We start from the raw sequence: 53,774 nt of genomic DNA, 5'->3' as shown, positions 1-53,774 counted from the left end.
TTGCCGCGATAGCCTCGCGCCCCTTCGCGAAGCGGCCCTGTTATGTGGGCCAAGCCCATATCCGTTGATCTTTCGGCAGTTACTACCGGAACCCCGTACCGCACGGGGGTGCTGACCGGCGGGCTGCGCCGTCCCCTGAGCCCAGCCCAGATGCCGGCGGATTCAGTGATCGATGATCAGTTCGTCGCCTCGCCCGGGGCGGCCCGCGGCGACGCACTCTTCGCACGTGATGTCTCGGTAGGTCCCGTCGTAAGGCTCGAGCAACGGGTACCGGTGGATCCATTTCCGCAGCTTGTCCGGGTGCATCAGCAGCTGCTGGGCGTGCTCGACCGTGAACAGCGGGGGATCGCGCAGGACCGCCCATGCGGTCAGGGTGTAGTGCGGGTGGTCGGAGTGCTCAGGCGGCCCGTAGGCGTGTTCCACCTTCGAGATCGTCAGTGTCAGCCCATCGCCGGGACCGTCGATCTCGATGTCGTCGCCTGCACGTGGCATTCCTGGCGTGTGGCAGTAGAACTGGATAGCGGGGATGTCAGGCCGGTCGTAGTCCGCCGGCTCAGGCACGTCGAAGTCGACCAGGAACCGAACCCAGCCTGTCGGGATACTCATGCTCGGCCCCCTGGCTGTTCTGTCTCCCCGGTCATGTCGCCCAGGCTATCCCGTCACACTCACTGCGAAGCGGGGATCGGATCGGCTACTCGTCGTCACGGTATCGACGCGACAGCACAGGTCGACGAGCCATGCTCAGGTGGGTGAGTTGTCGAGTACTTGCGCTGTCGGTGTTGCGGCGAGTTCGAGGTCGGCGACGATGACGGCGTACTCAGGGTCGTCCGGGTCGGGGACGGCGTTGTTCCTGAAGGCCGCGACGACCGCGGGGTGATTGGCGAACTCGGCGAGGGAGCTGAGCGCACCGTCGTAGCCCCAGTCGTTGTGGAAGAGCCCGTCAATGACAGCGGTGAGGGTTGAGGTGATGAATTCGGGGGGTGCATCGCATTTGAGCAGAATCTCGGCTATCGGCCCGAACACGGTGTCTCCTGCAGAGTTCCAGGCCATGAGGTCCTTCCGATGGTGTGGTCGGCCGCCTGCTTCGACCAGAATCAGTGCGGCCGCAGTCGATGCCATCGTCTCAGCGCTGGCCCAACCTCCGTGGTCGAAGTCCGCTTTGTGATGTTCGAGGTCGACCACAACCCTCAGCGGGGACACAAAGTTCTGTTTTGAGGAGCGAGCCCTGGAGTGGGCCCCGGAATCCTGAAGCTGTCATGAAGTGCAAAGTGACGCGCCGGTAGGGCGTTGGCGGGCTTACGGTTTCGTTCGTGCGTCAGGAATGGTCGACCGAGGATCTGATCGGGTCGTGGACGCTGGTCGGCAACGACTGGCAACTGGTGAAGAACAAGTCAGGTGCTACGCGGCTGGGCTTCGGGCTTCTGCTGAAGTACTTCGAGCTCGAGGCCCGGTTTCCGCGCCGTACGGAGGACGTGCCGGCGGTCGCGGTCGCTTACATGGCCGAGCAGCTGAAGGTCGATCCGGGTGAGTTCGCGGCCTATCCGTGGGAGGGCCGGTCCGCGAAGTACCACCGTGAGCAGATCCGGGATGCGTTCGGGTTCCGTGAGTTCAGCGTCGGCGACGAGGACAAGCTGACCGGATGGTTGGCAGCGGAGGTGTGCCCGGTAGAGCTGCGGGACGAGCAATTGCGGGAGGCTGCGCTGATTCAGTGCCGGGCCGAGCGGATCGAGCCGCCGACCCCTGGTCGGATCGACCGGCTGATCGGTTCGGCGCGCGCAACTTTCGAGAAGAATTTCTGCGAGCGCACGGTGTCGAGGCTCAGCCAGGCATCTGTCGACAGGTTGAGCGAGCTGGTCGCGGTCGGTGCTGCGCCGCTGGCCAGCGGCCGGGGGTTGTTGGCGGAGTTGAAGTCCGACCCGGGCAAGGTCAGCTTGGAGACACTGCTGCGGGAGGTGGACAAGCTCGCGGCGGTGCGCGCTCTCTCGCTTCCGGCGGACTTGTTCGCCGATGCCAGTGACAAGCTGGTCGACGGTTGGCGGGCACGGGCGGCGCGGTCGTTCCCGTCGGATCTACGGGATATGCCGGACTCGATCCGGTTGACGTTGTTGGCGGCGTTGTGCTGGGTGCGGTCGGCGGAGATCACCGACGCGTTGGTGGATCTGCTGATCGAGCTGGTCCACAAGGTGAATACGCGGGCGGATCGGCGGGTGGAGAAGGAACTGACTGCGGATCTGCGCCGGGTTCGTGGCAAGGACAACATCTTGTTCCAGTTGGCAGAGGCCGCGGTCGACCATCCCGACGACATCGTGCGGGACGCCCTGTACCCGGTGGTCGGGGAGAAGACGCTGCGGGAGCTGGTCAAAGAGGCGAAAGCCAACGACCAGGTGTTCCAGGAACGGGTCCGGACGGTGTTGCGCAGCTCGTACTCCAACCACTACCGGCGGATGCTGCCGGCGCTGTTGGCGGCGTTGGATTTCCGCTGCAACAACACCGCCTACCGGCCGGTGATGGTCGCGATGGAATTGCTCCAGCGGTACGCGAGCATCGACGGCAAGGTCCGCTTCTACGACACCCACGCCCTGGCCCCGTTGGACGGGGTGGTGCCCAAGGCGTGGCGGGAAGCGGTGGTCGACGAGAAGGGCCGGGTCGAGCGGATCCCATACGAGTTGTGTGTGCTGGTCGCGTTGCGGGATGCGATCCGCCGCCGTGAGATCTACGCCGATGGCGCCAATCGGTGGCGCAACCCCGAAGACGATCTGCCCGGTGATTTCGATACCGCCCGGGAGGTGCATTACGCGGCGATCCGCAAGCCCCTGGATCCGACCCAGTTCATCGACGGGCTCCGCCATCGGATGAGAGAAGCCGTGGCGCGGCTGGATCGGGGCATGACCGAGAACACGACCGGCGGGGTCCGGTTGACACGGCGGCGTGGTGAACAGTGGATCAGCGTGCCGAAGCTGGAGAAACTGCCCGAGCCGGAGAATCTGGAGAAGATCAAAGCCGAGGTCGCGCGCCGCTGGGGCACGCTGGACCTGCTCGATGTGCTCAAGGACGCCGACTTCCTCACCGACTTCACCGCCGAGTTCACCTCGGTGGCATCAAGGGAGGTGATCGACCGAGACACGTTGCGCCGGCGGCTGTTGCTGGACCTGTTCGCGCTGGGCACGAACATGGGTATTCGGGCGATCGTGAACACCGGCGAGCACGAGGAGTCCGAAGCGGCGCTGCGGCATGTGCGCCGGCACTTCATCACCCGCGACAATCTGCGGCGCGCGACCACGAAACTGGTGAACGCGACGTTCGAGGCGCGAGATCCCAGCTGGTGGGGCACCGGCACCGCGTGCGCGAGCGATTCGAAGAAGTTCGGGTCGTGGGAGTCGAACCTGATGACCCAATATCACCAGCGCTACGGCGGGCATGGGGTGATGATCTACTGGCACGTCGAACGCCGCAACGTGTGCATCTACTCCCAGCTCAAATCCTGTTCGAGCTCGGAGGTAGCGGCGATGATCGAAGGGCTGCTGCGGCACTGCACCGACGCCGAGATCGACACCAACTACGTCGACACCCATGGTGCGAGCGTGGTCGGGTTCGCCTTCACCGAGCTGCTCGGGTTCAAGCTGCTACCCCGACTCAAGAACATCGGCTCGATCCGCCTGTACCAGCCCGACGACTCCGGCGTCTATGGTGAACTGGGCCCGGTGCTGACCCGCCCGATCCGCTGGGAGCTGATCGCCCAGCAGTACGACCAGATGGTCAAGTACGCCACCGCCCTGCGTTTGGGCACCGCCGAGTCGGAGTCGATCCTGCGGCGGTTCACCCGCGGCGGCCCGAAACACCCTACTTACCAGGCGCTGGAAGAGTTGGGCCGTGCGGTGCGTACGATTTTCGCCTGCGACTATCTGGCATCGGAAGAACTCCGCAGGGAGATCAACTCCGGGTTGCAGGTGGTCGAGAACTGGAACTCGGCGAACGTGGTCGTGTTCTACGGCAAGGACTCCCAGCTCACCGGCGCCGACCGCGAGCACGCCGAGGTGTCGATGCTGGCGCTGCACCTGCTGCAGTCGGCGCTGGTGCACATCAACACGCTGCTGCTACAAGCGGTCTTGGAGACGCCGGAGTTCCACGACCTGGTCGGTGACACCGAGCGACGTGCGATGTCGCCACTGTTCTGGTCGAACATCAACCCCTACGGCCGATTCCGACTCGACATGGACACCCGCCTGGACCTGACCAGGCAAAAGGTCGCCAGCTGAAGCGCGGCGCTATCACGACTGCCCCACGAGAAGACCGGACCAGGGGCACTGGGAATCACGGTTGGGCGGGGGCCTCAGCTCCGGTCGTTCAGCTCAACGATTTCGGCCTCGTTGTCGTCGCTGTCACCGAACATGACAGCGAGGCGTCGTTTGATCTCCGCGGTGCTGAAAGCTGAAGTATCGGAGGGCAGGTGGGGCTGGGTCATCGCGGACCTTCTTCTGTACGGAATCCATCGTGTTCACCGTGCTACCGCGACGCCGAACTCTCCTGCGGGCGCCGCCAGGTCATCAATCACGAGGTCATCGATGATCACCTCCACCGGTCCGGTGAAGATCGATCCGGCCATCCGCCGGACCGCCTCGGCGACGGCGACCGCATCGCTGCCGACGACGACGATGTGCACCTCGATCCGGTCGTCAAGGACAGCTACACCGTGGACACGCGCCCCGGCCAAGTAGGTGAGGACATCGTCGAACACGCGGTTGGCCACTCCGTGGACGGAGTCGGCGGACGCGGTCACACGGACGATCAGCGCCGCGGTAATCGCGGCGGCCGGCGCCGCACCCCCGATCGGGCGCGGTCGGCGCACCACCGTGGCGGAGGTGTAGCCGAGGCCCGGGTCGAGGACCGCGGACTGGCGCGGCGTCGCGGTTCGACGCCGAGACTGGTGCCCGCTCACCCCAGATGCTCCCTTGATTCTGATCGGCCGGTCCGATGCCCGGCATCTTTGTTTCGCGCCGTGAGATCACGGCGCGTGGCCTCCGCATGGATCGTCGGAGGCCACGTCGCCTGGTCGTTCAGTTGTTGCCGACGATCTTGTCGGCGATCTCGTTGGCCTTGTCCTTGATCTTTTCGCCGGTCTGTTTCACCGCGGAGGACGCCTGGTCGGCTTTGCCCTCGTTCTTCAGGTGATCGTCGCCGGTCGCCGCACCGGTGGCCTCCTTGGCGCGGCCTTTGAGTTCTTCGGCCTTGTTCTCGAACTTGTCGTGCACGCCCATCTCGGTTTCTCCTGGTGGTGTCGGATTGATGGTCACCGCACAGCGGGCAGGGAGCGCGCCGTGTGGTCCAGACCGCCGGTGGTGCCGACGGCGATGGTCTGAGTTGGCAACGATGGTCAGTACCAGTGTTTACGGCCGCCCACAGCGCGCCCGGAAGCTCCAACCAGAACCAGGATCAGGCCGACCACCAGCACCAAGATCCCCACATTCCACAGGATCGGGATTTTGATGAGCAGACCAAGGATCAACAGGATGGCTCCCAGGGTGATCACGACGAACTTCCTTCCACTGATGGCGCGGCGATAGACCCCGCGGGTGCGGTTCGACCGGTCGCGCCGACGACAGATTCGTACTCTGTTGCGCCTACCACTCGACCTCGTCTATCCCGAGCCGATCACGGACTCGGACACGCTGGCGGAGTGGCCGCACTTGCCGTCCCGCAGGGGTGGTGCGGCCACTCTCGACATGTCACAACATCGATCACGCTAACCACCCCAAGTAGGGTTGTCTTCACCCTTAAGGGTGTATTCACGTTCTGTAGGGTGGGGGTATGAGACCCCTCCGGCTGGCGCTGATCGATGACTACGAGGTCGTGGTCCAGGGCTTGGCCACGATGCTGCGCACCTACCACGGCCGCGTCGAGATCGTGGAGCTGAACGCCAACACCCGCGTGGGCGACCGGGTGGACATCGCACTCTACGACTCGTTCGCCAACCCCCAGGGCGACCGGGACCAGGTGCGCGAGCTCTCGACGAACCCGTTGGTGGACCACGTTGTCGTCTACTCGTGGAATCTCGAGGACGCGCTGGTGGCATCGGCCCTGGCCAACGGAGCCCGCGGCTACGTGGGCAAGAGCTTGCCTGCTGCGCAGTTGGTCGCGGCCCTCGAGGCGATACACCGAGGCGGCGAACAGGTGCACCGTGGGGAGCCGGGTGCGGCCAAGGTGATCGGCGGGGATTGGCCGGGGCGTGAGGAAGGGCTGACCCAGCGTGAAGCCGAGGTCTTGGCGTTGATCACCCAAGGGCTGAGCAACGCTGACATCGCTGACATCGCGCACCTGTCGATCAACTCGGTCAAGACCTACATTCGGAATTGCTATCGCCGTATCGGCGCGACCAGCCGTTCGCAGGCGGTGCTGTGGGGAGTCGAACACGGCTTCCGTCCTGACCGCAAACGCATCGACCCCCGTACCGACGACACTCAGCCCGACATCAGCTGACCGGTGCCGGGTCAGTGCCGGGGCGCCGTGACAACAGTTCGTCGTAGCGGTCCACTGTCGGTGGGCCGGGGCGCGAATCGGCGGGCAGCCCGCCCAGGACTGCGGCGAATTCGTCCTCGCTGCAATCTGGGGTTCCGGTAGTAATCGCCGAAAATCGGGGCGGATATGGCGACTATGCGGCGTCGTCGGGTTCGAGCGGGCGGCGATAGACGCCGGGCCTGATGAGGGTGAGTTGGGAGCGCGCGGCCCAGTAGTCGAGGATGCCGCTGACCTTGTCCGGCGTCATCGCGAGGCCCAAGCGCGCGAGTCGCGCGAGCAGATCGCCGACCTCGAAGACCTCGCCGGGTTCGATGACCTGACGTACCAGCCGCCGCACCGAAAGTTCCTGCGCTGCTTGCTGTTCACGCTCCGGGACGGACTCGCGGCTTCGGCGCCGCGAGGGCAGCAGATCGTCGTAGCGCTCCACCGTCGGCAAACCCGGGCGGGTATCGGCGGGCAGCCGGTCCAGGACCGCGGCGAGTTCGGCCACGGCGTGGGCGTGTTCGGCATCGCCGCCCATGCTCTGGTCGTGATCGCGCAGCAGCCGCATCACCGTGGCCGGCGAGGGATGCTGGCCCCTCTTCTTGCCGGTGGTGATGACCAGTCGTTCGGCGATATCGCGCAGGCTGTGGTTGCTCGCGCGCAGGTGCAGCGCCATCGCGAGCATGGTCTCGTCGACCACGGAGACCCCGCCGATGGATTTGCCACGCCCGCGGGCTGATTCGTGGCCTTCGAGGGTGCGATCGCGGATGTATTCGCGTTCCATCCCCGACAGAGCGGCCAGCACGGTGAACACCACTCCGGAGGGGTCGTGGGAGCCCTGGAGTTCGCCGGTGAGGAATTCCAGGCCGATGTCGGCGGCCTTGAGCTGTTCGGCCAGGGCGGCGAGTTCGATTCCGCGCCCCAGGCGTTTGTGTTCGTGCACGACTAGGGTGATCGCCGCGCCGGAGGCGCGGATCTCGCGCGCCAGGGCGACGGCCTTGTCGAGTTCGGGGCGGACCAGGGCGCGGGTGGAGATCTTCTCGGAGAAGATCCGCCCGATCCCGGCACCGCGCAGGGAATCGAGCTGGGTGTCCAGGGATTGGCGCACGGTGGAGGCGCGCGCGTAGCCGATGCGCACGTGCGCGCCCGAGTCGGTGACGGCCGCGGTCGGGCGCGGCAGTTCGGTCCACACCGCGCCCGGGCGGCGCAGCGCCGGGGTCGGCAGCTTCAATGCTTTCGCGAGCGAGGGCACGAGGCGGAAGCGGGCGGTGTGGTAGCCGATGGCGACTTTGCCCTTGCCGGTGCGGCACGGTGATCCGGCCGGGGCGGCGCAACTCGACATCGGGCAGTCGTGGGCCTCCACACGGAGGAAATCGTCGTCGCTCACTGGAAAAGTGTTTCATGGGTCCGTTTCAACACGCCAGACCTATGCACCGCCCTATGAAACACCGAATGTCCTGGACGGCCAAGCAATCTCGCGGTGTTTCATGGGTGATCACTTATGAAACACCGGGCGGTTTGTCGCGCCCCCGAACCAACTTTCAGGCAGTCGACAGACCGGCGTACCCAAGATGCCCTACTTTGCACTTGGTGACAGCTTCGGGATTCCGGGGCCGAGTGAAGGGCTGTCGAGAAACGATCGGTTTCCGACAGCTCCGCCACCAAGGCCGAGCAGGTAGATGCGAGACGTCGACAAACGTGTCGAGATCCGGCAGCCGCCGTCCGGCGCTCAACGGCGGCCTTCGTTGGCACCGTGGTCCCTGCGGTTCCGCACCGCTGGGCGGTGGGTTCCGGTGTAGCGAAGTACCTTCAGCGCGTCAGCGCGCCGGTCCGGATCCGAATGCATGACCGCAACGACACCCGCCGTCAACCGCAGCAGGCCGTCGTGCCGCAGCCACCAGGCGAGCCCGCCGACACCGCCGAACACCGCTGCGCTGCCGGTGAGCACCTCAAACATGTTCACCGACGTTACGGCCGCCGTGAGCCGTGAAGTACCAAGAAATTTGGTACTTCACGGGGTCGTCGAACCGGCCCCTGGCGATCTTCCTGGATCTGTTCATGCGCGGAAGGTAGCGCCGAAAACAGCTGCCGAGGGGGTACGCAATGTACCCCTATTCATACGCAATGTACCCCTATTCAATAGATACGGCGGCCGCAACCGGTGTCACGTGCACGCGCCGGATACGCAGTACGGGCGCGGTGAATACCAACGACACCGGCGCGCGATATCAGCTGGCGGCCGCAGCCCCCATTCTCGTTTCGGGCTGTTCAGTTCAGCCTGGCCTCGTGCCAAGCGCAGTTCAAGGACTCGGGCGCGGTCCTCGTCGTCGACCAGGCCGCGAGCCTCGCGGTCGACCACGCGCAGTTCAGCGCCGACCAGCGTCGATGGTGTGGCAGGTCGGGATCTCGAAGTTCGACTCGGTGCAGAACCAGCCCCCGGGGTCGATGCCGGGGGCTGGCACGGTCAGACGGTGAAGGACTGCACACCCAGGCGGTTCGCGGTGTAGGTGACGAGCCGGTTGAGTTCGTCGAGCAGGAGGTCCGGCTCGGCGTGGCAGGCGTCTTCGAGGGCGGGTGCCTTGCCCGTGGTGTGGGCATAGCGGCCACCGTCACCGCCCGGGTCGAAGTGGTGGAGCTCGCGGATGAACGCGACGATCTGGGCCTGCTCGGTGCCGCCGGCGAGCAAGTCGTCGCCGAGGCCCTGGAGGCGGTTGAGCAGCTTGTCGAGGTCGTGTCCGAACACCGGAGTGGGGAGCAGCGCCTTGAGTGCGAGCTCAGCCACCTGCCGGGTCAGGAAGAACGCCGGCTGACCGAGTACCAGCGGGCTCTTGATGAGCCACCCGGCCGCGAAGGCGTATTCGATGAAGGTCTCTTCGGTCGGGTTCCCGAAGTTGGCGCGCGACAGGCACAGGACCGGATCGTCGCTGTCGTGTTCCTTCGTGCAGACGAAGGGGCTGGTGTAGGCCGTGTTCACGGCGTTGGTAGTCATGATCGGCAAGCTACATACGAGGGGTGCAGCGCTGCCCTGACCTTGTTCCTGGCCGCCGACAACCGGGCCTGTTATCGAGTTCGGGCCTACCGATAAGTGGGCGAAACCGGCGGCTGAGACTGCCGAATTGTCGACGCGCGTGACCGAAATCCCGGCGCTACGGTCACCTAGGGTGTACCGATGCAGATCACTCTTCCTTTGACTCTGACGGATTCGGTCACCCTCGGCGAGATCGAACAGTTCGTCAAGACCGCCCGTGACCTCGGCGCCACCGATGAGACCCTGATCGAGGTGCGGGGGTTGGAGCGCGACGAGGACATCCTCGACGGACTCTTCCTCGACAGCACGACGATCAAGCCGTCCTCCGAGGCTGCCGCCTAGTCAGGCGATCCCTGCGCGGCAATGCCCTCAGCTACCTTCACCTCGCCGTGTACGACGGCGAGGCTGACGCCGACTCCGCGGGAGATCTCGCGCAGGGATTGGCCTTCGGCGCGGCGAGCCAGGATCGCGCGGCGTTTGTCGTCGTCGATGACCGTGGGCCGCCCACCTTTGCGGCCGCGCCGGGCCGCGGCATCCAGGCCGTCTCGGGTCTTGCGGACAATGTCGCGGCGCCGATCCTCGGCCAGCGCGAGCGCCAGGTCCAGGATCAGGCTGCGTTCGGTATGCTCGCCGGCCGCAATCCCGTGCAGCACCTTGACCGAGATGCCCTGCTGGAACAGATCATTGAGCACGATCAGCCCCTCGAGGAGACTTCGGCCGAGCCGGTCAGCCTCCTGCACGGTCAGCAGATCGCCGGGCCGCAGATAGTCGAGAGCGGCCTGCAGGCCGGGCCGGTCTGCGACCTTGATGGTGCCGCTGATCTTCTCCTCAAACACCTTCACGCAGATCGGGTCGAGGTCGTCATGCTGTCGCGCGGTCTCCTGTTTGCTCGTGCTGACCCGGACCAGACCCACCAACGCCATGAAAACCCCTCCGCCCGTTCGGAAAACGTGTTCGAGAATCAGGCGTGAGCCTACCTGTTTCCGAACGGGTTTCCGAACGCCCGCGCCTGCGAGTCCGCCGTCGATGCCCGGCCGCGGTCAGGGTGTTCGGTAAACGGTCGTTTTCCGAACACCCGCACGGGTGTCCGATAGTCCGCGGGCACGCCGAGGCCGGGTTGACGGTGTGTGGTCATCGCAGCCAAATCCGGCAGATCTCGATCTGGTCCCGCAGCAGGCTGTTCCGCCACGGAACAAACAACGCTCCAAACTGTGCTATCCCGGTGGAGGTCGGACCCGTACCTCTTAGGTACCCTTTGCGTGCGAATACATGCTGAGCATGTAAAAGCACGACCTCGCGAAAGACTGAACCCCGGCTACCAACAGCTGGTAACCGGGGTCCGTGGCACGTAGACGGAAACTTGTTCAGGGCATCCGTTTACGGGCAGGTGACGTGTACCGACTCGACTTGAACCGTCGAGTCGGTACACAACTGCGGAGTGGTCGCCCCTTCGGGCAGCACCATCGGCAGGAATGCCAACGCGACGTTCAAACCGAAACTCACCGCCAGCAGCACGAGCTGCTCGACGAATCGGTTCTCGCCAGGGCCATCAGGCCCGTCGTTCGGTTTCTCCTTGAGCACTTGAGATCTCGCCTCCTAGTCACACGGATTGATTTGGCGTGTGGAGGTCGGATCCTCGTACTGCTCGAACGTGCCGAACAAATACGAATCGTACGGACGGCGCCGGACAGGGTTTTCATCGACCTGCGTGACAGCTCGGGTACACGGCAGCCGACGAGCAACCCCGACAACGACTTTGGGCACTGGGGGTCTGTGAGCTGCGGTCGAGCTGTTCGCTGCGGCCTTTGCCTTCTTGTCCACCGACTTGTCGTGGGTGATGTTGTCGTACTCGTCGGGTAGGCGCCGAACGGTTCTCGGAGTCGTTTTCCGTACACCCGGTTCAGTGATCCGTTCGACCCTTTCCGCGGCGGCGGGTGGTTCCAACCCCGGAGGAGTAGCGCCGACCAGCCTTCCGATCGGCATCGGTGTAGACGCCTTCCTCGTCGGCGGCGATGTCGATCTGCTCGGCGATCAGTCGCAAGGCGGTGGCCACCGAGTAGGGATTCACCGCCGGATCCATCCAGAGCACCGGCATCCCGCCGGTCACCTTCTGCGAGAAGACGAACGCGTACCCGTCCAGGCCGAGGATGGGTTCGAACGACGGGATCAGGAATGGGGTACTCACGGCGAACAGTGTCCATACCGGCTGTAGCGGCTGATCGTGTTGCCGGTCGGCTCGGCGAGTTCTCGTCGGCTGAATAGGGGTTACTACCGGAACCCCGACTTGCTATTCGTCCGCTGCCAGGCGGCGCCACCTGAGGATGCGAGATCACCGCCACTTGTCGCTGCGAGTCACAGGTGTGGTGTTTGCCCGCCTCGCGGCAGGTGCCCGCACACCGCGAAATAGACTGTGCCGGTGGCTACGAAGGTGGTTTCTCCCGCGGTGCTCGTGCCGCTACAGGAGGCTTTGGCTTGTGCTTACTGGTACAAGGACGATCTGAGAGCTTTTCTCCGAAGCGCCACCGGACAGCCTGAACTGATTGCTCAGCTCGACTGGGGCGGCGGTTCTTACAAGCGAGCTATTGTCCGCCAGCTCGTCACCACGCTTGCCGAGAATCAGCACCGGTACTTCGACACTCTGATCGCACTGATCCTCGCGACTGTCGAAATAGACCCCGCTTCTCTCAAGCGGCTCGACGACGGCCTCACCAAGTACGAGACCGCAACTGCAGCCCTGAACGTCCTGCGAGGTCTGGTCGAGCCCTACCGAGCGATGCGGTCGGAAGCTGAAGCAGCAGCGCAGCGCCGCCGTATCGACCACGAACGCGCCAAGAAGGAACAGGCCCTCGCCCGCGAGACCGCGGAGCTGCACACAAAGTTCCTCGCCATGCACTCCCAGGAACCGCAAGCACGCGGATATGCCTTGGAGGGCTTGCTGAACCGACTCTTCACGGTGTATGACATCAACGCGAAGGGGCCTTTCCGGATCCAAGGGGAGCAGATCGACGGAGCCTTCACCTTCGCGGGAACCGATTACCTACTGGAAGCGAAGTGGCAGAAGGAACTGAGCACCACGGCCGATCTGTCGATCTTCGCTGACAAAGTGAGACGCAAGCTGGACAACACCTTGGGTCTCTTCCTGTCCATCAACGGCTTCCAGCCCAACGCAATCAAACTGAGCGGAGAGGGCGGGCGGCGGGTGCTCCTGCTGACCGAGGGCTACGACCTGCAGCTGGTCCTCGACGGGCGAATCCGCTTCGACGAACTGTTGCGACGGAAAAGGGAGCACGCTGCTCGCACCGGGGAGATCCTTCTTCGTGCTGCGGACATCCTGGCGTGAACGGCCAGGCGACACCGCTAACGCCGACCTGCAACACCAGCTCGCCGACCAGCTCGTATCCGAGGCATCCAGCGCTGTAGATGCCTACGTGCGCGCCTTGGCTGACCAGTAAAGACACTGCGGCTGGACGTGGCGAGCTGACAAGGCAGTGCATGGCTGGGCGATGGACTTCCGCAACTTCCGCTACCAGCGAGGTCGGATCGCCACGACGAGCACGACCAGCGGGATCCCTACCGCGAGTAGGTACCCGAGCGTGATCAACGGCCGGTGGCCTCGGCCGCGGTCAACCAGTCGGCCACGTTATCGAGGGTGCCGAAACACACGACCCGAAACGGGTTGTAGAGCTCCCACCCATTCGGTGGTTCGTCGGACCACCTGATCGCCATCGATCGACGCTTTGCCCGCTCGGTCAGGTCGGCAGGTACGCGGCGGGTCGTGGTACTCATCGGCTGCGGGCCTCCTCGAGGGCGGTGGGTGTGAGCGCCCACGGCGCCGGTGACTGCTCGTCGGACCGGCGCCGCACGGCGTGGCCACAACGCTAAGAGCGCGGTAGACCGCAGCGGAAGAATGTTGCGAAATGTTGCGCAACAGTGAGCTATTGACCCATCCACACCCCGGCGACCAGGATGAACAGGCAGCAGAAACATCGCGCAACACCGTTGGCAGGGGGCCACCATGAGTTTTACGTTCGTCGCCAAAGATCCCGGCTCGAACCCGTCCGGATCACCGACTCTCTACAAGACCGATACCGGTTGGATCGTGCAGGGCTGGATCGTGACCGATCCGCAGATCCTCGCCCAGATGAACATTCCCGGGGGGGAGTCGTGCGTGGAGATCCCCGACCGGCTCGTCCCGTTCTTCACCCAAGGAGCCCAGGCCGCCAGTGACAGCAATCAGTGACGCCGAATTCGACCGGCTACTGACCGATTTCACCGCCAGCGCGGTGCATCTGGAGACCCGCGACGCCTACGGCACCGAGATCGAGCTGCCGTACATGGCGAAGTGGGCCGCCGGCGAACACGACGACCTCGCATGGCTCGACGACTGGTGCCACAACCTGCGCGGCCACACCGCGGCCGGGCGCACGGTGCGCCGGGCCCGGGTCGTGTCCGAACCGCTCTCGGCCTACCAACGCTGGTCGCACTCGATCGCTGCGCCGATGGTCAATGCGGGCGAAGACATTCGGTGGGTACCGCGGCGACGGTTGGACTCGGTCGCGATCCCGGGCAACGACTTCTACCTGCTCGACGAGCAGTTGGTGATCTTCCTGCACTACTCCGGCGACGGCCTGGGCGTGGACAAGGTCATCTCGCGCGACCCTTCAGACATCGAGTTGTGCCGCACGGCGTTCGAGACGGTGTGGCAGTGGGCGATCCGCCACCGTGACTACCAACCCGTCTAGCTCCGCTCAGGACGGGCGCCGGGCACTCGGTCGACGACTGCGCGAGATACGCAACGGTGCCGGTCTGACCATGCGGGCCTTCGCCGATGCCACCGGGCAGCACTTCACGCGGGTGTCGAAGATCGAGAACGCCCGTCAGCTGCCGACCGTGCGCGACATCGCCGACTGGTGTCGACTGGCTGATGCACCCGAGCAGGAACCCGACCTGGTCGCCACGCTGCACGCGGTCGATTCCGCCTACACCGAGCACCGGCGCGAATCCCGGGCCGGAATGAAGCGGGTCCTCGGTGCGCACACTCCGCAGCGCTACGAGGCGACCAAGGTGTTCCGCATCTATGAGCACAACGTCGTACCGGGGTTGTTCCAGACGCCGGAGTACGCGAGGGCGATGGTGCGGTTCTGGATCCGGTTTCTCGGCACCCCGAACGATGTCGAGGACGCGGTCGCGGTTCGGATGCAGCGGCAACGGATCGTGCAGCGCGGCGGGCGCCGGTTCGTCATCGTCCTTGAGGAACAGGCGCTGCGGACGTTCTTCGGCTCGGCCGAAGTGCAGGCCGGCCAACTCGGCCGCCTACTCGAAGTGATGGCGCTGCCGCAGGTTTCGCTCGGCATCATCCCGATGATGCGCGAACGCGGTGGCGTCGGTAGCGCCGGGTTCTGGATCTTCGACGACGACCTGGTCGCGTTGGAAACCCCGACCGCCAGCATCCAGGTGAACCAACCCGCCGAGATCGGCCTCTACGCGCGGATGTTCGAGGAGCTGAAACGGTCCGCGGTCTACGGCCGCGAGGCCCGCCAACTGATCGTGACCGCCCTCGACGACCTCACCTGAGCGGTCAGCGCATCGTCAAATCTGCTCATCGCCGCAGGGTAGACCCGCCCACCGACATCTTTCGCTGACCAGCGCCAGCGGTGTCCACACAAAATCGCGGATTTCACTAGGATTCCCGCGCTCGGGGCGCAGGGGTACCCGGGCGCGACCTACGAGAGGGGGAGCGATGTCATCGACCGAGAACCCGTTCGGCGCCTACTTCACCGCGCCCGAGACCACTGCGGCTCCGCCGGCGGGCGGAGCTGCGCAGGACAAGCGCCCGCGACGACGACGCCGCGAGGCCGAGCCGCAGACGATCGGGACCAACCCCGAGACCTGGCCACCGCCCGACCCGGAGATCTACGACGACGGCGAGGAATTCGAGCCGGACTACCCGACGCCTGCCCCACCCGAGCAGGGCGCTGCCGACGACGTCGACCTGGTCGGCGACGACGACGGGTTCAGCGGCGACTGGAACGACTGGAACAGCGAGCCCGCCACCGACGCCACGCCCGTGCGCGACGATGAGGTCGACTGGAACAACTGGGCCACCGAGACCGCGACCGAGCAGAGCGGCGACCACGTGCCCACCCCGACGGTGCCCAGGCTCACCGACTACGGCGGTGGCGGCAAGATCGCGAAACGTCCGCGCCGCAACTACGACGACGAACGCTACGACGAAGCCGGGCGGGGCAAGTCCAAGGTGGTGGCCGCCGTCGGTGGTGTCCTCGCCGCGGTGGCGCTGGTCGCGGTGGTCGGTGGTATCGCCACCGCCGTCGACGACGGCGACGCCGCCACCCCCGCGCAGGTGTCCGCGTCCGGATCACCAACCACGGCATCGGCATCGGTCGCCGCGACGCTGCCCGCCCACGGGCTGGCCGGGTGCGAGACCTTCCGCAGCACATCGGTCACGATCAGCGCCGAGCACGGCGACACCTCGACACCGCAGGGCGCCATCCTCGGATTCGAGTACAGCTACTACGTCGATCGCAGCGCGGTCAAAGCCCGCAGCTTCGTCACCGACGACGCTCACGTCGGCAACGAGGCCGCGCTCGCCACCGGCATCGCCGGATTGCCCCAGGGGGTGCGCTACTGCGTGCACATCACCCGCGGCTCCGCCACCGACACTTCGGTGTGGGACGTGGCCCTGCGCCAGCAGTGGCCCGACGACACCACGGTCGAGAAGATCGCCTACGTCATCCGCACCCGTGAGGTCGCCGACGGCCGCTACCGAATCACCAGCATCAACTACAAGTAGGGGCGCCCGGCGCGCCTGACTAGATCAGGATCACCAGCGCCACGAACACCACGAGCCCGACCGGGATCCACCACCACCGAAACCCGATCGGTGGTGGGATCTCCGGCAGTGGCCCGGACAGGCGTCGGTGTCGGTCGCGATCAGCTGGGCTGCCGACACGGTTGAGCGCGTGGACCTGACGCTGCACCTCGCCCAGGGTCGGCGCGAACCGCGCGCCCGGCGAATTCGGGCATGACGGACTGTCGTGCCAGCCGACCGAACACCGGTCACACCGATAGCGCCCAACCATCGCCACCACCTCCACCCCTCGCACCAACCGAAACGCGCCCACCGTATCCCTCACTCACAAACCACGTGAGCACCAGCACTCAAACAGCACTACAAAAACGTTCACACCTCATGCTCCGTCGGTAACTTCTTAATAACGGCGGATTCTCTGTGTGCGCCTGTTGGTGCCGCGTACCGTCCAGCGTGTGGCCACCCCGACGACTGCGATGCGGTACCGCTCAGGAGATACCGAGTGGAATGCGCTTCTTCGCCTCGCGCTTCTCCAGGTATGGAACGAGCGGTGCTACTGGTGCAAGACCAAGCGCGATTTCGGCGATGTGGATATCGACCACGTCATCCCGCGATCGCTGACGGAGGCAGAGCGAAACCAGCGCGTTGAGCAGTTGCTAGGCGTCGATGCAGTGCCCGGCTTCGACGTTGACGCACTCCACAATCTCGCTCCGATCTGCCATAGCCCGTGCAACGGCGAGAAGACCGATCACGTGTACGACGCGCCGCGCTACCTCGAAATCCTGCAACGGGTCAAGGCGAAGGTTCCGGAAGTTCAGAAATTCATCCGGTCGTTCGAGGCCTCCGGTCGGGTTGGAAAGGCCCTCGTTGCGGTAATGCGGACAGATCTGGAGGACAGTCGATCTCTCAAGGCTCTCACCGAGTTCGCGCCACTTCTGGACACACGGCTACGCCGCATCGAATTCACCACAATCGATGAGTTCGAGGATCCGACAACCGACGTCCGGGAAATCACGGTCGTCGAGCTGGATCAGGCAGGGCGCCGAGTTCGAGACATGATGGCGGTTCTCGTCGGAGAGGATCCCGACGACGTCTTGACCACGCCAGTGCTCACGGTGAAGCAAGAAATCTCGGAGCACCTTCTCTCCGACATCAGATCTCAGGTGGACAATGCTGGGCATATGTACCCAGAGATCGCTCCGCCGAGCACGCGGATCGATCTCACAATCACCGAGCTGCTCTACATCGTGGACGACGAACAATTCAAGATGGTCGGTACGTTCGACGCCGACGGCAGTTCCCATGCAGCAGTCATGGGTGCTGACGGGGATGGGCTGGACTACCTGCAATACGACGCCGCAGGCCAAGGCACCTTTCGGGTGTTGTTTGGATTCAACCGAGGTGGCCTCGAATCCGATGGTCTGGTGTACCTCAAGTGGAAGAAGCCAGCGTCGTCGCGGAAACTGAGGCGGCTCCGTCCCAACTGAGTCACCGCCCTGCGCTGAGGATTTCGGGCGTGCCGCGATGTGATCCAGCTGTCTCACACACCCTGTCCGAGGTCGGCCCCACCGGTCGCAAGTGTGCTTACCGTAGGTGGGGTGATGTCACTGGCGAAGCTGTCCGCGGGCGAGGGCTACGAGTACTACACGCGCGTGATCGCCACCCACGACGCGAACGAACGCGGCACCACCGGGATAGACGACTACTACTCCGAAAAGGGCGAGTCGCCGGGTGTGTGGCTCGGCGCCGGACTGGCCGCACTCGGCATCGACGAAGGCGACCGGGTCACCGAAGCCCAGATGCGCGCCCTGCTCGGTGAAGGCTTGCACCCCAACGCGGATCAGATCATCGACGCCGCGATCACCGAGCAGGTCGCGCTCGGCGCGAAGAGCAAAGACGCGATCCGGTACGCGCTCAAGAAAGCTCAGCTCGGTCGCCCCTACAGCACGTTCACGACCGCGCCGGGCAGCTACCGCCACGAATGCGCCAAGGCACTCACCGACTGGAACACCATGCACGGCCGCGATCCTCGCGCGGCGGTCCCAGCCGAGGAACGCCGTCGCGTCCGCACCGAGGTCGCGCTGAGGATGTTCACCGACGATGTCGGCCGGGCACCGCTGAACTCGCGGGAGCTGTCCGGTTGGATCGCCCGCGCTTCACGTCCGTCCAAGACCGCGGTCGCTGGTTTCGACCTCACTTTCTCCCCGGTGAAGTCGGTGTCGACGCTGTGGGCAGTGGCCTCGCGGGAGGTCGCCGAGCAGATCGAAACCGCCCACCACGCGGCCATTCGGGACGTCATCTCCTACATCGAATCCGAAGTTCTCTACACCCGGGTCGGGCGCCACAGCGTGCGCCAGGTCGAAGTCGCCGGCCTGATCGCCACCGGCTTCGACCACCGCGATTCCCGCGCCGGTGACCCGGATCTACACACCCACCTCGTCGTCTCCAACAACGTTCTCCGCGCCGATGGGAAGTGGGGTGCGATCGACGGGCGGATGATCTACCGCTACAACGTCACCTGCTCGGAGATGTACAACACCCGCATGGAAGCCCACCTCGAGACCAGCCTCGGACTCGTCTTCGCCGACCGCGGTGAAGTCGTCGACAAACGCCCGGTCCGTGAGGTTGTCGGTGTCGATGCCGAGCTCGCCCGCGAGTGGTCCAAGCGCGGCCGCGCGGTCCGCGTCGCCACCGCGAAACTCTCGGCGAAGTTCCAAGCCGACCACGGTCGAGAACCGACCGCGCTGGAGCTGGTCAGTCTGTCTCAGCAGGCGACGTTGTCGACCCGCGCGAGCAAGCATGCCGCGCGTAGCAACGCCGAGCAGCGCGCGACCTGGCGGGCTGACGCGGTCGCGATCTTGGGCAGCGAGGCCGCCGTCGAGCAGATGGTCCACACCGCCCTGTCCCAGCAGCTCCCCGACCGCGAACAGATCACCGACGACTGGATCGGTCGTACTGCGGTCCGGTCGGTGGAGGTGGTGTCGCAGACCCGGGCGACCTGGCAGCACCACCACATCCGCGCCGAAGTCGAGCGCCAGGTCCGTGGACGTGTCGCCCCCGATCAGTGGGCCACCGTGGTCGCCCAAGTCACCGATACCGCACTCGCCGAGCCGGTCTCGATCCCGCGTGGAGTTCACGACCTTGCCCCGCAAGTCGACGAACTGTCGCGCAGTGACGGGACCAGCGTCTACACCACCGCCCGCTCCACCCTCTACACCTCGCCGCAGATCATCGCCGCCGAAGCGCGCCTGGTCGACGCAGGGTTGCGCCACGACGGGCACCGCATCACCGTGGCTGACGTCGACGCCGCGATCATCGAATACGCCGCCAACAACGGCGGATTCGCCCTCAACAGCGGCCAAGCCGCGATGGTGCGCACCTTCGCTACCAGTGGTGCTCGTCTGCAGGTCGGTCTCGCCCCGGCCGGGACGGGTAAGACGACCTCGATGCGGGTCCTGGCCGATGCCTGGACCGCCCAGGGCGGCACCGTGATCGGGCTGGCACCGACCGCGACGGCCGCTGAGATCCTGGCCCGCGAGATCGACACCCCGGCCTCGACCGTCGACCTGCTCGTCAGCCTCGCCCACCGCCTCGACGCCGGCGACCTCACCGAACCACCGACCTGGCTCACCGAGGTCGGCCCGCAGACGCTGGTGATTCTCGACGAGGCCGCCAAAGCCGCCACCCTCAAACTCGACTCGGCGGTGTCGTGGCTGCTGGATCGGGGTGCAAGCATCCGCGCGATCGGTGACCACCGCCAACTCTCCGCCGTCGCGGCCGGTGGCGTCATCCGCGACATCGTCGCCCACGCAGGATCGGCGAACCTGTCCACCGTGATGCGGTTCGCTGACCTCGGTGAGCGTGCCGCGAGTCTGGCTGTGCGCGAAGGCGACCCCGCCGGGCTCGCCTACTACACCGACCACGATCGCATCCGGATCGGCAGCCTCGACGCCGTCGTCGAGCAGGCGTACCTGGCGTGGTCCGCCGACATCGACGCAGGCCGCGACTCCGCACTGCTCGCTCCCACCCGGGACCTGGTGACCGACCTGAACGCCCGCGCCCGCGCCGACCGACTCGCCCGCGCCGACACCGAGATCGGCGCCGAAGTCGCTCTCTCTGATGGGCTCTCGGCCTCGGCCGGTGACATCATCTGCACCCGCCTCAACAACCGTCGGTTGCGGATCTCGAAGACCGATTACGTGCGCAACGGGGCCCGATGGGTGGCGCAGAAGGTTCATGAGGACGGTCGGATCACCGCCGCCCACATCGGCTCCGGACGTCGGGTCACCCTGCCTGCCGACTACGTCGCCGCCCATACCCAGCTCGGCTACGCGACCACTATCGACTCCGCCCAAGGCATGACTGTCGATACCTGCCACACCGTGCTGACCGGCCGCGAAACCCGACCCCAGCTCTACGTGGCGTTGACCCGCGGGCGCGACAGCAACCAGATCTGGCTCTCCACCCACGAGGGCACCGAACCCAACCTTCACGAGTTCGAATCGGTGCGGCCACCGACCGCTCTGGATGTGCTGACCCGTGTGCTCGACCGCGACGGTGTGCAGGTCTCGGCCGCGACCGCCCAAGCCCAGGCCCACGACCCGCGCCACCAGCTCGCCGGTGCAGTCGACTCCTATCTCGACGCACTCGGCGTCGCCGCCGAAACCCACTACGGCGCCGAACAACTCGCCGCCCTCGACACCGCCGCCGAGCAACTGCTGCCCGGTCTGACCGGTGCGGCGGCCTATCCGGTGCTGCGCCAGCACCTGGTCACCCTCGCCCTCAACGGCGACGACCCCGTACAGGCGTTGACCACCGCGATCGGCGGGCGCGAGCTCGACACCGCCGCCGACCCGGCCGCGGTACTGGACTGGCGCATCGACCCCAGCGGCTACCACTCCGGACGCGGAATCGGCTTCTACGAGAAGGGACCACTGGGCTGGCTGCCTGGTGTTCCCGCACAGCTGCGCCAGCACACCGAGTTCGGGCCGCACCTCGCCGCACGCGTCACCCAAATCCACGAGTTGCGAACCCAGGTCACAGACCTCGCCCGCACTTGGACCAACACCAGCACCGACCAGATCCCGCTGTGGGCACAGCCCTTGACCGCCCACCCGGATCTACTCGGACCATTGGCGACCTGGCGCGCGGCTCACAGCGTGCCCGACAGCGACCGCCGACCCACCGGCCCTACTGTGCCTGCCAACGCCGAACGCGACATACAGCGCACCCTCGACGAGCACGTGACCAACCGGCTCGGCGATACCGACGCCGACATCCGCCGCTGGACAGGCCTCGCCGACGAACTCGACGTGAACGGGTTGACCGAAGACCCGGTCTGGCCGCTGCTCGCCGCCGAGCTCTCCCGCGCCGAAGACGGAGGCCGCGCCATCGCTGACGCCGCCCGCGCCGCGACTGCCGCCCGCCCGCTCCCGGCCGAGCAGCCCGCGGCCGCGCTGCGCTGGCGCCTAGCCGGCGACCTCGACGAGCTCGCCCCCGCCACCGTCGACGACACCTCGCTGGAGCGGCAGATCCAGATCATCGAGCACGACCGGCTCCGCCGTCTGAGCGATGCGGCCCTGGGTGGCGAGCTGGCGAGGTTGCGCTCCAGACTCCGCCACGACCAGCACGCGGGCGTACCTGCCATGCTCGACGCCCTCGACGACGACCGCGTCGGCAAGGTCACCGCCGCCCACGCCCGCCTCGACGCCGACGCCGACCGAGTCCGCCGCGCCCACGCCGAACTCGCCGCTTTCGCCGACGAACGACAAGCCACCGAGAACCGGATCACCGAGATCACCCAGCAGATCCACCAGATCCGCACCCGCGAGACCCCATGGTGGGGTCGCCGTCAACGCGACGCCGAGATCAAAGCCAAGCAAGACGAGCTGCGCGACAGCGAGACCGCGCACCGCGAATACCGCGAGCGCGCCCGCGCGATCCACGACGCGGCCGCTAGAGACGGTGTCGCAGAACGACGCTGGCAGCAGATCCTCGACGCAGCCGATGACGTCGAGGGCCGCACCGCCGAACTCGACTCCGCCCACCACCACGACCAGTCCCGCGCCGAGCACCGTTACCGCCGCGGGCAGATCACCGAGGAACTGCGTAGCCAACTGCGGGCGGTGGTCACCGAGCACCGGCGCCGCAGCGATTTGCCCGACCTCGATCGAGACCGTGAAAACCAGGCACGCAACCACCTCGACGGACCTGAGGCCGCGATCCGCGCTACCGGCATCCTCGATCAGACACCGACACGACACGAACCGACCAGATACCAACAGCTGCCCTACGAGCCCACCCGTGACCGCGGGTACGACCTCGACATCTAGAACAGGGCTGCCGCGCCTGCTCCGCAGGCTTGCCACACACTTCTCAGGAGGCAAGCTCGCGCAGCGGGCGCGGCAGTACCTCTACGGACGGAACCACCACCGTGGTGACCGCTCCAGACGGGCCAGTTCGGCCGCCTTCGCCTGTTGTTTCCGCTCGTCGAGGAGCCGTTGAGTCTCGACGAGCTGATCTCGACGGCGACGTTCGACCTGGCACTGGGCAAGCTCACGTTGCAGGTGCACCAGATATCCCAGGCTCTGCAAGATCTGGCGTTCCTCGGATTCCTGGGCCGAACGCAGCCGGGCCCGGCAATGCCACGGGTCGGCCGCGGACAGCGCTGCTGCCCACTGATCCGGCCGGACTCCGGTGAACTGACCCGCCGAATCCGCCGCCGCGCGCGCGATCTCGAGCTGCGCACCGATCTCGGCGAGCGTGGCATCGGCCAGCTCGATCCGCTCCCGCAGATCCCCACGCGCACCCCGCCTGAGAATCGGGGTCGCCTCCAGCTCGGCGGCCAACCGGTCCCGGCCGAGGACCTGCTGCCCGTGCAGCCGGGCCAGATCGGTGACCTCGGTGCGGGCCTGCTGTGCGGCTTCAACCAAACCCGCGACCCGGATCGCGGCCGCGTTGTCGATCTCGGCCCGGCGGGTCGCGGGCTGATCAAGTTGTAGTGTCTCGAGCTCGCGGACCAACAGGCCGACTTCCATCGCCCGCTCGGCCAACTCCTGGGCCAAGACCTCATCCGGCATCCACGACGCCTGAAACGACCCGAACGCCAGACGCGCGAGCGCCCGCGCCTGCACCGCCACGCGCAGTTCGTCGTCCATGTCGGTGTAGAACGCCCGTGCCGGCCGGACCCGTCGCACCCCGATCCTGGGGGCACCACGCTTGCTACTGCTCACTGTGGTCTCCCCACGATCGTCACCGCTCGGGACCCTTTCCGCGATCAGGTCCGGGCTTGTACGGGTTGTACCCCGGATACGGGCCCTTCGCGGGCGGGGTCGACTTCGCCGCGCCGGGCGTCGACTTGCCGGGCTTCTTCGCCCCGGCCGGTGGTGTCAACGGGCCCGCGGCACGCGCGACCTTGCTCGCCTTCCACGGCTGATCGCTGAGAACGTGACCGTGCTCGTCGACCTGGAGCGTGCCAGGGCGGCCCTGGAACGCGATCCGCTTGGCGTGCCAACCCTGGGTCGACGTCGAGACCTCGCCCTCGACGGTCTGGCGGTCTTCGCGGTTGATGACCGCGAGCGAGCGCCGGGCGGCCGCCCATGGTGGTGACCCGACCTCGGTGACAGGTACGGTCCGGCGCGTCGGGTCGGTCCCGGCCGCGCGCATGTGGACCTGGGTCAGAGACCGGTGCGCGTGCGAGGCGAGCATCTTCGCGGCCTGGGCGCGGTCACGTTCGGCGAGCATGTCCATGATCGCGAGCAGGCACTCGGTCAACGCGACAGCGAGTGCGACTTTGCTCGCCGCGTCGGACTGCATCGACCACAGCATCCGCGCGACCGCCCGCACTCCCTGGCCGTGCACCTGCTGGGGGCGTCGCTGGTGCGCGGGCAGCTGTCCGGCGCGGGCGAGCTGGCGCGAGACCGAGTCCAGCGGGCCGGGCTTGGTTTCGGTGCGCACACTCGCCGCGGCGAAAAGGCCGGCGGTCTGCGACGCGGCTTTCGCCCACGCATCACGATCGCTGGCCGGGATGGTGCTCATGTACTGGCTCCACCGGCCGAGCTGCCGGATCGCGTCCTGCTCGCTCATCACGTTCGGCCCGATCGCGCGACCGGTGCGTGTGGTCGGCGGCCGCGACCACTCCGCGACCGCCGCCGTGCGCGCGTCCTCGGAGGCGTCCCATCCGGTCCACCCGCGCAGCGAGTTCAGAGTGAGATCCTTGGCGAGCTGACCACCGCCGTACCAGATCGCCTTCTCCCACGAGCCGGTCTTCTGGTTCTTCTGCGCGGGCATCCGGATCGCGTACCCGACGACCTCGTCGGTGCCGCCCTTCGCGAACCGCGGCCGCAACACCATCCCGGCCCCACGCAGTTCGCGGACGAACTCCGCTTCGTTGTCGGTCGCCGTCGCGACCGCGCGCACCCGGCGGTGCAGCGCTTCGCGGTCGGTCTCCGGCGCGCCGACTCGTTCGGCGCGGCCGCGCTCGTCCGGTCGAGTCGCCTGCTCGGTGGCACGGTCCTCGCGCGAGGCGAGAACCTTCAACCCGAACTCGCGCTCGATCGTCGCGGTCGCGGCCTGCGAGCGCGGATGGTCGCGGCGCACATCGGCCAACGATCCGTCCGGACGAACTACCGCCATCGCGATGTGGATGTGGTCGCCCTTGTTCTTGGTCAGCCCGTGATGGATCGCGGTCCACCGAACGTCCGGGGCGCCGTCGGTGCGGTCGACGAAGTCCATCTCCTCCATGAACCGGCGCGCGATCTCGCCCCACTTCGCGGTGTCGAGCTGACCCTCCTTCGGGTCCAACGCCAAGCTGCAGTGCCAGACATTCTGATCGCGCGTCGCCGCCTCGAACGCTTCCTTGCGCGGCACGCCCTCGGCGATCTTCGCGCGCGCTTCGCGGTAGTTGGTGACCAACACCGGCTCCCCCCGCAGCACCGTTTGCCGCGGTGAGTCGAGCAGTTTCGCCAGCTCGGTCGCGCGCGAGACGTCGATCCGGCCGCCGTACACGGCCATGGTCACGATGTCGCCCGCGACCACAGTCGGGTTCGTGTGCTCGTTGGCCCGACCCGGGCCCGCGAGGTAGCGCAGCAGCCCGCCCATGTCCGAGCCCTTGACCACGTTCGGCATCATCGGCTGCTCACCCTTCGCCGTCGACCGCGGTCGCCCACTCCTCGCTCACTGCCAAGTCCTGCTCCACGCTCACCGATTTCTCGGTCACCGCCGGAGCCTTGCCCATCACCCACCGCGCGGTCGCGTCCACGCTCAAGCACGCACGCACCACCGCGTGCAACGCGTCGAGGTGCGCGGCCACCAGATCCGGCGCGAGCTCCCCACTCACCTGGTGCATATGCCGAGTCTGCTGGTTGACGTTCGCACCGATCCGCCGGATCTGATCGTCCAACTCGAGCAGCCGCATCGCCGCGAACGCGCGGCCGGCCTCGACCTTGCCCGAGTCCTGCGCCGACACCACCAGAAGTCGCGGCACCGACACACCCGCCTCGACAGCACGGCGCGTGAGGTCTTCGTGCTCGGCATCCGAGAGCTTCACGATGTGCTTGTGCGGTCGCCCTCCGGGCACGTTCGCCTGCCGCTGGCGGCGCACCCCTGCCCGCCGATTCGGCGACTCCCCTGCCATCGCAGCCTCCCTTACAGCCCAGCGCAGCGACCACCCGGACGGGTGGGGTGACCGATCTTAGGTCACCTAAATACTAGCTCGCTACCTGTACTTCCGTCCACAACCGTACCGGAACGTCAGCGCTCATAGAACGAGAGCAACGCCGACCTCACCGCCCGAATTTTCGGGGCGGCAGAGTCCGGCGGACACCCGTTAGCGACATGGATGGGATGCACGCTCGGCGTGTGGCAACGCTCGCGAAGGACGCCGGGGACGCGCATTCGACGAGGCGCTGCGTCGCGAGTCAGGCCGTGATCGACGGGCCGCGTCGCAGCGCCCGGCCGAGATCCACGCGCAATTGGCCCAGCACGAGACGCCGCAGACGATGCAGTAGTGTCCGGACACGACAGGACCCTGGCGGATATGCGCCGCCAGGGTCCTGTCTCTATATGGGGGGTGAGAGATCAGATCGAGCGGGGACCCACGACCTGTTCCACGCGCGTGAGGGCGCGCCCGACCGTGGAGTGCGCCAGACCGACCTGGGTGCCGATCGCGTTGCCCTTGTGCCCCTGCGAGGCGAGCAGGTAGATCTCGGTCAGCATCGACACCGGCTGTTTGCTCAGCCCGCGCTCGGACACCGCGCGCGCGAACCGACCTGCCTCCGCGCGCGACAGTTCGTGATCGAACGGACCGTGCTCGGCCGCGCGCGGCGAGATCTCGCGCGCGATCGGTGCGGGCTCGGCCGCGCGCGCGAGCGCACCCGTGGTCGACACATCCCGCGCGCGATCGGTGCGCGACGTCCGCGCGCGATCGGCATCCTCGCGCGCGATCGAAACGAGCGCGATCGGTGCGGACCGCGCGCGATCGACGGGCTCCGGTTCGCGCGCGACAGCCTCATCGACGCGAGTGTCCTCCGCGCGCGAGTCCGCCGCACCGGCAGTCTCGTCGTCGGTGTGCGCGGCGATCGACGCGTGATCGGTGTCCAGCTCGGCCGGGGTGTGCGCGGCGATCGGTGCGCGGTCGGTGTCGGCGCTCGGTTCCTGCTCGTGCGCGACCTCGCCGCGATCGGTGGTCGCGCGCGGGTCCGCAGCGACCACAGATTCTGTGTGGTGCTCGCGCGCGATCGGGTCGATCGTCTCCGCCGTCGCGCGCGGAACGTCGTAGTCGTCGCGCGCGATCGGCGCGCGATCGACATCCTCGCGCGCGAGGGGTTCGCGCGCGATCGGTGCGCGGTCGGTGTCCTCATGCGCCTCGGTCGCGCGCGGCAGCTGCTCGGTTGCGGGAGCGTCCTCGCTCGCGCGCAGCTCGGCTTCGAACTCGGCGATCACCGCGTCCGTGTCCGCCGCCGGCGCTTTGGGAGCGGCCGCGGGAACAGTCGGTGCGGTACGGGAGGCGGTGGCAGTGAGGGCATCGAGGCGCGCGGTGATGTCGTCACCTTCGGCGTCGGCGGCGACCTTGGCCCGGTCGATGGCCAGACCGTAGCGACGCTGGATCACCGGGTGCAGGAACAACGCAACACCGACCATCACCGGTGCCACGGCGTGCACGGCCGCGCCGCGAGGGTCCAGCGGCGACAGGTAGGGGTAGACGTTGAGGCCGATGCTGCCCGCCAGCAGCCCGATCTCGAAACGTCGGATGCGGTCGTCGCCCTCGGTGACGCCCCACCGCGATACTGCGGCGCCGTTGATCATGATCACCACGAGCACGATGGAGATGGTGGCTTCGAGGGCGTAGCTGGCCCAGTACAGCGGGTCCGACGGTCCACCGGGCGCGATGTTCTGCTGGACGTTGACCGCCGACCACAGCATCGACGCGATGACCACACCGGTCAGTCCGCGCGCGGCCATTGTCTTCTGCTTGTGCAGGCGCGCGATGTCGAAGGTGGCCGAGCTCGACCGCAGCCGTTCAGCGATCGCACGGCGCGCGACGACCAGGTCGGCCGCCTCGGCGCGCACCAGTTCTTCCTGCGCGCGGCGGACCTCACCGGAGATGGTCTGCGCGGACTTCACCCCCGCGATCGACTCCGAGCGCTGGTGATCGCGCACCAGCTCCGCGGCCGCGCGTTCGTCGCGGAGCTCACGCTCGGACAGGGCGGCGATCAACGCAGGGTCGTCCTGGTGGGCCAGGCGCGAGTGCGCGGCCTCGATCCGGTCAGGCAGTGGTGCGTGCAGCAGCGGATCGACCTCGGCGGCTTTCTGGCGTCGGAACATCAGCGGGTCTCCTTCTTGGTGGCGATCTGGGTTTCGAGTCGGGTGATGGTGTTCTCGGCGGCGGTGAGTGCGCGTTGCAGCGCCTCGGCGCCGGCCTCACCGGCCTGCTGTACGCGGGCGATCTCGGCGGCGTGGTCGGCGCGCTGCTGCTCACGTTCGGCGCGGGCCTCAGCCCGAACGTCGGTGAGTTCGCGGCGCAGTCCGGCGATTTCCTCGCGGGCGGCAGTGGCATCCTCGCGCGCTTGCTCGCGCGCCGCTGACAGATCGGTCTTGACCTGGGCAAGCTCGGTACGGGCTTCGGCCGCGCGGGTGTCGGCGGCCGTGGCGGCGGACTCGGCGCGCTGCTGGGCGGCGGCAGCGGCGGCTACCTGGGCGCCTGCGTCGGTGGTGACGCGTTCGACGCGGGCGGCATGGTCGCGGGTGAGGGTGTCGACCTGCTCGGCCGCGTCGCGCCGAGCCTGCTCGGCGGCGGTCTCGGCGGCGGCCGCGCGTTCCTCGGCGGCGCGAGCGTCGGCCTGAGCAGCGGTGGCGCGCGCTTCGGCGGCCTCGACGCGGGCGGTCTCCGCCTGACGGATCTTCTCGATCTCGGCCTGGGCCTGGGCGCGGATCTCCTCGACCTCGGTCACAGCTTCGGCGCGGATGGCGTCGATGCTGCGTTCGGCCTCTGCCAGTGTGTGGTCCCGCTCGGCGAGCGCGTCCTCGGCAACGCCGTCGGCGAGCTCCTTGTCTTCGACGGCGCGGTCACGCTGTCGACGCGCGACGTTGGCGTCGGCCTCTGCCTCGTCGGCACGCGCCTGCGCGGCCTCGACTTCTGCTTGGGCCTCGCGGCGCATCGAGGTGACTTCGGCGACGGCGGCGTCGGGATCCCCAGCGGCCCCGACCACGTCGACGACCCGGTCCAGCAGCCCGCCCATCTGCTCACGGTGTCCGGCGGCGACCATCTCGAGCTGTGCCAGCAGGTCGGCCAGCGACGCGCGCGCCGAGGTCACCGGCCGGGGGGTGGGCCTATCGCGCTGCACCGGCGCGGCCTTGCCGAGCGCGGCGCGTTCCAGCTCGCGCTTGCGAGTGAAAGCCCCGGCGCGGTCGTGACGGCGCTGATGCCCGTCCGGGTCGATGCGGTTCTCCCCGCAGTACTCGGGTTTGCGGCCCGGTCGCGGCGCGACGTCATCGAGCGGGCGACCGCACACGACCCACGGGTCGGCCGCCGCTTCGGCGGCTTCGGGGTCGTAGGCGGTGGGGAACTGGCACAGCCGCGGCGCGGCGGCCGTGATCGCGGCGCCGGGCGAGGTCTCGGGTTGATCGGTCATTCCTCGATTCTACGCCTAATTCGTCAATTATGATACGTTTTCAAATCGTTTTTCTAATACGTTTTAACGAAACAAAACGATTTGATTCTTTGGCAACATCCGTTCGTGCACCCCGTCGCGCCGATTGACGCGAGGCGTATCGACGAAGACCGGCCCGGCAGGTGAGGCCTGCCGGGCCGGTCTTGGACTTGCGCCGTATGTAGTTGTCGCCGGGGGCTTACTCGATGATGTCGCCGCTCTCGTCGGCCTGAGGTACGCCGGCGGCGTCGAGGTAGCTGTTGATCGCGGCGTCGACTGTGTCGGTGAGGATCGCGCCCTGTCGCCTGGCCCATTCCAGGCGACCGAGGGTGCTCGCCTGGACCTGGGTAGCGAAGGGGCGTTTGCTGGTGCGGGCCTTCATCGGCAGGTTGACGGTCGGTGCGGGTGGTGTAGGCACGGTGTTGTTGTCCTTCCCTTTCGGGCGCGGCGGCCGGGCTGCGGTGGTTACCGGCTTCGGCTCCGGGGCCTGCAGGGGTTCGACGGCGTCTTCGGCCACATCGGGGGCTTCGGCCGCGGCTGTCTCCTGCTCTGCGCGGATGCGTTCTGCCTCTGCGCGGCGCTCGGCCCGGGACTGCGGCCTGGTGGAGGGCATGTTGATACCTGGTGTGGAGGCGGCGTTCACGCGCGGATCCTCTCCGCGAGGAGGACCGCGGCGTCGCGGTAGGCCACCGCTGCGCTGCAGGTGGGGGCGTGGACCGCGATCGGAACCCGCTTGTCCTTGGCTTCGCGGACGCGCACGGTGTGCGGGATCTCGCCCAGGTAGGCACCGCCGGCGGACCAGGCGCCCCAGTCCTGTAGCAGGCCCGCGCGGACGTTCTGTGCGGTCTTTGTGTTGCCCTCGTAGTCCGCGAGCAGCACGTATCGGATTTCGAGGGCCTCGTTGAGACCCTCCTGTACGTCGGCTACCGCTGAGCCGAGTCGGACCAGGGCGTCTACCTCGTCGGGACCGGCTTCCAGGACGGCTAGAACATCGTCGGCGGCCGCCATCGCGGCCTCGGTGAGTGCGCCGAGGGCTGGCGGGCAGTCGATGAAGATCACGTCGTACCCGGTGAGGTCATCGAGCTGCTTGGCCAGCCGCAGCTGTCCCCCGGGCCCGAGACCGCCCTTTTCCAGCTGTCGCAGGGCCAGTGCCGCGGGCACTATGTCGACTCCGAATTCAGTTTTTTGGATCGCCTCGAGCAGCGGTACCCGCTGGTTGCGCTCATCGGTGAGGACCTCGAAGGCCGTCGGGTCGTCTGGGCCGACGGTGATACCGAGTCCGCTGGTGCTGTGAGCCTGCTGGTCGATGTCGATCACCAGGACCCTCATGTCCAGCCGCGCGAGCTCGGCCGCGAGGTTGATCGTCGTGGTCGTCTTCCCGACACCGCCCTTCTGCAGGGCGATAGCGATCACGCGACCGATTCCGTCGTCTGACTGTGCCGTCATGAATCCTCCGCTCATCAGCACATATTGGGCTGCACGCACGTAAGCATGTATGTCGCATGCTATGCGGGAGACAGTCTCGCGAGCAGGACAACCCGCGAGCGTGTGCGAGCGCATTACCACTGGTTCAGCTGCATGAAAACTTACATGTATGTGTTCATGCAAACCGTGAGTCAAGGTTGCCAGCCCATGTTCCTTCGAGCCCATCAGTAATGAGCCTCACCAGTTCTACCGTTCGACCACCTGCTCACAGAAGGTTTCGCATCCGATGACAGGCGGAGGTTCTCCTACTGCACCTCACGGGCGAGGCGGGCAACCTCGCGTCGGGCGGCGTCGCTGGCCGCGCGTGCGGTCGCTTTGGTGCCGATCGCGTGCCGCGCGGCCTGGTCGACGACGGCCCTCGCGGCAGCGCGCGCGGAGGAGTCCGGCGCGGCGGGCCGGGATTGCGCGGCAGCTCGCCGGTCGTCCCAGTCGCGGCGCTGGGTCTCGAGACGCTCGACCTCCTCGGCGGCGGCCTGCGCGCGTGCCAGGGCCGCGGGTGGTTCGTCGGCGGGGGTGTGGTCCAGGACCCAGACCAGGTATCCGATGGGGTTGTCCGGTCGCCCGATCAGCCGTTTTCCGGCGATCCGGATGGCGTCGACCGCCTCGTAGACGTCATCGGGTTGCCACCCGTGCACGGCTCGTGAGGTCAGGACGCGCTCTAGCGCTCGTAGTGGTATTTCCCGTGCCCACAGCGGCATTCGCCCGTCAGAGCGGACGCGAGAGGCCAGTAGGACCGCTCTGTGGTCGCGCTCGCGCGCTTTCCGGCGGACCCGCCTCTTGTCGGTGCCGCGCGAAGCGCGTCTGGTCGTCGACTCTTTGTGGGTAGTAACGACGCTGGTACTAGAGCTCGCGCCGGAACCAAGCCTTCGGCTTGGGGGGGTGACAAAACTGTTTGTGATGTAGTCGGCGAGCACTGAGTTATCCACAAGGTGTGCGTAGGCGGGGCTGGGGATGAGGGCGGCGATGGACGCCCAGCCTCGGCCTCGGTCGCGCCGTTCGTGGGACTCGAGGCGCTCGACGAGGGTGCGCTGGCGGCCCCGGAAGACCTGCTGCCGACCGTCGAGCAGGCCGGCCAGCTCGCGGCAGCGCTGGATGGTGCGTCGGCCGCGCCCGACCTTGCCGGAGAGGTATCGCAGGGTCGGGCGGCAGTCGCGACCGGTGGCGTGGTCAGCTACGCCCGCCTCCGCCTTCGCCCAAGCCAGGAACGTCGAGCGTTTGACCGACGGCGCCCGCAGGGTCGCGCGCAGCTCGGGGTAGAGCAGGTCGTAGAGCGCCATCATCAGGGCGACCCAGCGGTCCCCGGACCACCAGACCTCGGGCACGTCTCGATAGAGGTCTTCCGGTTGTTCCAGTCGCAGTGGCGGTATCTGAATCGGGAGAATGTCCGCGCGGAGCCGCTTCGGACGGCGTCGCCGGGGGTTCAAATAGTGGTGTTTGTGCTGATCAGGATAGGCGCGGGCAGTTCGTTCTATAACGAACGTGTGTCCACACACATCTGTGTGTGGGCATGCGATATCCTGAGACCTGTCGTGCAAGACGCGGCCTCTCTTTTGAGGCGAGACACCACCCCCGGCGGGCTAGGCCGGGGGTTTCTCGCGTTATAGAGGTATTGAGTGCAGGCCGCAGTGGGCCGCCGTCAATCTCCTATCGCAACTCTCCTTCGTGATCGTGTTTGTACGCGTTGCATCCTCGTGTTGGGAAGCGTGTGCTCCCAACACGTTTCACACCGCTAGTGGGTGTTAGCTAGCCAACGAAAGCTGTCCCGGGGGATCACCTTCGCGGGGAGCGCCGGGGTAGGGAGCCAGACCGAGCAGCTGTCGCAGCGCGATTTCGTAGATTGCGCGCCGACTCAGCCCGCAATCCTCGACGGCGGCGTCGATCGCCTCGATTACCTCGAGGGACAGTTTCAGTCCGACGGGTTTGGCCGGTGGAAGCGTAACTGGTCTACCCATGGAGATAGATCTATCGGTTTTCGTTGGGATGCGCGTCGCGACACGCCGTTTCGATCGGGACATCTTTCGAGTCGACAATCTGCCCCGCGCCTACCAGCCGCGATATCAGCAGGAGTGCAGACTCGTGGATTTCGGCTGCCCTGTGTCGAGTTGCGTTGGAAGCAACAGCGTCTCGGAGGACCCAGGGTGTGAGTCCATGCTCGAATGCGTCGAGTGTCGTCTTCAACACGCAAGCGTCCGTTGCGATCCCGCAGATCACGACATCGGTTGCTCCGAGCTCCTTCAGCAGTGCCAGCCCTTCCGGTGTCAGCGCTGTGTAGACCTTCTTATCCAGAATGTGAACGTTCTCCCTGGCAGCAGCGTCGAGAAGCTCCGGTGCCAGATCGGTTTCGGGTGGCCCGTAAAGCGCACGCCATCCGATAAGTCGCTCCCATGGGCTTCCTTCGTAGTTCCAGTACCGCGTGAATACCGTCGGGCGGCCTGCAGCGGCCCAGCGGCCGGCGAGATCCGCGATAACGGGCAGCACATGTGCGGAGTGTTCGTTGACGAATCCGTTCTGGACGTCGACGACGAGGAGAACCGCCCGGTCGATGTCGATCAATTGCTGGTCTCCTTAAGAGCTTCCATGGCGATGTCGAGCTGTGCGGGCAGCCCGCTGGAGTGCACGATGGCCTCACGCATCTGCTGATGCTGTCCCGTTTCCTGCGGTCGGGGCATGAGCAGGAAACTGCGCATCGATCGAAGGAACCGCCATCCGTGCTCCGGGCAGACGTCAGGGTCGACACCGAGTTCGATCTGTTCATTGACATAGGCAGTGAAGGCCCACATCGCCTGCGCGCCGATCTCGAAACGCACCAAGTCGTTTTCGGGCAGGCAGCGCAGAGGATCGTGAGGGTGGTAGACGACGCCCGACCAGCTCGCCCACGCGCTTGATACTCCAGGGGAGCCGAATCCTCTCATCTCAGGCGGGTGGAACCCAGCGTCTAGGAGTTCCTGCTCGGCCTGCTCGCCGGAGGCCTGAGCGGTGTCGGTGATGTCGCGATCGACGAGAACGCGTGGTGCGCAGATGAGTCGGAGGCCAGTGTCAAGGGTCGATCCTGTCCAGGGCGCTGCGTAGACCCAGTACGCGCTGAGCACGTAAGCCGGGGTGATGTCACCGTCGGTGGCCTCGCTGAGGAATCTGCCTGCCCATTCGAGGTTTTCGGGATAGGTCTGGTACCGCCAGAGCGCGAGCGAGGTGACGTCAGGAACGTCGAGGTCCTCAAGGAGATGGATGATCACCGTGCCGGTAGGAAACAGCACGAGCGAGCAGTGCTGTCCTATATCTGCGATGGGACCGATGTAGCAGGGTGTGCGACCGAGGTAGCCGGTGACCTGCTCAAGCTCCAGATCCGCGACGAGCTGCTCGACACGAGCGTGCCCGACGTGCGCGGCGATGAACTTGTGGCTTCGGACGCCGAGTGATCGGGCTGTTGATGGTGCCAGCGAGGAGATCGCCATCAACACGTCGCCGGGCGGAGTGGCCTTCTGCTCCCAGCTCGTGACGTGACCGGGCTGGACTGCACGGCCAAGCAGATCGGTTAAAGCCGCAGCGAATTCGGTGGGGGAGAGGCCAGATGCCGAACGAGCCATCGAGACTCGCCCGCGGGCAAGTGCGGCGTAGTCGGGTCGGTAGCTCGATCTGCGGGAGTGCAAACCAGTGACTGTTGCCCCAGAAGTGGGCAAACGCCGGACTGTCACACGGCCTCCTGCGCCGAGCCCGTGGAGACGGGAGCGTCGGGGTAGCTGAGGCCGAGGTTAGAAAAAACCTCCATCATCAACGCCTCGAGGTGCTCGACGCGGACGCGGAGTTGGTTGAGCTCGTCTGCGGCGTCCTCCCCACCCTCTTCCGGCGGTGAGGGTTCTCGGACGAAAGAGCCGACACCGTGGAAGGTTTCGACCAGGCCTTCGTTCTGGAGCTCGTTGATTGCGCGGGCGACCGTGTTCAGCGCCGCGCTCCACTGCTCCATCAGCTGCGCCTTCGTAGGCAGCTGGTCACCGGGGGCGTAGGAACCGCTCGTGATCTTGGCCCTGAGCTCGTCGGCGATCAGGGCATAGCGTGGCTTGCTCACCATCTAAGAGTAAGTCTCCTTGCGTCACTTAAGTCAATCACTAGACCATGATTGACTCTATCAGCTCACTCTGATTCACTCAGATAGACACAACGTTTGAGTTGAAGAGGAGGACGTCATGGCAATCAGGCGCGAGGGACGGTGGCTTACCGCCCAACGGTCTGCACACTGCGCATTCGAGGTGGCGCCGGGCAAGTTTCGGATCTCCCTTCGGCCGGGGGTGTTGGTATCGGCCCGCGCGGCGGTGGCCGGCCTGACGCTCGCGGAGATCGCAGCCAAATGGGGCCGTGGTCTGTGGGTGGACACCCCCAACACCCGCATGGCGTGGGACATGATCGGCGTCCAAGCCGATGTGCTGGGCCTGGACGCTCTGGACGCCGTAATGCGCAGCCACGCTGGCGAAGTGCCTGCGGATGCGGCCGTTCTGGTGGTGCCGGCATGAACGTTCCCACCAGCTGGTCTCGCGATATCTGGCGTCGCGCAGCAACTCCCACCATCCCCGCGGTGCACGTCGTCGCCGGGCACATGGTCAGCGAGGCGACCGAGCACCACGCCGACTTCGTCGGCCAGGACCGTTGGGTCGTCGATTACCTGCCGGGCCGCCACCTGACCCGCGAGCAGGCCACGGCCGCGATGCAGATCGCCGTCGCCCCGGACGAGCCCGAGGTCGAGAGGTGGTCTGCCGCACTGGGATTGACCGCTGCTGAGGCACTGGGCTACATGGCCATGCCGGTGGGGGCGTGACCGCGATGAAGCAGTTCACCACCACCAAGGATGTGCAGCTCGCCGTCGGCCAGCTGTGGACCGACATCTACCGCGACGGTGCCCGCGTCCTGCTGGTCACCGATTTCGCCGAGCCCACCACCGACGCGAAGGGCCGCGCCCGCTGCCAGGTCTCCTACCGGGTGGTCGTGCGTGACGGTGCGCAGACCACGTCGGCACGGGTGCAGAAAATCGACGCCGACCGCTTGGCCGATCCGAAGCTCTACGCCCTGGTCACCGACCCGAAGCTGCTCACTTGGGTGCGGGGAGTGCAGGCATGAACCGCTACGTCGACATCTACGTCCCGGTTGGGCCCGGTGCGGGCACCAGCAACCCCATCGGGGCAATGGCCGCAGGATTCGGCGCGGTGGTCGCGCTGGCGGTGCTGGTCATGATCGCGGTGACCCTGGCGTTCCCGAGCCACCGCCACCCCGACGCACCGGTGCAGGTCTCCACCGTGCCGACGCCGACCCGTGCGGTGTGCGCAGCGTTCTGCTCTGCCCCGGCCGGGGGTGAGCAGCGATGAGCGTCGAAACCCCGCGCGACCCTGCGTTTTCTGCTGACCGGGCCTGCAACACCGTGCCGACGAATGTGTTCTTCCCGGGCCCGTTCGACCTCGACACCCTCGACCGCGCGCAGCGCCTGTGCGGGGGTTGCCCGGTGCTGCGCCAGTGCGCGAGCTGGGCGGGCCCGCTGGTCGCGGACCGACTGCTCACCGAAGCCGTCGTGGCCGGTGTGCTGACGCCCCCGCTGACGGGCAAGCGCTACGCCGCGGCTCGCGCGGCGGCCGTCGATGAGCTGGCCGCGATCGCGGCCGGTGACGTGAGCGATCTAGGAGGTGCGGCATGGACCGCCGCGTGAAGGACCCCGGCTCCAGCACAACCTTCGACGAGTGGAAGGAACTGATCGCTGTGGGCGCTGGCGCAGGACTCACGGTCGCGACCCGCACGAGCATCACTCTCGGTGAGGCCCTCTATGCCGATGTGCAGCAGCAGAACGTGCCGTGGAACCCGATCGCGCTGGCGATCAACCTCGGCACCGGACAGCTGCAGTGGACCGGTGCAGCGACGGGCGGTGCGGTCACTCTGGCTGCGACCGTGGTTGCGGGCGCGGTCGGGTCGGTGTGGGGTTGGCGTGCCGCGTGCCGCAAGTGCCACGAGGTTTCGGCCCGCCGTGTGCAGCGCCGAGGACAGCGCGCCGAGGCCAAGATCGCCCGCCATGCGGTCGATGCGCAGGCCCGCTACATGGCCGACAGCAGGGAACTCGCCGACCTGACGCACTCCTCGGTCGCTACCAAGGCCGCGCAGCTGGGCGTGCAGATGGGTGCCCAGGACGCCCCCGGTGTGACGGTGGCGCGCAACGTGGTCGGCGGCGCGACCATCTACGGCAGCTACGAAGACCTTCACCTCGACATCTGGGGTCCGCGCTCGGGCAAGTCGACCTCGCGCGTGATCCCCGCGGTCGTGGAGGCCATCGGCGCGGTCGTGTGCACCAGCAACAAGCGTGACGTGGTCGACGCGACCCGCACGATCCGTTCCGAGCGCGGCGACGTGCACGTGTTCGACCCGCAGGGCGTGGCCGAGGAGCCGTGCACCTGGTTCTGGGATCCGATCGCGTGGGTCGCTGGTGAGGACGGTGGCACCGGTGCACAGGTGCGGGCGGCGATGGTGGCCGCGCACTTCGCCTCTGGTGGTGACGCAGACTCCCGGGACGCGTTCTTCGATCCCGAGGGTGAGGGCCTGCTCAGTGGGCTGATCCTGGCGGCCGCGCTGGCCAAGCGCCCGATCACGCAGGTGTTCGCGTGGGTGACCAAGCATTCCGAGCAGGAGCCGATCGACATCGTCGGCGATGCCGGATACGACCTGGTCGCTGGTGCGCTCTCGGACCAGTACAACGCCCCCGACAAGCAGCGCAGCGGCATCTTCTCGACGGCCAAGAAGATGGCGTCGTGCTTGCAGTACGCGCACGTGCGCCCGTGGGTGTGCCCGCCGGCCAAGGGTGAGCGCCACCGCCGCGAGTTCAAGGTGGACGAGTTCGTGCGCAGCCGCGACACCCTCTACCCGCTGAGCAAGGAAGGCCCCGGTAGCGGTGGCCCGCTGGTGGCGGCGATGTGTGAGGCGATCACCCACGCCGGTGCCCAGCTCGGCACCCGGTACCCGAATGGTCGGATGCCGGTTCCTCTGCTGGTGGTGCTCGATGAGGCCGCCAACATCGTGAGATGGCGCGACTTGCCGAAGCAGTACTCGCACTTCGGATCTCGCGGCATCGTCGTGATGACCGTGCTGCAGTCCTGGGCTCAGGGTGTGCGCTGCTGGGGCCCGGACGGGATGTTGGCGCTGTGGTCGGCGGCCAACATCAAGGTGCTCGGCGCCGGTCTCGACGACGCCGGATTCCTGCGTGACCGCTCCGAGCTGATCGGCCCGCACTACGAGCTGACGACGTCGACGTCGAAGTCGCGCGGTCAGGGCCAGGGCTCGAAGTCGCAGTCCGTGTCGACCTCGCGCACCAGCGAAATCACCCTCCACGCCAGCGATCTCGCCGCTCTGCCCAAGGGCAAGGTCGTGGTCTTCATCAGCGGTCACCGCCCGATGCTCGGCGCCACCGTGCCGTGGATGGACCGCCCCTACGCGCCCCAGATCCGCGCCGCCCTGGCCGATCTCGCCAAAAACGCACAGCCCCCGGCACGGCCGCAGCTGTTCGCCGTCCCCAACCCCCACCAGGAAGGCAAGTCCGCATGACCACCACCGAAAACACCACCACCGACACCGAGCCCACCGACACCGATGCTGAGCAGGCCGCTGCTGTACTCGGCGGCGTCGACCTGACCGAAGCGCTCTCGGGCGCGGTCCGCAAAGCGGTCAACGCCCAGGTCACCGCCGCCGCCAAAGAAATCGCCACAGGCGCGATCAACGACTTCCTCACCAAGGACGTCATCGCGACGATGCGCGAGACCGCACTGCTGGAAGCCGAAGCCGCGGTCAACCCCGACGCGGCCGCCGCTGTCGCCGCCGTGGCCGAACCCGAACCTGAGCCCGAACCCGAGCCGGAGGAGAAGCCACGCCAGCTGCACCACGCTCGCCTGGACCTGTTCGTCGAGAAGTACATCGCCCACACCTACCGGCGTGAGGTCTCCCGGAAAGGCACCGAGGGCAAGATCCGCTGGTGCCCGCAGTGGTGGGACCACGCCGAGGCCGTGGGCCGCCTGGACGCGCTGTGGATGGCCTGGGAGGAGATGCGCCTGGGTGAGGGCTCGGAGATGGCGGCCTGGTGGACCCAGTTCGCCGATCCGCTGATGGCCGCACTGTTCGACCCCGAGGGCGTGTTCAAGTACTGCAGCGTCGCCGACGGGCACCGGCCCTCGATGAAGGTGCTGCCCACCGTGCCCGCGCCGCAGGGTTGGTTCCAGGACGGGCACGCCCACGATGTCGATGTCGAGCCCGGCGTGACGGCCTCGGGGCTGATCCTGCCCGCGCCGTCGACCGGCCGGGCCCGTGTGGTGGTCGCGATCGATGAGTTCGGCGAATGACCAGCCAGCCGCCCCAGGGGTCGTGGGAGAAGATCACCGCCGCGCTGGAGTCGAAAGTCGGCCCAGGGCGGACCTCGGGTGCTTGGACGCAGTACTGCTGCCCCAGCCACGAAGGTGACGGCCGCGCTCACAAGCCGTCATTGGGCGTCAAGTACGACGACCGCCAGCACCGCACGGTGGTGCGGTGTTTCGCCGGTTGCGAGAACGAGCACGTCCTCGAAGCTGTCGGCCTCGAGGTTCGCGATCTGTTCGACCGGCGCCTGGACCGCGCCGCTGGGCGGGGCCGTAGCGCATATCGGCCCCGCCCGACCCAGCGGCCGGCCTCGCGCTCGGATCGTGCTCTGCAAGCAGCCGGTCTGCCGCCCAAGCAGCCCACGAAACCCGATCTGGGGCGTCGTCTCTCGCCGTGGAAGCAGGTCGAGACCTACCCGTACCTGCGCGCCGACGGCACTGTCGCCGGTGAGGTCTTCCGCAAGGAAGCCCAGTTCGAGCGAGGGCGTGACAAAGACTTCGGGCAGCGCCGCTGGAACCCCAGCACCGGGGCGATGGAGCCAGGCGGATTCGAACCGCTGCCGTACCAGCTGCCGCAGCTCCTCGAAACCGTCGCCGAGGGCGGCGTGGTCTACATCGTCGAAGGCGAGAAGGACGCGCGTTCGGCCGTCGCGGCGGGGTTGACCGCGACCACCAACGTTGGTGGCGCCGTGGCCTGGACCGCCGAGCACTCCCAATGGCTCGAAGGCGCGAGCACGGTCGTGATCGTCGCCGACCACGACACCGCCGGATACCGGCGCGCCGACCGGGTCATGTCGACCTTGCAGGGCCTGGTCGGTCGCGTGCGGGTCGTACAGGCCGCCACCGGCAAAGACCTCACCGACCACCTGATGTGCGGCCACGACATCAGCGAGCTGGTCCCGATCCCACACCTGGACCCCTACACCCCAGGCCCCGCGGCTGTTGCCGCACAGGCCGTTTCCACTCCCGCAGCCGAGACCCCCGCCGTCTCGGCTGCCCCATCTGTCGACCCCGCAACCCCAGGAGAAACCGTGCCCGAATACCTGCTCGCCACCTCTGGTGATGTCCCCCAAACCCACTCCGACGAAGTCGATTCCATCGGTGCGAACTGGTCGGCATTCATGCGGCTGTTCATGCAGCAGCTGACCGAGATGGCCCGCAAACAGGCGGAAAAGCGCGCCCACGCCGAACGGGTCGCCCGCGAGAAGTCCGAGCGTGAAGCCGAAGAACTCGCCGTGCGCCACGCCACCGAGCGCAAGGCGGTGGAGGTGCGGTTGAGCAAGCTCGCCGACGCCGGCCTCGGCAACGCCTCGCGAACCCAGCTCGCCGAGGCCATCGTCGACGCGGCTGCCTGGCGCGACGATTCCCAGGTTGCCGCCCAGGTGATGACCCAGCTCAGCCACCAGGTGCAGCAGCGGTTCGGCATCCGGATCGATCCGGTCACCGGTGAGGTCGCCTCCGAGACTGCCGCCGAGGCCGCCGGGGGTCTGGCCAGTGCGCTCATGAGCGCGGAGTCCGACCGCGCGGCCGCGGCCCGCCTGGTCACCGCCCAGAAGCGGATGGTGGAGCTCGTCGCGAACACCCAGGTCGACGAGGACCGCAAAGCCGAGCTCTACGCGGCGATCGAGACCTGGCGCTCCCACCCCAGCGCCAAGGCCCTGACCGAGCTGACCAAGGTCATGGACGACAAAGGTGTGCCCGAAAAGGTCCGCACCCAGGCACGTTTCGTCGCCGTCTACATCGGCCGCCCCGGCGATGTGGTGCCGATGGCCGATCTCGCCGCGATCCGCGCGGTGCAGCCCACCGCCGAGCTGCGCAAACTGCCCGAGGCGCTGGTCGACCCCGGCGAAGAGGTCAAGCCGCGCGTGGATGAGCTGTTGGCCCGCTTCCAGGACCGGGTCAAGCTCGGTGCTCCGACCGAGTCGATCCGGACGCGGCTGAGCGAGGCCATCGCGGTGATGACCCCCGAAGACCAGGCCGCCGCCCGTGATCGGGGTCTCGCGATCACCAAGGCCCCGACCACGGAGTTCCCGGCGCTGTGGCCCGACCACGTCGACCGCGACGAGCTGGCCACCAAGATCCGCATGTACGCGACCCTCGCCCCGCAAGCCGAGCTCGCCGCCGGTAAGGCGTCCGATCTCGACGACGCGGCCGCGTCCGGGCTGATGCGCCAGGCCGCCAAGCACCGCGGCGCCATCACCAAGGCCCTCAAGTCCGGCAAGGGATTGCACACCTACGAGCGCGACCAGATCAGCGCGGTTATGCGCGACATCGAGGCCGGGAAGACCCAGACCCCGGACATGCTGTTCGCCGATGACCGGTCCGCGGCCGCCGTGGACGCCGACCGGGCCACCCACATCGCCCGTGACACCAGCTACGCCCACCGCCGCCAGGCCGAGCAGATGCTCAAGTCGAATATGGCGCCCGAGGGCACTGTGCGGCGGGCCCGCACCGAGCTCGGCCGCGTGATCGACGCCCAGACCGAGCTGGGTCGGGGCCACGGCACCCTGCCCGACTACGAACGGCTGGGCCTGGACCAGCAGCTCGGCGCCAAACTCGCCGCCGTCGGCGTGCCCGAGCCGCTGCGCAACAAGGTCGCGAACCACTTGGACTCCGCGGCAGGGGAGTCGGCGAGTGCGGGCAAGTCCGCCCAGCGCATTGCCGACCGGTGGGCGCAGCGCCGCGACGCGGTCGTAGTGGCCCGCTCGGTGGCCGGTGCGGCCGCTGGTGCAGCGGGCCCGGACTACGACAGCCACGAACGTCGCGCGGACCTCGAACGTGACGTTCGTTCAGCTGGGGTCAGTGAGGACTCGGTGGCCCAGCGGATGGCCGCCGATGCCGGGCGTGCGCGGCCGCCGAGTGCGGCAGTGCGCAACGCCCGTGGCGGGCAGCGCCGTACCTCGCCCGGTGCGGGTGTCTCGCGCACCCAGCACCGCGGCAAGGGACGTGGCCCTGAAAAGGGCTTGGGCCGATGAGGTTTCCCCGATGACAACGCCTGACGAGCAGCCCGACACCTACCCGTGGCGGGCTGCTCCGCCCCACCTGATGACCCGCCGCCAGCTGCGCGCGGCAGGCCTGGCCCCCGGCGGCGCGCAACCCGTCGCCGTCATGGTCCGCGAGACCCGTCGTCGCGGGCGCGGTCGCCGGATCTGGGCCGCACTCTTCGACTCCACCCAAGCCCCACCCAAGCGTGTGGCCACCCCCGCCCAGCTCACCGCCGTCGAGAAGGCGGTCCGGGGCCGCAAGCTCCGCGCCGCGCAGCGGCGTGGCCTCACCGAGGCCGACCTCACCCAGACCGGCGATCCAGGGCCGGGCTGGACCACCGATTCCCCACCCACCGAAAAGGAAGTCCCCATGAACAACGACCAGAACACACAGGATCTGCTGCGTAAGGCCGCCGAGCTCGTCGTCGACGCACAGTTCGGTAGTACCTCGATGCTGCAGCGCAAACTCCGCATCGGCTACGCCGAAGCATCGGCGGTGATGGACAGACTCGAAGAGCAGGGCGTCGTCGGCCCGAACCGGGGCTCGAAAGCGCGCGATGTGCTGATCACCGGCGACCGATTCGACCAGAAGGACGCCGAGCTCGCTGCGATCGGCGCCGACACCGCAGCGCTGGCGGCAAACGGCCGGATCGACACCGCGACAGCGGCACTCGTCGCCGCGGCGATCAACGGCGAAGACCTCGCAGGCCGTGACTTCGCCACCGAATACGAGTTCGGGGTCGACGCGATGACTGTGCACGAGCGCGCCAACGAGCTGGAGACCGAACTCAACACCGCCCGTCGCGGACAGAACTCGACCGAGATCGCCACCGCGCGTGAGGCCCTGCTGGAACACTTGCATCTCTACCGCAGCGAGATCGCAAACGACCAACACTGGAGCCTGTACTACTCGCGAATCGACCACCGGGACGGCCCTGAGCCGGTCGGCCACGGGCAGCGTTTGGCGCGGCTGCACGTCCTGGTCGCGGTCAACCGCTCCCGAGAAGACCGCGAACGTCGAGATGACCGGCTCGCGAGCGCTGCACGAAAGGGAGCGAGCGAGGAAGACCTCGAGGTCGCTCGTTCGGCCGCGCGTACCGGCGCCGAAGCGCGCATGGCACAGATCCCCTGGCACAACCCCGATGCGTGCTCGATGCTGCTGGGCGAGGCGCTGACCTGGCGTGAGGAGTCCCCGCTCGCGGCCGAGCGGGCCGACCAGCTCATCGCCTCCTACGCCGCCTCGTGGGGTGTGATCGTCGACCCGATCACCGGATCGGTGCGCATCGACCCCGGCCACGACGCCCCCGCGCGCCAGGAATACGCCGAAGCCGCCGCCGTGTGGACGCGCGAGCAGGCGGCGGTGGGTGCCCTCGCCGCGGCCCCGCTCACCCCTGCGGGAAAAGCGGCGGTGGAGGAAGCGTTGCAGCGTTGGTCCGGCGAAGAAGTTGACCCACAGGCACCCCGGACCCACATCGACACCCAGGACGAGCGGCGCGCACGGCTGGGCGCCGACCTCGACGAGGCCAAGCTCAGTGAGTCCGACCGTGCCATCGTCGATTTCACGGTCGATTACCTTCGCGGCGATACTCGCGACCTCGATCTGCTCGACACTCCGGTGTCGGTCGATCCGGGTGTGGAGGCCCGGGGCCGGATGGGTGCGCTGCTGGCCCGCTACGCCGGTAAGTCCGCCTCGGCCCAGCTCGTCGCCGAAGACCTGGCGGTGATGAGCCCGCCTGACCAGGAGACCGTGCGCGCGATCGGGCGTGCGATCAAGGCGGGGGAGAAGCCGGACCTGGACCCCTGGCCGGAGTTCGTCGACCGCGAGCAGCTGCTCGAAGCAATCCAGATGTATGCCACCGACGCCGAAGAACAGCGCATGGAGGCCGATTTCCTCGTGGAGGAGGACTACGACCACGACCAGATCGGGGTCAGCGACGACATCGGGGAGCGGATTCTGCGGATGGCCCTCGCGCGGGATAACTTGCGCGGCATCGCCGTTGAGGGCAAGGGCCTCGCCCCGATCGAGCGTGCCCAGCTGACCGCGGTGCTCGACGACATCGACATCGGCTACATCTCACGCCGAGAGCAGCTGCCGGAGATGATGTGGGCCGACGAACGCACCAAAGTCGACCTCGATTACCTGCGCAGCAGCGACCAAGCCGCACAGGTCAAGCGCGGTTTTGCCGAGGCGGTGACCCGACAGGTCGAAAGTAGCGGTGCACAGCCGACCGAGAAGGCCGCCTCGGCGGTGCGGGCATCGGTCCGGCACATGGGCGACACCCTCTACAACGTCTCCTGCGGCATGACCGAGGGCGTGGACAAGGCACGCGAGGCGTTCATCGCCCAGCGCACCGAGCTTGGGCGCCACCTTGTCCAGGCTGGAGTCGGTCCCGAGAGCATGGGCGCGATCCGTGCCGACATCGACACCACCGCCCGCCAGGCCGGCGCACTCGGGCAGACCGCTCACCAGCGCAGCAACCAGTGGCAGGCCCGCACCGAGCAGATCGTCACCCAGCGCAACGACTCACTCGCCCAGCAGCAGGCCGCGGCCTCCGCGCGCGGCTCTCGTGGTGGGCGAGCCAGCAAGTCGACCGGCAGCGACCGCGGCAAGCCGACCAGCAACCCCGCCCCAGCCCGAAACCATGCGGTCGCGGGCCGTCGTCAGCTCCACACCCCCGAGGTCGGCCGGTGACAGAGACCGTCGATCTCTACGTCATCGCCCGCCTCGATAACGGTGACGCCGCAGCGGACCTGTACAGCTGCGAGGTCTACTACGACGCCCACGACGGCACGTTCCACGGTCGCACCGTGGCGAGCTGGTGGGAGCCGGTGCGTCTGGAGTCGACAGCGGTCGCCAGCCTCGACGAGCTGGACCAGGCGATGAGCCGCGCTGGGTACACCCGGGTCGGCGGGTGGCGAAAGCGCGTCACTTCTAGCGGTGCGGTGCGGTATTTCGCCGATGCCACCACCGGCATCGAGGAGCTGTAGCCACAGTCTGACCTGGCAATATGAGGAAGCCCCCACCCGAGCGGAATTCGGGTGGGGGCTTCCTCATATTGCCATCGGGTGCGCGGTCAGGCGCTCGGGACGTGTCATAGCTCGCGGATATCGTTGCCGCGCAACGTGACTGCACGAGGAGGGGACAACGATGCGGAATCGACCACGTATCGAGCGCAAGCCGGGGGAGCTGCGGTTGTGGGTGACGATGCCGTACGACCCGACCAAACCCAACCGGGGGTGGATGCAGGAAGTGCTCGGCGGCCGCAAAGACCTGGTGTGGAACAAGGAGATGAAACGGTGGGAGGTCGCCCGCGACCATCTGAAGACGCTGATCGCCGCGTTGGCCGAACGCTTCGGTGAAGTCGAAGTACTCCTCGAGTACAACACCACCGAGCAGTGCACCCCCAGCTGCAAGAAGGCGACAATCCCGGTGTGGGAGTGCACCTGCAAGTGCCTGGGGGAGTACCACGGGGGGCGAGGTGAACAGCGAGACTGGATTCCGGTTGGCCCACATCGACTGATCTCGAAAACCGAGAAACTGGTGCACTTCGTCGTCTGTCGAGGTGACATGCCCGCGCCAGCGCCAGCGGCACCGGTCCGTACGAGCACGCTCGTACCGCCGTCATCGCTGGTGACGCCCCCGACTCGGCCGCCCGCGACAACAGCACAGCCGACCCCGTCGACACCGGTGCCGACACCACCGAGTCCGGCGCCGACAGCAGCTCCCGCACCGCCCGGCGCCGACAGCAGGGAAGAGCTGCCGCCAGGCTGCGGGATCGTGATGTTCGCCTTCGCCGTTGCGGTGTTCTCGCTACTGGCGTTGGGCATCAGCCCGTGGTTCTGGATCGGCTCGGTCCTGACGGTGCTGGTCGGATTGGCCTCGTTTGTCGACGGGCGCGGGTGGTTGTGATGACCAGCGCTCAGGCCGCGAAGTCGAACAGCGTCAACTCGGCCGCGGCCGCGGCGCGCTGCTCGGACCGTTCACGCATCGCGCAGGTGGGCCCGATGCCCTCGGCGATCGACTTCGCCGACAGCAGCCATCCGCGGCAACGGCGGCAGTGACCGACCAGCCTTACCTCGGGTCGGTCATCGGAATCGGCCACGTCGTTCTCCTCCGGCCGGTCAGCAATCGTCGACCCACCATCGCATGAGGCACCGACAAGCTTGCCGCGATTAGCACATACGTTCGAGTAGAATGGCGTCCATGATGGTGGGCGACTTAGTCAGGATCGGTGCAGGCGGCACCTCGCAGTTTCGTGTGGTCGAGGTCGACGACACCCACGCCCGCATCCTGGCCACGCTCGATGCGCCGGGGTCGTACGAATTCCCGATACGGCTGGCCGATCTGACCCCGTGGACTGAGTGACCGCGATGTCCGCCGGAGCTGGGGACGAAGTTGCTCGGACCGAAGGCACATCCCCGCAGCCCAAACACCCGCACGCGCAGGGGCACTACGCGAAGACCGTGATGAAAGCCCCGAAGCCGGTATGGGTGCGCTTGGACGCCGTCGCGATCCGCGATCCGGGCACGCCCCGCCACGTCAACGGCGCCGGAGTCGATATGACCGGGGAGCGCCCCGGCCTGCTCACCCACTGGATCCCCACCTACTCCGGTGAATGGTTGGGCCGGGTCACGTACTCGATCACCTACGCCGACGGCCGAGCGCCGCTGCAGCTGACCGACCAGCTCGTGCCCGGCTACGCGCTGCGTCCACGACACGACTGAACCAGGGAATCCGGGTAGGCGCGGCCGCGGCCGCGCCTATCGTCGAACGCCATGACAGAGCAGCCGATACCGCTGAGTGAGGCCGTTCGTGTGCTTGCAGCGTGGGAACGAGAACACCCGCACGAGGCCGCCGCTGCCCGCGCCGAGAATCGCGCTCACGTCCTCGAGGTCGAGGCCGAGCAGTACGCGCACGAGCTCGCCGAACAGCTGTGGCAGCAGCGCGGCGGCGTCGGGGACGGTCCCACCGACAACGATCGGGCCGAGGCCGATCGGGCGGCGCTCACGATCTTGAAGCAGGCCCTCCGAAATCCGGAATGAGCACCACCGCAGCGTGATTCGATCCAGCACGCGCCCACCCTGAACCCATCGAATGCCGAAAAACCTTGCGCCCAGTCCGTTTCCGCAGGTCAACGTGGAATCCGTTTGTGTCGGTGGGTGGTGATAGACCTCCCTACGGTTCGGCGAGCGCTCGGCCGGACGAGTTCCACTTCCCCCGCTCACGAGGGGCAGGGGTCGCATCTGACGTTCGGGAAGGTTTCGACTTGATCGGCATTGGTGTGTTCGTGGTGATGGTTATCGTGGTGGCCGGCCTCGCAGGAGGAGCCGGATTCATAGTGGGGCGCGGCCGGGCTGCCGTGGCCGAGGAACAGGCACGCAGCTGGAGGGCGGCGGCCGAAAGGATGCAGTCCGAGCGCGATACCGCGGGGGAGCAGGCTCGCCAGGAGCGGGACTCAGGCGTGGCGCAGGCGCGGTGCGAGCGTGATGCCGAGGTCACACAGGCGCGGTCCGAGCGTGACGCGGCGCTCGCGCAGGTCCAAAGTGAGCGGACCGATGCGGAAGGGCAGCTCGCGACGCTGCGTGAGCAGCTGCAAGACGCGGCGACCAAGCGCACAGCCGCCGAGACCGAGCTCGTGGCGCTGCAGCAGCGCCACGCCGAGGATCTCGCGGCGCTGCAGGAACGCCATGTCGGGGAGCTCGCGCGAGCGCACAGTATGCACACCGACATGGAGGAGGCCAGCGCGCGGCTGACCACGGCGGCATTGAATTCGGCGGGCGAAAAGTTGGTCAAGCAGTTCACCGATATGGCCGAGCAGCGGGCGCAGGCAACCGCGCGGGAGTTCGACAAGCGGGAGAACTCCTTCGACGAGCTGGTCAAACCCACGGTGGAACTGCTCAAGACCACGTCGGGGCAGGTGGCCGAGCAAATGACCGAACTGGTCAAGCAGAGCAGCGTCGCCCAGGCCGAGTTCCGAGCGCAGGCCAAGCAGGTGAGTACCGACCGAGACTTGGTGGTGAAGTCCACCGGTGAGGTGCTCAAGGAGGTCGCACAGCTCAAGAACGTGTTCCGCAAACCGGAAGCTCGCGGTCAGTGGGGTGAGCAGGAGCTGCAGGCGGTCGTCGAGGCATCTGGGCTGGTAAACCTGATCAACTACGACGCCCAGCCCACTTTCGGTACCGACGACGGCAGCCAGCGCCCCGACCTGGTGGTCAAGATCACCGCCGATATTGCCGTTGTGGTCGACGCCAAAGCACCATTCAACGCACTGATCCAAGCCTCCGAGGCCGAGGGCGAGGACGAAATGCGCGAAAGGCTCGCGGTGCACGCCAGACACGTCCGCACCCACATCGATCAGCTCGCCGCCAAGCAGTACTGGCTGCTGCCGAACAAGTCGCCGGAATTCGTCGTGATGTTCGTGCCCTCGGACGCGTTCTTGTACGCGGCGTGGGAGCACGACCGGGGGCTGTGGGACTACGCCGCGCGCAAGAACGTCATCCTTGCGACCCCGACCAGTCTGCTGGTGATCCTTCAGTCCGCCGCGGCGGTGCTGCGCTACGACAAGAGGGTGACCAACGCGCAGGCCACCGTGGATACCTGCAAAGAGCTGGTCAAACGCCTGGCCAAACTCGCCGATCACGTGGCGACGATGGGCGGGCACCTCGGCAAGTCGGTGCAGAGCTTCAACGCGGTGGTGGGCTGCCTGGAGAACCGAGTCCTGCCCCAGGGCCGCAAGGTCACCGAGCTGCAAGGCGAGGAGACTTCGATCCGCGAGCTCGAAACGGTCGATCTCACTGTTCGCCAGGTGAGCAGCGCTCGCGCCGAGCTCGACGACGACAGTTCGACAGCTGCCTGACCCTCGGGCCGAGCTGGCGGCCGCCGTTGGTGGAGCCGCCAGCTCGCGCCGAGAACGACGACGGACCAACAGGTTCGGGTTCGCAGTCGGCTGAGACGCTGGGTGCCATGACCCAGCTCGCGAGCGTGGGTCACAGCGTCCCCAGAAACACCAGGGCGGCATCGACTAGGCGGCCGACGACTTCGCCGGTCACCGCGTCGGCGGCGAGAAGCCCAGCGGCTACGAGCAGGCGCCGGTTCCAGTCGCTGCGGGGTGAGCGGTGCTGCGGGGATTCGGCCGGAGACGGTTCAGCAGGTGTGCCGGTCGGCGGGTTGTTGGTCATGGTGCGGGACCGTACGAAACCGGGGTGCAACCGGCCGGTGCGTCGATATCGGTCGACACGCCAGACGATCCGTCGGTGGTCGGTATCCCTTGCGGTGGAGCTGTTTTCGTTCATGCCTCCAACCGTGGTGTACCGGTTTTTGCATGTTTCAGTCCTATTGGTCCGGGCTGGTGAGCGTGGATTCGGCGGTCCCGTAGCAGATGAATCGGCGACTGTTGCAGTCTGTAAATGCAGGTCAGCTGCCGAAGAGGGCGGTCCGCTCTTCCTCGGTGAAGTTCATCAGAGCTGGCGCGGCCCAAGGCTGTTTGCGGTAGTCGATCCATTCGCCGGCGCGGGTCTCGCGCAGCATCGCCTCGCGCCACCGGGCCTTCTCCGCGTCAGGCAGGTCGGTGGCTTCGAGCTCGCGTACCTTGTCCGCGCGGCAGGTGATCGCCCATGGGATTTGCTTGGGAGCACCGGTGAGGTCCGGCCAGCCCGCCGCCTCGGCGGCCGCGGCGTTGGCATCGTTTACGGAGTCGTAGTCGCGCATGGATCCAGAGTGCGCTCAGGCACCGACATCTCCGAGTCCGCGCGTACGCGAAAGGTGGCCGGACCCATACGGATTGGCCTCACCCACGCGGCCCGTGCCTGGCGCTGACTTCAGCATCTTTCCTCCTGAGAGAACCCCAGTGGATACCGTTGCCGCGCACCGACAATTCACCCGAAGGGATCGACGTGATGCTGTGTAACCACGTGCCGGACTGGTCTCTCCAGGCTGTCATCACCGGGCACGACAGAAACTCCGACGTTCTGGTGATCCCGGTATGTCAGGACTGCGCTCTCGTGGTGGCCAACGAGATCGTGAAAGCGACCGGCCTTCCGGTCACCTTCCGGCGCTTCAGCCCGGGTGATATCGCCTCGAAGGTCAGTTGAGTCGACCGCGGGCTCTGCGTAGCTCGTAGACGTGGGCGCGGTCTTCATCGTCGTCGAGTCCTCGGACCTCGCGGTCGACCAGGCGCATCTCCGCGCCGAGCAGCTCGCGGTCGATGGTGGTGCAGTCGGGCAACTCGAAGTTCGACTCGGTGCAGATCCAGCTCCACTTGTCGATGCCGAACGGTGGCACCGTGGCGATCAACTCGCACACCGGCTGAGCGGGACGGTAGCCCTGGTCGATCAGCTCTTGTTCAGCGTCGGCCCAGTCCTGGTGTTGCTCCGGTGTCCAGTGCGCGCGCGGGTCCGCACCCCAAGGCAAGTCGCGGTGTTCTGCCCTATCGTTCATATCGTCCTACAGATCGTTAGCTGGTCAGCGGCGGTTGTTGCGGTGGCGGGTGGTCGAAGCCTGGCGCACGGTGGGCTTGGTGTCCATGCCGCCCAGCGTCGTGTCGATGTCGCGCAGCCCCTCGGCTGTGCTGACCGCGTCGGTGATCCGCCCGATCAGCGCCAGGAGCTGGTCGCGTTGCTCAAGCACCGTGCGGAACTCTTCGAGCAGGGTGGGCTGGTGAGGCTCGTGCCGGTCCAGACGCAGGCCGCGCTCGGCCAACGCGGCGTCGATCGTGGCCATCGTGCCTACGCCGAAAGCAGGAAGACAGTCCAGGTCGTGGTGGGTGTAGGTCACCAGATCGCCGAGGGTGAAGATCCCCTCCCGTCCAAGCATGTTCGCCACACGAGGACTGAACATCGTGCCCAACTGGACTGTCGCCAGGTCCTTCGGCGCGGTTGCCTCGCTCATACGCATCACCGTAAACCGTGGTCGCGCAGTCGAGTTCGGGATTTCGGGTACAGGCTTGCTCTACTCGGCGGGTGCGTGGTCCTGGAACATCGGTATCGATCGGCGATTGAACCAGTCCTGAGCGCCCTGCTTGCTCATCCCCAGCGCGGCACCGATCTCGCTCCAGCTCTGCCCGTCCGCACGGGCCGCGATGATCGCCCGGTGTCGGTCGCCGGACAGCTGATTCGAGGCGGCCTCGGTGGCACGCAATACGTGCAGGGCGGTCACCGGTGCAAGTCGGTCGAGCTCACGGCGGAAGACCTCGCGCATCTCGCCCACGGTGAGGGTGAGCCCGGAGGCACTGTCGTAGGGCTCGTCGTCGGGTCTGCCCTCAGCCTCGGCGAGGCCGCGCTGGGTCGCTCCGATGACGTCGTGGGTGTGGATGAGTGCGGCGAGGTGGTCGAGCCGCTGGCGCTCGATGAGGCGGTCGAGGTCGGTGTCGGCGGGCAGTGGCAGGTTGGCGTCGATTTCCATAGGACAAGTTTACTTGACGACAAGCTAACTTGACGATGTTTCGACAAGTTTACTTGACCAGATCCTCGCGCCTCCAGCGCTTCTTTTCGGCCAGTTCGGCCGCAACGGTCAGGGACGTGCAGCGTTGACCTCAGTGACACGGCTGGCACCGGCGCACCAGTCCCGTGCCTGCGGTGAGACATAGTTGAGAAGGCTCAGGCAGTCGGTGAGGCGCGCTGGCACGTTGACCTGCAGCAGGTTCTCCATGTGCGCAACCCGGTTGCGCAGGGTGACCAGGCGGTCGAGCCGGTCGTGGACCAGCACCTCAGCTGGGGTGGAGAGGATCTGGTTCACGGAATTTCCCCCAGCCCGCGGGAATGCGCGAACCAAGGCGTTATTCCAGAGATTCTGCAGACCGACCTTTTTCGGCGCCGCCGGCGGCATGAGTGTGCGCCACACGCTGAAGGACAGCTGCGCGACGACATCGTCATGGCTGATCGCAGCATGCTTGCGTGGATGCCCCGGGTCGCGCGCCGCTCGGGCGTATTCGGCGTGCTGGGTGGCCTTCTGCAGGGCCTTGCGCACTGCACCGGCCAGTGGGGGAGCCGGATGCAGCGCCCATTCCCGGGTATAAGGCGTGCCTTGCGGATCGACGCCACGAGACGCGTTCCAGGTCTGCAACTGCAGGTCGATAGCGTTCCGGACGAGGATCTCGACGTTTGCGAGTACCTCCTGGAATGCTGCGGCGAGCTGGGTGTTCCACTGGTACAGCGCCAGGGCGCGTTCGTGGTCACCATTTGCCTCGATGAGGTAGGGCTCGAGGCGCGGCTGGCTGATGTAGCGGGCGACAACGGCGGTGACGGTGCGCTTGGTGGACACGGCGCGGGGGGACATGCGGTGTTCCTCACTGAATGACCACTGCACACCGCAGCGGATGAATTCTGGGCTGATTTGAGCTAGAGTGGTTGCGATACGAGAACCAGGAGTTCTCGCTTTTACATGGGAACGCCCCGGAGCCAGGTGCTCCGGGGCTTCTTTTGTTCGGGGACTGCTGCCACCCCAGGCGTCGTCATGAGGAAACCGTAAGCGTGGTGTCAAACCCGGTGGTGCGGAATGAGTTATGCGGGTGGCTCGTACCCGGGTTCCGGTAGTAACTGCCGAAAGATCAACGGATATGGGCTTGGCCCACATAACAGGGCCGCTTCGCGAAGGGGCGCGAGGCTATCGCGGCAAGTCAGCATGGGCCCGTTATCCCGGGCCCGAAGACGGCCGCGTAGCCGCTCCAGATCCTCGACGATCGCCTCTGTCCTCCGGATCGTCACCGAGCCGATCGCGGTGTCGGCCATCTCGACGACGTATGCGTCGAGATGATGTGGACATCGTCGGGATCGAACCCCTCGTGCCCCAGCAGGTTCGCCGCGGCAAGCGGATCGACGAGTTTCGCGGCGGTCTCATCCATCTGGCCAGCATGAGCCACAGCAGCGACACCTCGACGTGGATCCGCCCGCGAAGCGTGCAGTTATCTGGTCGGCCGGGGTGTCGGCGGGCAACAAACCTCAATCGGTGCTGTCGAGAATCAGTCGGGTCGCTTCGTGTGGTGCGTCCCATTGCGGAAAATGACCGCACCGCTCGAACCAGTGCAGCACCGCGTCGGGGAAAAGCTCTATAGCACGTGTGGCCTGTCTCGGCACGGTCACCAGGTCACGACGACCCCAACCGATCGTGACCCGGCCGGGCACTGTGCCAGCCGGTGCCCCCTGTTGCACGGGGCCCTTGGTCAGCGCGTCCATGGCAGCGCCAGTCGCCGGGGCGTCGGCCAGCCCGCGCACGTCCGGCAGCACGGTCTCGCGCGAGAGTGCCCAGGGCCGTGCCGAGAACTGCGCCAGCAGCAGAGTCCTTCCCACAGAGCTGCCGAGCAGTGCTGGCAGCATGCCGCGCAGCGCTCGGACCAACGCGATCGACGGCCGCAGCGTGGCGCCGAAGACGGCGACCTCGCGCTCGCTCCAGAAGCCGCCCGGGTCCAATGCCACGGTGTCGCCGCCGATGCCCCGCCGCGCGAGCTC

At 67.0% G+C, this 53,774-nt stretch carries 60 protein-coding genes; 26 read left to right on the top strand and 34 right to left on the bottom strand.

Annotation, left to right across the window (positions count from 1 at the left end; genetic code table 11):
* Positions 1–162: 162 nt before the first annotated feature.
* Together ACFWPK_RS32095 and ACFWPK_RS32090 are read right to left on the bottom strand one after the other, a co-directional pair.
* Complete coding sequence (locus ACFWPK_RS32095) at positions 163–606, bottom strand: hypothetical protein (RefSeq protein WP_378922195.1); 444 nt, start codon at positions 604–606, stop codon at positions 163–165.
* Between the two features lie 135 nt (positions 607–741).
* Positions 742–1,182, bottom strand: a complete 441-nt coding sequence (locus ACFWPK_RS32090) for a hypothetical protein (RefSeq protein ID WP_378922193.1) — start codon at positions 1,180–1,182, stop codon at positions 742–744.
* Between the two features lie 128 nt (positions 1,183–1,310).
* On the opposite strand from ACFWPK_RS32090, the gene ACFWPK_RS32085 reads away from it, so the two are divergent.
* Entirely contained in the window at positions 1,311–4,256 is a 2,946-nt protein-coding gene (locus tag ACFWPK_RS32085) for a Tn3 family transposase (protein WP_378922191.1), read from the top strand.
* 74 nt (positions 4,257–4,330) lie between these two features.
* On the opposite strand, the gene ACFWPK_RS32080 is transcribed toward ACFWPK_RS32085, so the two are convergent.
* The 4 genes from ACFWPK_RS32080 to ACFWPK_RS32065 all read right to left on the bottom strand — a co-directional run bounded on the left by ACFWPK_RS32080 (position 4,331) and on the right by ACFWPK_RS32065 (position 5,527).
* On the bottom strand, positions 4,331–4,462 hold the full coding sequence (locus ACFWPK_RS32080; RefSeq protein WP_378922189.1) for a hypothetical protein: 132 nt from the start codon (positions 4,460–4,462) through the stop codon (positions 4,331–4,333).
* 33 nt (positions 4,463–4,495) lie between these two features.
* Positions 4,496–4,936 carry a hypothetical protein gene (locus tag ACFWPK_RS32075; protein WP_378922187.1) on the bottom strand — a complete coding sequence of 147 codons (441 nt, stop codon included), beginning with the start codon at positions 4,934–4,936 and terminating at the stop codon, positions 4,496–4,498.
* 118 nt (positions 4,937–5,054) lie between these two features.
* Complete coding sequence (locus tag ACFWPK_RS32070; RefSeq protein ID WP_378922186.1) at positions 5,055–5,255, bottom strand: CsbD family protein; 201 nt, start codon at positions 5,253–5,255, stop codon at positions 5,055–5,057.
* A 116-nt stretch (positions 5,256–5,371) separates the two neighbouring features.
* Complete coding sequence (locus ACFWPK_RS32065) at positions 5,372–5,527, bottom strand: DUF6131 family protein (RefSeq protein ID WP_378922184.1); 156 nt, start codon at positions 5,525–5,527, stop codon at positions 5,372–5,374.
* 278 nt (positions 5,528–5,805) lie between these two features.
* Between ACFWPK_RS32065 and ACFWPK_RS32060 the strand changes: the two genes are divergently transcribed.
* Positions 5,806–6,474: a DNA-binding response regulator gene (locus tag ACFWPK_RS32060; RefSeq protein ID WP_378922182.1), complete on the top strand. Its 669-nt coding sequence runs from the start codon at positions 5,806–5,808 to the stop codon at positions 6,472–6,474.
* Between the two features lie 172 nt (positions 6,475–6,646).
* Here the strand turns inward: ACFWPK_RS32060 and ACFWPK_RS32055 are convergent, their stop codons facing one another.
* The 3 genes from ACFWPK_RS32055 to ACFWPK_RS32045 all read right to left on the bottom strand — a co-directional run bounded on the left by ACFWPK_RS32055 (position 6,647) and on the right by ACFWPK_RS32045 (position 9,484).
* Positions 6,647–7,882: a recombinase family protein gene (locus tag ACFWPK_RS32055; RefSeq protein WP_378922180.1), complete on the bottom strand. Its 1,236-nt coding sequence runs from the start codon at positions 7,880–7,882 to the stop codon at positions 6,647–6,649.
* A gap of 342 nt (positions 7,883–8,224) precedes the next feature.
* The gene (locus ACFWPK_RS32050; protein ID WP_378922178.1) at positions 8,225–8,452 is read right to left on the bottom strand and encodes a hypothetical protein; all 228 of its coding nucleotides are present in this window, start codon (positions 8,450–8,452) and stop codon (positions 8,225–8,227) included.
* A 507-nt stretch (positions 8,453–8,959) separates the two neighbouring features.
* Positions 8,960–9,484 carry a hypothetical protein gene (locus ACFWPK_RS32045; RefSeq protein ID WP_378922176.1) on the bottom strand — a complete coding sequence of 175 codons (525 nt, stop codon included), beginning with the start codon at positions 9,482–9,484 and terminating at the stop codon, positions 8,960–8,962.
* A gap of 180 nt (positions 9,485–9,664) precedes the next feature.
* On the opposite strand from ACFWPK_RS32045, the gene ACFWPK_RS32040 reads away from it, so the two are divergent.
* Positions 9,665–9,865, top strand: a complete 201-nt coding sequence (locus ACFWPK_RS32040) for a hypothetical protein (RefSeq protein ID WP_378922174.1) — start codon at positions 9,665–9,667, stop codon at positions 9,863–9,865.
* On the opposite strand, the gene ACFWPK_RS32035 is transcribed toward ACFWPK_RS32040, so the two are convergent.
* The 3 genes from ACFWPK_RS32035 to ACFWPK_RS32025 all read right to left on the bottom strand — a co-directional run bounded on the left by ACFWPK_RS32035 (position 9,862) and on the right by ACFWPK_RS32025 (position 11,708).
* Entirely contained in the window at positions 9,862–10,446 is a 585-nt protein-coding gene (locus ACFWPK_RS32035) for a recombinase family protein (protein WP_378922172.1), read from the bottom strand. The genes ACFWPK_RS32040 and ACFWPK_RS32035 overlap by 4 nt on opposite strands.
* 454 nt (positions 10,447–10,900) lie before the next feature.
* On the bottom strand, positions 10,901–11,104 hold the full coding sequence (locus tag ACFWPK_RS32030) for a hypothetical protein (protein WP_378922170.1): 204 nt from the start codon (positions 11,102–11,104) through the stop codon (positions 10,901–10,903).
* 319 nt (positions 11,105–11,423) lie between these two features.
* Complete coding sequence (locus ACFWPK_RS32025; protein ID WP_378922168.1) at positions 11,424–11,708, bottom strand: hypothetical protein; 285 nt, start codon at positions 11,706–11,708, stop codon at positions 11,424–11,426.
* A 231-nt stretch (positions 11,709–11,939) separates the two neighbouring features.
* On the opposite strand from ACFWPK_RS32025, the gene ACFWPK_RS32020 reads away from it, so the two are divergent.
* Positions 11,940–12,863: a hypothetical protein gene (locus tag ACFWPK_RS32020; protein WP_378922166.1), complete on the top strand. Its 924-nt coding sequence runs from the start codon at positions 11,940–11,942 to the stop codon at positions 12,861–12,863.
* Positions 12,864–13,120: 257 nt separating this feature from the next.
* Here ACFWPK_RS32020 and ACFWPK_RS32015 read toward each other — a convergent pair whose 3' ends face one another.
* Positions 13,121–13,309, bottom strand: coding sequence for a hypothetical protein (locus ACFWPK_RS32015; RefSeq protein ID WP_378922164.1), 189 nt, complete (start codon positions 13,307–13,309; stop codon positions 13,121–13,123).
* A 229-nt stretch (positions 13,310–13,538) separates the two neighbouring features.
* On the opposite strand from ACFWPK_RS32015, the gene ACFWPK_RS32010 reads away from it, so the two are divergent.
* The 4 genes from ACFWPK_RS32010 (at position 13,539) to ACFWPK_RS31995 (ending at position 16,334) form a co-directional block, all read left to right on the top strand.
* On the top strand, positions 13,539–13,763 hold the full coding sequence (locus ACFWPK_RS32010; RefSeq protein WP_378922162.1) for a hypothetical protein: 225 nt from the start codon (positions 13,539–13,541) through the stop codon (positions 13,761–13,763).
* Positions 13,747–14,265, top strand: a complete 519-nt coding sequence (locus tag ACFWPK_RS32005) for a DUF6879 family protein (RefSeq protein ID WP_378922160.1) — start codon at positions 13,747–13,749, stop codon at positions 14,263–14,265. The genes ACFWPK_RS32010 and ACFWPK_RS32005 overlap by 17 nt, the downstream gene beginning before the upstream one ends.
* A complete protein-coding gene (locus tag ACFWPK_RS32000) occupies positions 14,246–15,097 on the top strand; it encodes a helix-turn-helix transcriptional regulator (protein WP_378922158.1) in 852 nt (283 codons plus the stop codon). The genes ACFWPK_RS32005 and ACFWPK_RS32000 overlap by 20 nt, the downstream gene beginning before the upstream one ends.
* Positions 15,098–15,263: 166 nt before the next feature.
* A complete protein-coding gene (locus ACFWPK_RS31995) occupies positions 15,264–16,334 on the top strand; it encodes a hypothetical protein (RefSeq protein WP_378922156.1) in 1,071 nt (356 codons plus the stop codon).
* A 19-nt stretch (positions 16,335–16,353) separates the two neighbouring features.
* Here the strand turns inward: ACFWPK_RS31995 and ACFWPK_RS31990 are convergent, their stop codons facing one another.
* Positions 16,354–16,623, bottom strand: a complete 270-nt coding sequence (locus ACFWPK_RS31990) for a hypothetical protein (RefSeq protein WP_378922155.1) — start codon at positions 16,621–16,623, stop codon at positions 16,354–16,356.
* A gap of 184 nt (positions 16,624–16,807) precedes the next feature.
* On the opposite strand from ACFWPK_RS31990, the gene ACFWPK_RS31985 reads away from it, so the two are divergent.
* Positions 16,808–17,839 (top strand): HNH endonuclease, encoded by a 1,032-nt coding sequence (locus tag ACFWPK_RS31985; RefSeq protein ID WP_378922153.1) that lies wholly within the window; start codon positions 16,808–16,810, stop codon positions 17,837–17,839.
* A 114-nt stretch (positions 17,840–17,953) separates the two neighbouring features.
* Positions 17,954–22,684, top strand: a complete 4,731-nt coding sequence (gene mobF / locus ACFWPK_RS31980; RefSeq protein ID WP_378922151.1) for a MobF family relaxase — start codon at positions 17,954–17,956, stop codon at positions 22,682–22,684.
* Between the two features lie 81 nt (positions 22,685–22,765).
* Here the strand turns inward: mobF and ACFWPK_RS31975 are convergent, their stop codons facing one another.
* The 11 genes from ACFWPK_RS31975 to ACFWPK_RS31925 all read right to left on the bottom strand — a co-directional run bounded on the left by ACFWPK_RS31975 (position 22,766) and on the right by ACFWPK_RS31925 (position 35,048).
* Complete coding sequence (locus ACFWPK_RS31975) at positions 22,766–23,584, bottom strand: hypothetical protein (RefSeq protein ID WP_378922149.1); 819 nt, start codon at positions 23,582–23,584, stop codon at positions 22,766–22,768.
* Positions 23,585–23,603: 19 nt separating this feature from the next.
* Positions 23,604–25,481: a relaxase/mobilization nuclease domain-containing protein gene (locus ACFWPK_RS31970; RefSeq protein WP_378922147.1), complete on the bottom strand. Its 1,878-nt coding sequence runs from the start codon at positions 25,479–25,481 to the stop codon at positions 23,604–23,606.
* A 7-nt stretch (positions 25,482–25,488) separates the two neighbouring features.
* Positions 25,489–25,986 carry a hypothetical protein gene (locus ACFWPK_RS31965; protein WP_378922145.1) on the bottom strand — a complete coding sequence of 166 codons (498 nt, stop codon included), beginning with the start codon at positions 25,984–25,986 and terminating at the stop codon, positions 25,489–25,491.
* Positions 25,987–26,429: 443 nt separating this feature from the next.
* Positions 26,430–28,175 (bottom strand): hypothetical protein, encoded by a 1,746-nt coding sequence (locus ACFWPK_RS31960; protein WP_378922143.1) that lies wholly within the window; start codon positions 28,173–28,175, stop codon positions 26,430–26,432.
* Positions 28,175–29,482 carry a hypothetical protein gene (locus ACFWPK_RS31955; RefSeq protein ID WP_378922141.1) on the bottom strand — a complete coding sequence of 436 codons (1,308 nt, stop codon included), beginning with the start codon at positions 29,480–29,482 and terminating at the stop codon, positions 28,175–28,177. Before ACFWPK_RS31955 ends, ACFWPK_RS31960 begins: the two co-directional genes overlap by 1 nt.
* A gap of 217 nt (positions 29,483–29,699) precedes the next feature.
* Positions 29,700–30,143: a hypothetical protein gene (locus tag ACFWPK_RS31950; RefSeq protein ID WP_378922140.1), complete on the bottom strand. Its 444-nt coding sequence runs from the start codon at positions 30,141–30,143 to the stop codon at positions 29,700–29,702.
* Entirely contained in the window at positions 30,140–30,946 is an 807-nt protein-coding gene (locus tag ACFWPK_RS31945; RefSeq protein ID WP_378922138.1) for a ParA family protein, read from the bottom strand. Before ACFWPK_RS31945 ends, ACFWPK_RS31950 begins: the two co-directional genes overlap by 4 nt.
* A 284-nt stretch (positions 30,947–31,230) precedes the next feature.
* Positions 31,231–32,307, bottom strand: coding sequence for a hypothetical protein (locus ACFWPK_RS31940; RefSeq protein ID WP_378922137.1), 1,077 nt, complete (start codon positions 32,305–32,307; stop codon positions 31,231–31,233).
* 640 nt (positions 32,308–32,947) lie between these two features.
* Positions 32,948–33,538, bottom strand: coding sequence for a cysteine hydrolase family protein (locus ACFWPK_RS31935; RefSeq protein WP_378922135.1), 591 nt, complete (start codon positions 33,536–33,538; stop codon positions 32,948–32,950).
* Positions 33,535–34,569, bottom strand: a complete 1,035-nt coding sequence (locus ACFWPK_RS31930) for a hypothetical protein (protein WP_378922133.1) — start codon at positions 34,567–34,569, stop codon at positions 33,535–33,537. Before ACFWPK_RS31930 ends, ACFWPK_RS31935 begins: the two co-directional genes overlap by 4 nt.
* 104 nt (positions 34,570–34,673) lie before the next feature.
* Positions 34,674–35,048, bottom strand: coding sequence for a GntR family transcriptional regulator (locus ACFWPK_RS31925; RefSeq protein WP_378922131.1), 375 nt, complete (start codon positions 35,046–35,048; stop codon positions 34,674–34,676).
* Between the two features lie 118 nt (positions 35,049–35,166).
* Between ACFWPK_RS31925 and ACFWPK_RS31920 the strand changes: the two genes are divergently transcribed.
* The 11 genes from ACFWPK_RS31920 to ACFWPK_RS31870 all read left to right on the top strand — a co-directional run bounded on the left by ACFWPK_RS31920 (position 35,167) and on the right by ACFWPK_RS31870 (position 46,242).
* The gene (locus ACFWPK_RS31920; RefSeq protein ID WP_378922130.1) at positions 35,167–35,490 is read left to right on the top strand and encodes a hypothetical protein; all 324 of its coding nucleotides are present in this window, start codon (positions 35,167–35,169) and stop codon (positions 35,488–35,490) included.
* Positions 35,487–35,792, top strand: a complete 306-nt coding sequence (locus ACFWPK_RS31915) for a hypothetical protein (protein ID WP_378922128.1) — start codon at positions 35,487–35,489, stop codon at positions 35,790–35,792. The genes ACFWPK_RS31920 and ACFWPK_RS31915 overlap by 4 nt, the downstream gene beginning before the upstream one ends.
* Complete coding sequence (locus ACFWPK_RS31910) at positions 35,789–36,091, top strand: hypothetical protein (protein WP_378922126.1); 303 nt, start codon at positions 35,789–35,791, stop codon at positions 36,089–36,091. Before ACFWPK_RS31915 ends, ACFWPK_RS31910 begins: the two co-directional genes overlap by 4 nt.
* Positions 36,088–36,336: a hypothetical protein gene (locus tag ACFWPK_RS31905; RefSeq protein WP_378922124.1), complete on the top strand. Its 249-nt coding sequence runs from the start codon at positions 36,088–36,090 to the stop codon at positions 36,334–36,336. The genes ACFWPK_RS31910 and ACFWPK_RS31905 overlap by 4 nt, the downstream gene beginning before the upstream one ends.
* Positions 36,333–36,671: a WhiB family transcriptional regulator gene (locus ACFWPK_RS31900; RefSeq protein ID WP_378922123.1), complete on the top strand. Its 339-nt coding sequence runs from the start codon at positions 36,333–36,335 to the stop codon at positions 36,669–36,671. Before ACFWPK_RS31905 ends, ACFWPK_RS31900 begins: the two co-directional genes overlap by 4 nt.
* On the top strand, positions 36,656–38,548 hold the full coding sequence (locus ACFWPK_RS31895) for a type IV secretory system conjugative DNA transfer family protein (RefSeq protein ID WP_378922121.1): 1,893 nt from the start codon (positions 36,656–36,658) through the stop codon (positions 38,546–38,548). Before ACFWPK_RS31900 ends, ACFWPK_RS31895 begins: the two co-directional genes overlap by 16 nt.
* Entirely contained in the window at positions 38,545–39,336 is a 792-nt protein-coding gene (locus ACFWPK_RS31890) for a DUF4913 domain-containing protein (protein ID WP_378922120.1), read from the top strand. The genes ACFWPK_RS31895 and ACFWPK_RS31890 overlap by 4 nt, the downstream gene beginning before the upstream one ends.
* A complete protein-coding gene (locus tag ACFWPK_RS31885) occupies positions 39,333–42,323 on the top strand; it encodes a toprim domain-containing protein (RefSeq protein ID WP_378922119.1) in 2,991 nt (996 codons plus the stop codon). The genes ACFWPK_RS31890 and ACFWPK_RS31885 overlap by 4 nt, the downstream gene beginning before the upstream one ends.
* 10 nt (positions 42,324–42,333) lie before the next feature.
* Entirely contained in the window at positions 42,334–45,024 is a 2,691-nt protein-coding gene (locus tag ACFWPK_RS31880; protein WP_378922117.1) for an RRQRL motif-containing zinc-binding protein, read from the top strand.
* A complete protein-coding gene (locus tag ACFWPK_RS31875; protein WP_378922115.1) occupies positions 45,021–45,320 on the top strand; it encodes a hypothetical protein in 300 nt (99 codons plus the stop codon). Before ACFWPK_RS31880 ends, ACFWPK_RS31875 begins: the two co-directional genes overlap by 4 nt.
* A gap of 160 nt (positions 45,321–45,480) precedes the next feature.
* The gene (locus ACFWPK_RS31870; RefSeq protein ID WP_378922113.1) at positions 45,481–46,242 is read left to right on the top strand and encodes a hypothetical protein; all 762 of its coding nucleotides are present in this window, start codon (positions 45,481–45,483) and stop codon (positions 46,240–46,242) included.
* Between the two features lie 10 nt (positions 46,243–46,252).
* Here the strand turns inward: ACFWPK_RS31870 and ACFWPK_RS31865 are convergent, their stop codons facing one another.
* Positions 46,253–46,435, bottom strand: a complete 183-nt coding sequence (locus ACFWPK_RS31865; protein WP_378922111.1) for a DUF6011 domain-containing protein — start codon at positions 46,433–46,435, stop codon at positions 46,253–46,255.
* A gap of 101 nt (positions 46,436–46,536) precedes the next feature.
* Here ACFWPK_RS31865 and ACFWPK_RS31860 point away from each other — a divergent pair, with 101 nt between their 5' ends.
* From ACFWPK_RS31860 to rmuC, 4 genes are all read left to right on the top strand, one after another.
* Positions 46,537–46,698, top strand: coding sequence for a hypothetical protein (locus ACFWPK_RS31860; RefSeq protein ID WP_378922109.1), 162 nt, complete (start codon positions 46,537–46,539; stop codon positions 46,696–46,698).
* Between the two features lie 101 nt (positions 46,699–46,799).
* The gene (locus ACFWPK_RS31855; protein ID WP_378922107.1) at positions 46,800–47,057 is read left to right on the top strand and encodes a hypothetical protein; all 258 of its coding nucleotides are present in this window, start codon (positions 46,800–46,802) and stop codon (positions 47,055–47,057) included.
* A 51-nt stretch (positions 47,058–47,108) separates the two neighbouring features.
* A complete protein-coding gene (locus ACFWPK_RS31850) occupies positions 47,109–47,375 on the top strand; it encodes a hypothetical protein (RefSeq protein WP_378922106.1) in 267 nt (88 codons plus the stop codon).
* 224 nt (positions 47,376–47,599) lie between these two features.
* Positions 47,600–49,189 (top strand): DNA recombination protein RmuC, encoded by a 1,590-nt coding sequence (gene rmuC / locus ACFWPK_RS31845; protein ID WP_378922104.1) that lies wholly within the window; start codon positions 47,600–47,602, stop codon positions 49,187–49,189.
* A gap of 130 nt (positions 49,190–49,319) precedes the next feature.
* Here rmuC and ACFWPK_RS31840 read toward each other — a convergent pair whose 3' ends face one another.
* Entirely contained in the window at positions 49,320–49,625 is a 306-nt protein-coding gene (locus ACFWPK_RS31840) for a hypothetical protein (RefSeq protein ID WP_378922102.1), read from the bottom strand.
* A 121-nt stretch (positions 49,626–49,746) separates the two neighbouring features.
* The gene (locus ACFWPK_RS31835) at positions 49,747–50,040 is read right to left on the bottom strand and encodes a hypothetical protein (RefSeq protein ID WP_378922100.1); all 294 of its coding nucleotides are present in this window, start codon (positions 50,038–50,040) and stop codon (positions 49,747–49,749) included.
* A gap of 149 nt (positions 50,041–50,189) precedes the next feature.
* On the opposite strand from ACFWPK_RS31835, the gene ACFWPK_RS31830 reads away from it, so the two are divergent.
* Positions 50,190–50,423 (top strand): hypothetical protein, encoded by a 234-nt coding sequence (locus ACFWPK_RS31830; RefSeq protein WP_378922098.1) that lies wholly within the window; start codon positions 50,190–50,192, stop codon positions 50,421–50,423.
* Here the strand turns inward: ACFWPK_RS31830 and ACFWPK_RS31825 are convergent.
* The 6 genes from ACFWPK_RS31825 to ACFWPK_RS31800 form a co-directional block, all read right to left on the bottom strand.
* A complete protein-coding gene (locus ACFWPK_RS31825) occupies positions 50,416–50,769 on the bottom strand; it encodes a hypothetical protein (protein WP_378922096.1) in 354 nt (117 codons plus the stop codon). The two genes, ACFWPK_RS31830 and ACFWPK_RS31825, sit on opposite strands and share 8 nt — an antisense overlap.
* Before the next feature lie 24 nt (positions 50,770–50,793).
* Positions 50,794–51,219 (bottom strand): DNA-directed RNA polymerase subunit alpha C-terminal domain-containing protein, encoded by a 426-nt coding sequence (locus tag ACFWPK_RS31820; RefSeq protein ID WP_378922094.1) that lies wholly within the window; start codon positions 51,217–51,219, stop codon positions 50,794–50,796.
* A gap of 60 nt (positions 51,220–51,279) precedes the next feature.
* Complete coding sequence (locus tag ACFWPK_RS31815; protein ID WP_378922092.1) at positions 51,280–51,732, bottom strand: hypothetical protein; 453 nt, start codon at positions 51,730–51,732, stop codon at positions 51,280–51,282.
* Positions 51,733–51,840: 108 nt separating this feature from the next.
* Entirely contained in the window at positions 51,841–52,605 is a 765-nt protein-coding gene (locus ACFWPK_RS31810) for a hypothetical protein (RefSeq protein WP_378922090.1), read from the bottom strand.
* Positions 52,606–53,029: 424 nt separating this feature from the next.
* A complete protein-coding gene (locus ACFWPK_RS31805; protein WP_378922088.1) occupies positions 53,030–53,170 on the bottom strand; it encodes a hypothetical protein in 141 nt (46 codons plus the stop codon).
* Between the two features lie 97 nt (positions 53,171–53,267).
* On the bottom strand, positions 53,268–53,774 hold a 507-nt coding region (locus ACFWPK_RS31800; protein WP_378922086.1), incomplete at its 5' end, for an alpha/beta fold hydrolase.

This window comes from Nocardia sp. NPDC058519 (genome assembly GCF_042719755.1).
Lineage (GTDB): Bacteria > Actinomycetota > Actinomycetes > Mycobacteriales > Mycobacteriaceae > Nocardia.
This window is presented reverse-complemented; position numbering and strand designations above follow the sequence as displayed.

Bases quoted from the DNA above. Each gene is read 5' to 3' on its own strand.
- ACFWPK_RS32095 (WP_378922195.1), bottom strand. From the start codon at position 606: ATGAGTATCCCGACAGGCTGGGTTCGGTTCCTGGTCGACTTCGACGTG.
- ACFWPK_RS32080 (WP_378922189.1), bottom strand. From the start codon at position 4,462: ATGACCCAGCCCCACCTGCCCTCCGATACTTCAGCTTTCAGCACCGCG.
- ACFWPK_RS32070 (WP_378922186.1), bottom strand. From the start codon at position 5,255: ATGGGCGTGCACGACAAGTTCGAGAACAAGGCCGAAGAACTCAAAGGC.
- ACFWPK_RS32060 (WP_378922182.1), top strand. From the start codon at position 5,806: ATGAGACCCCTCCGGCTGGCGCTGATCGATGACTACGAGGTCGTGGTC.
- ACFWPK_RS32050 (WP_378922178.1), bottom strand. From the start codon at position 8,452: ATGTTTGAGGTGCTCACCGGCAGCGCAGCGGTGTTCGGCGGTGTCGGC.
- ACFWPK_RS32045 (WP_378922176.1), bottom strand. From the start codon at position 9,484: ATGACTACCAACGCCGTGAACACGGCCTACACCAGCCCCTTCGTCTGC.
- ACFWPK_RS32040 (WP_378922174.1), top strand. From the start codon at position 9,665: ATGCAGATCACTCTTCCTTTGACTCTGACGGATTCGGTCACCCTCGGC.
- ACFWPK_RS32035 (WP_378922172.1), bottom strand. From the start codon at position 10,446: ATGGCGTTGGTGGGTCTGGTCCGGGTCAGCACGAGCAAACAGGAGACC.
- ACFWPK_RS32015 (WP_378922164.1), bottom strand. From the start codon at position 13,309: ATGAGTACCACGACCCGCCGCGTACCTGCCGACCTGACCGAGCGGGCA.
- ACFWPK_RS32010 (WP_378922162.1), top strand. From the start codon at position 13,539: ATGAGTTTTACGTTCGTCGCCAAAGATCCCGGCTCGAACCCGTCCGGA.
- ACFWPK_RS31995 (WP_378922156.1), top strand. From the start codon at position 15,264: ATGTCATCGACCGAGAACCCGTTCGGCGCCTACTTCACCGCGCCCGAG.
- ACFWPK_RS31990 (WP_378922155.1), bottom strand. From the start codon at position 16,623: ATGGTTGGGCGCTATCGGTGTGACCGGTGTTCGGTCGGCTGGCACGAC.
- mobF (WP_378922151.1), top strand. From the start codon at position 17,954: ATGTCACTGGCGAAGCTGTCCGCGGGCGAGGGCTACGAGTACTACACG.
- ACFWPK_RS31970 (WP_378922147.1), bottom strand. From the start codon at position 25,481: ATGATGCCGAACGTGGTCAAGGGCTCGGACATGGGCGGGCTGCTGCGC.
- ACFWPK_RS31965 (WP_378922145.1), bottom strand. From the start codon at position 25,986: ATGGCAGGGGAGTCGCCGAATCGGCGGGCAGGGGTGCGCCGCCAGCGG.
- ACFWPK_RS31960 (WP_378922143.1), bottom strand. From the start codon at position 28,175: ATGTTCCGACGCCAGAAAGCCGCCGAGGTCGATCCGCTGCTGCACGCA.
- ACFWPK_RS31955 (WP_378922141.1), bottom strand. From the start codon at position 29,482: ATGACCGATCAACCCGAGACCTCGCCCGGCGCCGCGATCACGGCCGCC.
- ACFWPK_RS31945 (WP_378922138.1), bottom strand. From the start codon at position 30,946: ATGACGGCACAGTCAGACGACGGAATCGGTCGCGTGATCGCTATCGCC.
- ACFWPK_RS31930 (WP_378922133.1), bottom strand. From the start codon at position 34,569: ATGGCTCGTTCGGCATCTGGCCTCTCCCCCACCGAATTCGCTGCGGCT.
- ACFWPK_RS31920 (WP_378922130.1), top strand. From the start codon at position 35,167: ATGGCAATCAGGCGCGAGGGACGGTGGCTTACCGCCCAACGGTCTGCA.
- ACFWPK_RS31915 (WP_378922128.1), top strand. From the start codon at position 35,487: ATGAACGTTCCCACCAGCTGGTCTCGCGATATCTGGCGTCGCGCAGCA.
- ACFWPK_RS31905 (WP_378922124.1), top strand. From the start codon at position 36,088: ATGAACCGCTACGTCGACATCTACGTCCCGGTTGGGCCCGGTGCGGGC.
- ACFWPK_RS31900 (WP_378922123.1), top strand. From the start codon at position 36,333: ATGAGCGTCGAAACCCCGCGCGACCCTGCGTTTTCTGCTGACCGGGCC.
- ACFWPK_RS31895 (WP_378922121.1), top strand. From the start codon at position 36,656: ATGGACCGCCGCGTGAAGGACCCCGGCTCCAGCACAACCTTCGACGAG.
- ACFWPK_RS31890 (WP_378922120.1), top strand. From the start codon at position 38,545: ATGACCACCACCGAAAACACCACCACCGACACCGAGCCCACCGACACC.
- ACFWPK_RS31885 (WP_378922119.1), top strand. From the start codon at position 39,333: ATGACCAGCCAGCCGCCCCAGGGGTCGTGGGAGAAGATCACCGCCGCG.
- ACFWPK_RS31880 (WP_378922117.1), top strand. From the start codon at position 42,334: ATGACAACGCCTGACGAGCAGCCCGACACCTACCCGTGGCGGGCTGCT.
- ACFWPK_RS31870 (WP_378922113.1), top strand. From the start codon at position 45,481: ATGCGGAATCGACCACGTATCGAGCGCAAGCCGGGGGAGCTGCGGTTG.
- ACFWPK_RS31860 (WP_378922109.1), top strand. From the start codon at position 46,537: ATGATGGTGGGCGACTTAGTCAGGATCGGTGCAGGCGGCACCTCGCAG.
- ACFWPK_RS31855 (WP_378922107.1), top strand. From the start codon at position 46,800: ATGAAAGCCCCGAAGCCGGTATGGGTGCGCTTGGACGCCGTCGCGATC.
- ACFWPK_RS31850 (WP_378922106.1), top strand. From the start codon at position 47,109: ATGACAGAGCAGCCGATACCGCTGAGTGAGGCCGTTCGTGTGCTTGCA.
- ACFWPK_RS31840 (WP_378922102.1), bottom strand. From the start codon at position 49,625: ATGAACGAAAACAGCTCCACCGCAAGGGATACCGACCACCGACGGATC.
- ACFWPK_RS31835 (WP_378922100.1), bottom strand. From the start codon at position 50,040: ATGCGCGACTACGACTCCGTAAACGATGCCAACGCCGCGGCCGCCGAG.
- ACFWPK_RS31825 (WP_378922096.1), bottom strand. From the start codon at position 50,769: ATGAACGATAGGGCAGAACACCGCGACTTGCCTTGGGGTGCGGACCCG.
- ACFWPK_RS31820 (WP_378922094.1), bottom strand. From the start codon at position 51,219: ATGAGCGAGGCAACCGCGCCGAAGGACCTGGCGACAGTCCAGTTGGGC.
- ACFWPK_RS31815 (WP_378922092.1), bottom strand. From the start codon at position 51,732: ATGGAAATCGACGCCAACCTGCCACTGCCCGCCGACACCGACCTCGAC.
- ACFWPK_RS31810 (WP_378922090.1), bottom strand. From the start codon at position 52,605: ATGTCCCCCCGCGCCGTGTCCACCAAGCGCACCGTCACCGCCGTTGTC.
- ACFWPK_RS31805 (WP_378922088.1), bottom strand. From the start codon at position 53,170: ATGGATGAGACCGCCGCGAAACTCGTCGATCCGCTTGCCGCGGCGAAC.